Raw genomic sequence first — 55228 nt, 5'->3', positions numbered from 1 at the left:
TCCGGCACTGGAAGAGGCCGGCCAGACGCTGGGTGCCGGCGACTGGTCCATCTTCGGGCGCGTCGTGCTGCCACTGCTGACCCCGGCACTACTGGCCGGCACGTCGCTGGCCTTCGCCCGCAGCCTTGGCGAATTCGGCGCGATCATCTTCATTGCCGGAAATCAGCCGTTCGAGACCGAGATCACCGCCCTCCTCGCCTTCATCCGGCTGGAGGAATACGAATATCCCGCGGCGGCCGCGATTGCCTCCGTCATGCTGCTTGCCGCCTTCCTGATGCTGGCCGTGACCAATTTCCTGCAGGCCCGCGCGCTGCGCTACACGGTGAAAGGCTGACACCATGAGCCATTCCAACCACCGCCGCCCGCCCCGCATTGGTGACGCCCCGGCCTTCAAATACACGCTGCTGGCCCTTGTGCTGGTGCTCGTTGCCTTGGTCGTCGTGGCACCCATGGCCGTGATCGGCGTTGAAGCCTTCTCACGTGGTGTTCCCTATTTCCTTCAGACGATTGCCGATGCCGATACGCGCCATGCGGTGCTGCTGACGGTCATCACCGCAGCCATTGCCGTGCCTTTGAACACGATCTTCGGCGTGGCGGCTGCCTGGGCGATCACCAAACACGACTTTCCCGGCAAACGGCTGCTGACCATCGTGATCGAGATACCCTTCTCCGTCTCGCCTGTCGTCGCCGGTGTCTGCTATCTCTTCGTCTACGGCTTGCAGGGTCTGTTTGGCCCGGCGCTGGCCAGCGCAGAACTCAAGATTCTCTTTGCGCTTCCGGGCATCGTGCTTGCCTCGATGTTCGTGACCGCGCCCTTTGTGGCACGCGAACTGATCCCGCTGATGCAGGCGCAGGGCCGAGACCTCGAGGAGGCTGCAACCTCGCTCGGCGCCAGCGGCTGGCGCACGTTTCTGTCGGTGACGCTGCCCAACATCAAATGGGCGATGCTCTATGGCGTGGTGCTCTGCAATGCACGCGTGATGGGCGAATTTGGCGCCGTATCCATCGTCTCCGGCAATATCCGCGGCCAGACCAACACGTTGCCGCTGCATATCGAGCTGCTTTACCAGGACTATAACGCCGTCGGCGCCTTCGCCGCCGCATCGATCCTGGCCGTGCTCGCTCTCGTTACCCTCGTCGTCAAGGTTTTGCTCGAACGCCAGGGAGCGGGACGCCGCAACCGGCCGCAGACGCTGGCCGGCGTTCAGACCACTTCGGAGATCCATTCGTGAACATTCGCCTCGACACCGTCGTCAAGACCTTCGAGACCTTCCGTGCCGTGCATGGTGTCTCGCTGGATATCAAGAGTGGCGAACTGGTCGCCCTGCTCGGCCCTTCCGGCTCCGGCAAGACGACGATCCTGCGCATGGTGGCAGGTCTCGAATTCGCCGATGGCGGCCAGATCCATTTCGGCGATGAGGACGCGACGGATATCCCGGTGCGTGATCGTGGCGTCGGCTTCGTCTTCCAGCACTATGCGCTCTTCCCGCATATGACCGTGGCGGAAAACATCGCCTTCGGCATGAAGGTGTCGAAGGTCAAGCGATCGTCCACCGACATCGACAGGCGCGTCACCGAATTGCTGGACCTGGTGCAACTGTCCGGACTTGGCGAACGCTTTCCCGGCCAGATCTCAGGCGGCCAGCGCCAGCGGGTGGCCCTGGCGCGCGCACTGGCTGTCGACCCGCGGGTGCTGCTGCTGGACGAACCCTTCGGCGCGCTGGACGCCAATGTGCGTCGCGACCTGCGCCGCTGGCTGCGATCGATCCATGACGAACTCGGCATCACCACGCTCTTCGTCACCCACGACCAGGAAGAGGCACTTGATCTTGCCGACCGCGTCGTCATCCTCGACAAGGGCAAGATCGTGCAGCAGGGAACACCGGAAGAGGTCTGCCGCAGTCCCGCCAACGCCTTTGTCATGCGCTTTCTGGGCGACACCAATGCGCTGAAGGCGGTTGTTCGAGATGGACGCGCAACGGTCGACACCATGACCTATGACGCGATTGGCCTGAAGGACGGGCCGGCAGAGCTGCTGTTTCGGCCGACCGATGTCGAATGGGGCCATGACCCGGCCAAGGGTGTGGCTGCAAAGATCGTGCGCGTGCTCGACCGTCCGGGCTCGAAGCGCGTTCTCGCCCAGACGGCAAGCGGAGACAGTGTCGAGTTCGACGTATCGCCGGAATTTGCAGAGCAGAAGGGCGCGACCGGATATATCGAGATCCTGCGCCCACGTCTGTTTCAGGACTGAGGCTATCGATCAGCCCTTGGGTGGCACGGAGGCGGCAGCGGTAATCAGCGCCTTGGCGTCGGTGCCGTCCCAGACGGCCGGGCCGTTCATATTGCCGATCAGGCAACCCTTGCCATCGACCAGCAGCGTGACGGGAAGGCCAAAGGCAAGGCCCTCGCGCTTCAGCTGGTTGAACACGCCCATGGAGCTATCGCGGTAAAGACCGAGTGCATCGACGCCGGTTTCCTCAAGGAAAGTCTGCGGCTTCTCGACATCGCCGGTATCGATGTTGATCGCAAGCACCTGGAAGCCATCGCTCCCGGCCGCCTTCTGCAGGTTGTTGAGCGCCGGCATTTCCTCGCGGCAGGGAACGCACCAGGTGGCCCAGAGATTGATGAGTACCGTCTTGTCGGCAAAGTTGGCCATGGTCATTGGCTGGCCCGACTTGTCCTGAAAGGTGAGGCCCTGGATGCGCTTCGGCTCGCTGATCGGGATCATGGCCGCGACATCGCCGGTGAAATAGTCCTTCAAGGCTTCTGCCTTCTCGACCGTTCCCTCGCACACTGCGGCATCCGCCGTTTGCGCGGCATTGCCAGACATGGTCTCTCTCACGTATACCGCAGCCGCGCCGGCGACAATGCCGGCAACCGCCGCGATCGCAACCAGCTTGGTAGAGAAGAGGCCGCTACGTCTTTTTTCTGTCATGTCATTCTCCAGGACGGGCATTCCATGGCCGAGGACATCAAGGACACCAAATCCTCCAACCAGATGTGGGGCGGTCGCTTCGCCTCCGGCCCTTCGGCCATCATGGAGGAGATAAATGCCTCCATCGGTTTCGACAAGAAGCTTTATGCCCAGGATATCCGCGGCTCAAAGGCGCATGCGACCATGTTGGCGCACCAAGGCATCATCTCGGGTGAAGATAAAGACAAGATCCTTCACGGCCTGGACACGATCCTGTCAGAGATCGAAAGCGGTCAGTTCACCTTCTCGCGCAAGCTCGAAGACATTCACATGAACATCGAGGCGCGGCTTGCCGAGCTGATCGGCCCCGCCGCCGGCCGCCTGCACACCGCCCGTTCGCGCAACGACCAGGTGGCGCTCGACTTCCGGCTCTGGGTGAAGGAAGAGCTGCAGCGGACCGAACAGGCCCTGACCGGTCTGATTTCGGCCTTCCTCAGCCGTGCGGAAGAGCATGCCGACAGCGTCATGCCGGGCTTCACCCATCTCCAGACGGCGCAACCCGTGACCTTCGGCCATCACTGCATGGCCTATGTCGAAATGTTCGGCCGTGACCGCCAGCGCGTGCGCCACGCCATCGAACACCTGGACGAAAGCCCGATTGGCGCTGCGGCGCTTGCCGGCACCGGCTACCCGATCGACCGTCACATGACGGCGAAAGCCCTCGGTTTCCGCGAGCCGACCAGAAACTCGATCGATACCGTCTCCGACCGCGACTTCGCGCTCGAATTCCTCTCGATCGCCTCGATTGCCGCCACCCACTTGTCGCGTCTCGCCGAAGAGATCGTCATCTGGTCGACGCCGCAATTCGGCTTCATCCGCCTGTCGGATGCGTTTTCGACCGGCTCCTCGATCATGCCGCAGAAGAAGAACCCGGATGCAGCTGAACTGGTGCGCGCCAAGACCGGCCGCATCAACGGCTCGCTGATCGCTCTTCTGACGGTGATGAAAGGCCTGCCGCTTGCCTATTCCAAGGACATGCAGGAAGACAAGGAGCAGGTCTTCGACGCTGCCGAAAGTCTGGAACTGGCGATTGCCGCCATAACCGGCATGGTGACCGACATGACCATCCGCACCGACAAGATGAAGGCGGCTGCCGGCTCCGGTTACTCCACGGCGACCGACCTTGCCGACTGGCTGGTGCGGGAAGCGGGCCTCCCCTTCCGTGACGCGCATCACGCGACGGGCCATGCGGTGGCGCTCGCCGAAAAGAAGGGCTGCGATCTCGCAGAACTTTCGCTGGAAGAATTGCAGGCGATCAATGCGGCCATCACGGCCGATGTTTTCAACGTTTTGACCGTGGAGGCCTCGGTTGCCAGCCGCAAGAGCTTTGGCGGTACGGCACCCGACGAAGTGCGCAAGCAGATCGCATGGTGGCGCGCGCGCAACTGATCACGCCGACACGCAGACAGATCACGAAATCGGGGGTGCACAAGCGCCCCTTTTTTCGCTAGAGCGAAGAGGGGCTTAACAAATCGATGGACCGGTCATGGTAAATTCGCTGAAACGCACGACGCTCACGCTCTCTCTGCTGCTGGCTGCCTCGATGGCACTCTCCGCCTGCGGTCGCAAGGGCGACCTCGACCTCCCGAGCACCCCCGTGGAGAAGCAGAACCTGCGGGGCAGCGAAACGCCGAAGGGCCCCGATTCTCCCTTCCTTCTCGATCCGCTTCTCTGACAGGTCAAATGCCGTGAACCACTTCGAGTATCGCGATGGCGTCCTGTACGCCGAGGGCGTGGCCATCCCCGAGATTGCAAAGGCTGTCGGAACCCCCTTCTACTGCTATTCGACGGCAACGCTCGAGCGGCACTACAAGGTGTTTGCAAAGGCCTTCGACGGCGTCGATGCGCTCGTCTGCTATGCGATGAAGGCCAATTCCAACCAGGCGGTGCTGAAAACGCTGGCCCGCCTCGGCGCGGGCGTCGATGTGGTATCCGAAGGCGAACTGCGCCGGGCGCTCGCCGCAGGCATCCCGGCGGAGCGGATCATGTTTTCCGGCGTCGGCAAGACGGTAAGCGAGATGGATCTCGCGCTTGAGGCCGGCATCTACTGCTTCAACGTGGAAAGCGAACCGGAGCTGGAAGTCCTGAACCAGCGTGCGGTGAAGGCCGGAAAGCAGGCGCATGTTTCCTTCCGCATCAATCCGGATGTCGATGCCAGGACGCATGCCAAGATCTCGACCGGCAAGAAGGAAAACAAGTTCGGCATTTCCTATGAACGTGCCCGCGCCGTCTATGCGCGCGCCGCCGAACTGCCGGGCATCACGGTTTCCGGCATCGACATGCATATCGGCAGCCAGATTACCGAGTTGCAGCCCTTCGAGGATGCCTTCCGCCTGCTGCGCGAACTCGTCGAGACGCTGCGCGCCGACGGCCACGCGATCGACCATGTCGATGTCGGCGGCGGCCTTGGCATTCCCTACAAGGACGACAACAATCCGCCGCCAGAGCCTGACGCCTATGCGCGGATCGTCAAGGACCAGCTTGCCAGCCTCAACTGCCGCATCGTCACCGAACCCGGCCGCCTGATCGTCGGCAATGCCGGCATCCTCGTGACCGAAGTCATCTATGTGAAGGACGGCGGCGACAAGACCTTCGTCATCGTCGACGGCGCGATGAACGACCTGATCCGCCCGACGCTGTACGAGGCCTATCACGAGATCCGGCCGGTGGTGATTTCGGCGGCGAACGCGCCCCGCATCAAGGCCGATGTCGTGGGTCCCGTCTGCGAAACCGGCGACTATCTGGCTCTGGACCGCGAGATGGCGATGCCGAAGCCCGGCGACCTCTTTGCCGTCGGCTCGGCCGGAGCCTATGGCGCCGTGCAGGCCGGCACCTACAACACCCGCCGGCTGGTGCCGGAGGTGCTGGTGAAGGACGGCGACTTCCATGTGATTCGCGCGCGTCCGAGCTATGACGACCTGATCGCGCTCGATTCCGTGCCCGACTGGCTGGCCTGAGCCGTTCACAATTCGGCGATGGGGCGGGAAAAATCCCCCTCGCCGGGCCTCGCCCCTCGTCTTCGCCACAAAGACTGCTATCTTCGACCCGACGGCGCCGATCCTTGCGGCCCGCGCTTTCGGAGACCTAAGGGATGACAGACAGCCGACCGCCCGGCCACAGACGAGGCGCCTTCGAGCATGACCGCGCCCTATCGCGCAAGGTCGGCCTGAAGCGCGTGCTGGCACGTGCCGTGCTGTTTGCCGAGCGCATCCTGCCGCTGTTCCTGCCCGTGGCCGGCATTGCAGCCCTGTTCGTTTCGCTGGGCTGGTTCGGCGTCTATCGCGAATTGCCGTCATACGCCCGTCTGGCCCTGGTCTTCGCTCTGGTCTTTGCCTTCGTCTGGTCGCTCATTCCCTTCCTCAGGCTGAAACTGCCGACCATCCGGGAAGCGGATCGGCTTCTGGAAGAACGCAATGGCCTGGCCCACCAGCCGGTGGCCGTGCAGGACGATCAGCTCTCCGCCGAAACACCCTTTGCCCGCGCCCTCTGGCAGGAACACCAGCGGCGCATGGCTGAACGCATCGCAGCGCTTGATGCCGGCATGCCGCAACCCGACATCGCCCGCTTCGACCGCTATGCGCTGCGCACCATTCCCGCCCTGCTTTTTGTCACGGCGCTTGCCTATTCCGGATCCAATGGCGCGGGCTCTGTGGCCGATGCCTTCCGCAGCCCGGTGGCGGAAGCCGAGCTGCCCTCGCTTCGCATCGACGCCTGGATCACGCCGCCGGGCTATACCGGCCAGCCGCCGGTCTTCCTCTCCGGCCTCGGCACGCAGGAGGCGGGTGTAACGGTACCGCAGAATTCGACGATGACCGTGAGGATCAGCGGCGGCGCCCTTGACGAGCCGGTTCTCTTCAAACCCGAGGGTGACGGCCCGGTTCAGGACGTGGCCGTGCGCGAGGAGCCGGCCAAGCCGGTGGCCATGGTCGATGGCGTGCCCACACCGCCGCCGGCACCGCTTCCGAGTGCTGCACGCACGCACGAACTCAAGCTTGCCGAGAGCGGTGAGCTGCGCGTTGCAGACCGTTCCTGGGCGATCGGCGTCATTGCCGACAAGACACCCGAGATTAGCTTTGACGGCGAACCGCGCCGTGCCGCCAATGGGGCGCTCGAGATCGCCTTTCTGGCCAAGGATGACTATGGCCTGCGCGAGGCGAGAGCCGAGATCGAGCCTCTTGACGTAAAGCCAGGGGCGACTCCGCTCTATCCGCCACCGGACTACAAGCTTGACCTGCCCCGCTACAACGCCCGCGAAACCAAGGGGGTTGCAAGCCGCAACATCACCGAACACCCGATCTCCGGCACGCGGGTCCGCATCACGCTTGTGGCAACCGATGGCGCTGGCCAGACCGGGCGCAGTGCGCCGGTGGAGATGGACCTTCCGGCCCGCAACTTCACCAACCCGCTGGCGGGCTCGGTTTCCGAGCAGCGTCAGGCTTTTTCGCTCGATACGCGGGACATGGCCTACGCGGTGGCGCTGAACGAGGCGCTGGTCATCCGGGCTGACGAGACCATTCCCGATCTTGGCAACTTCATTGCCATCGAAAGCGCCCGCGCCCGGATGAAGCTTGCCCGCGGCGAGGAGCAGCTGAAGGACACAGCCGACTATCTCTGGGAGATTGCGCTCGGCATCGAGGACGGCGATCTTTCACTTGCCGAACGCCGGCTGCGCGATGCCCAGCAGGCGCTCAACGATGCGCTGGAAAACGGCGCAACCGACGAGGAAATCCAGAAGCTGATGGCCGAACTGCGTGAGGCCATGCAGGAATTCCTCTCGGCCATGGCTGAGCGCATGCAGAACCAGGCCGGCGAGCAGCAGCAGAACACCCAGAATGTGCTGCGCCAGCAGGATTTGAACAACATGCTGGACCAGCTGGAAAACCTCGCCCGCTCCGGCAACCGCGACGAGGCCCGGCAACTGCTGTCCGAGTTGCAGCGGATGATGAACAATCTCCAGGCCGGGCGCCCGCAACAGGGCCAGCAGGGCGACAACAGCGCCGCCCGCCAGCAGATCGACAAGCTTGGCGAGATCATGCAGCAGCAGCAGAGGCTGATGGATGAGACCTTCCGTCTCGACCAGGCGCTGCAGGACCGCATGCAGCGCGGCGACCCGCTGGAGGGTGAAGAAGGCGCCGAAGGTCAGGAGCAGGAAGGCCAACAAGGACAGCAAGGGCAAGAGGGCCAGCAGAACCTCGATAACATGACCGCCGAACAGCTGCGTGAAGCACTGCGGCAGCTGCGTGAGCAGCAGGAGGGTCTTGGCAAGCAGCTGGGCGAGTTGCAGGAAGGCCTGAAGGGCCTTGGCATGCAACCCGGCGAAGGCTTCGGCCAGGCGCAACAGGAAATGCAAGGTGCCGGCGAGGCTCTTGGCGAAGGCCAGGGTGACCGCGCGGTCGAAGGTCAGGGCCGCGCGCTCGAAGCCTTGCGCCAGGGCGCCCGCGACATGATGAACCAGATGATGCAGGCGATGCAGGGCCAGCAGGGGCAACAGGGCCCCGGCCAGGCAGGCCTTGGAAACCAGAATGGCCGAGACCCGCTTGGCCGCCCAAGAGCCAACAATGGCCCCGACTTTGGCGAGCAGGTGAAGGTGCCGGACGAGATCGACGTGCAGCGTGCCCGCGAGATCCTGGAAGCCATTCGCGAGAAGCTGGGCGAAAATGCGAGCCCCGAAATGGAACGGCAATATCTGGAGCGTCTGCTGGACATTCAATAGGGCCGCAAGACGACGTCATGCGGATAGAGGCGAATAAAACCCGCTGCGGCCTGGCCCAGCGGGTTACTTCGTCTACCACATGGGGGCTGGCCTTCGGCCGCTCAGCTTGCCAGCGCCATCGCAACAGCCTTGCGGATATCGGGAAGGGCGAAGGGCTTGGACACCACGTCGACGATCTTTGCGGCGAGATCGTCGGCGCGTTCGCGCTGCTCGGCATAGCCGGTCATCAGCAGGATCTTCATGGCCGGAAAATCGGAATGGGCGCGGTGCGCGAGTTCGATGCCATCCATGACCGGCATGCGGATATCCGACAGAAGCAGGTCATAGGTGCCTTCGGCCAGCATTTCGAGGCCCTCGGCGCCATCGCAGGCCTCGCGTGTTTCATGCCCATCCAGCCGCAGCGCGCGGGCCACGAAGGAGCGCAGGGAATCTTCGTCTTCGGTGATCAGGATCCGCGCCATGGTTTATAATTTGCTCCCGCATTCCGTTGACTTCTACGGGCTCAAATCACCATGGTTTCGTTTGCGAGTGGTAAACGCCACAACCCCAGATCCGCCCCATGGTTAACATCCCGTGAGCGACAAACCGTCAGGGCGACCGCCGGCGGAACGCTTACGCGTCACCCGTGACGACGCCGACAAAGGGCAATTCGCGAAATGCATAGGCAACATCCATGCCGTAACCAACGACGAAATAGTCGGGGCATTCGAAGCCCACGTAATCCGCCTCAAACTGTTCCTTTCGCTTAACTTTTTTGTCGAGCAGGACAGCGATTGTGACATTGGCGGCACCGCGCTCATACATCAGTTCGCGCGCAAACAGCAGGGTACGGCCAGACTCCAGAATATCGTCGATCAGCAGAACATTGCGGCCCTTCACATCGCTGTCGATATCCTTGATGACCTTCACACTCTGCGACACCGTGCCTGTGCCATAGCTGGACAGGGTGATGAATTCGACTTCCGGTGCGAGCCCGACATCGTGAAGGGCACGGATGAGATCGGCGGCGAAGATGAAGGAGCCCTTGAGAATGGAGATGACCAGAAGGTCGTCGCAAGGCCCTGCCAGGATATCCCGCGCCAGCTCGTGATTGCGGGCATTGATCTGTTCGGCGGTGAACAGCGGCTCGATAGTTTTTCCGCGAACGACGGGCATGGTTTTCTCCTAACTGGACCGGTCAGCGCAACGTGTCGCCGGCTTTGACCGCTTTTGCGGCTGCATTAGCACAGTCGTACGGGTCAAACACCCGTATCGTCAAAGGAAAGCCGAAGCTCCGGCGTTTTTCCACCGGGATGCTGGAGCCGCGCAGACAATCCGCGACTTTGCCCGCCCTCAAGTTCGCCTGCGGGCGGCGCAATATAGGTGCTGGCAACGACCTGACCATCGACGAGCAGATCTGCACGAAGTTGAGGCACAGCAAGCCGTGCACGTGAACGGTTTTCCACGATCGCATTGACCAGGAGCACCCGCATGCCGTTGCGATCCTGCGGGGTGAGATTCACATGGACGAGATCGAGCGGTCGGGCCGCGATCTCCGGGTGCTCACTCATGCGCATGACGTGAAGGACGACGGCCAGAAAAACAACCACGAAACTTGCCGCGACAAGATTGGCGAAATGCCGGTCCGGCAGCCTCTGCAGCCTTGCCTCAACAAGAGCGGCCGCCTTCGACAGCCAGAGCAAAGCCCGAGGAAGGAAAGGGCCATCGAGCCTGGGGGTCGGCACCTCGGCGGTTGGCTCGACAGGGGCCGTCGCCTTGCCTATCACGATAAAATCGGCGTCGACCACATCGCGTGCCATAGGATTTGCGGCCCGCCCTCGTGGCCTTCGACGTGCGTGATCCGGCGGCAGGAGGTCGGCCATTTGGCCCCCGGGCTGCTTATGCCGGCTGAATGCGCTCATCGTCGGAGCCTCTCGCGCGATCGAATTTCACCGTGGTGAAACTCGATGGTTGAAACGAATCCTTACCAGTCGTAAATTCAAATGGTTAATGCTTCGGAAAGAGACGCTCTCCGTCGACAACAGGTCGCGGTGTTAACCGGGCATTGAGAGACAAAGACTTAATCGCTTACGATCAGCACCGTTACACTGGGCCAGCCATTGATCCACTTCGAAAATGTCGGCCTGCGCTATGGAATGGGGCCGGAAATCCTCCGCGACCTCACCTTCGACATTCCAGGGCGATCCTTCCAGTTTCTCACCGGCCCTTCGGGGGCGGGAAAGACGACGCTTCTCAAACTCCTGTTCATGTCGCTCCAGCCGACACGTGGATTGATCAGGAGTTTCGAGCGCGACATCACGCGTATTCCGCGGAGCGAGCTGCCGATGCTCCGCCGGCGCGTCGGCATCGTCTTCCAGGATTTTCGCCTGCTGGACCATCTGACGACCTACGAGAACGTGGCACTGCCGCTCAGGGTTCGCGGCAAGGAAGAAGGCACCTACAAGCAGGATGTGATCGAGCTCTTGAAATGGGTCGGGCTTGGCGAGCGCATCAATGTGTTGCCGCCTGTCCTGTCTGGCGGTGAGAAGCAGCGTGTTGCGATTGCGCGTGCCCTGATCGACAGGCCGGAAATCCTGCTGGCCGACGAACCGACGGGCAATGTCGACCCGCCCATGGCGCGCCGGCTCTTAAGCCTCTTCCTTGAGCTCAACCGGCTGGGTACGGCCGTGGTGATCGCCACGCATGACCTGGCCCTGATGGACCAGGTGGACGCGCGCCGGATGATTTTGACCGATGGGCGGCTCGACATCTATGAGTGAGCGCAAGCGCCCCGAGCAACAGCCGGCACGCCGGGTTGAAATGACGGTCCGCCCGACGGGGCCGATCCTTCCCCCCTCCAACATTCAGGGCAATGCGCTGATGGTGGTGATCGCCATTATGGCGTTTCTGGCCTGCCTGACGCTCGGTGCCGTCTCGATGGTGCGGGCGACAGCCGCCGGCTGGCAAAGCCAGATCGCCCGCGAGATCACCATCCAGATCAAGCCGGAAGACGGGCTCGACATGGACGCGGCGCTCAACCGGGCCAAGGATGTGGCGCTGACCTTTGTCGGCACCCGCGACGGCCAGATCATGGACGATGCGGCAACTGCGCGCCTGCTTGAACCCTGGCTCGGCACCGGGCTTGACCTTTCGGAACTGCCGGTGCCGCGGCTTGTCGTGATCACCATCGATGAGAGCAATCCGCCCGATTTCGAAGCCATGCGCACGATGCTGGCGGAAGAAGTGCCGCAAGCCTTCCTCGACGATCACCGGACCTGGGTCGACCGGCTGGTGCAGATGGCGCGAACCACTGTCTTCATCGGCTCAGGCGTGCTGATCCTCGTCTTTGTCGCGATGGTGCTGACCGTCATCTTTGCCACCCGCGGTGCGCTTTCGGGAAACCGGCACATCATCGAGGTGCTGCATTTCGTTGGGGCAGAAGCCGGTTTCGTCGCCCAGGAGTTCCAGCGGCATTTCTTCAAGATCAGCCTGAAGGGTGCCTTCGCCGGCGGCATGCTGGCTGCCATCCTATTTGCGATTGCAAGCTTCTGGCAGAGCCGGTCACTGGCCACCCCGCAAAGCGATCAGGCCACCGCGCTGTTCGGCACCTTCACCATCGGCTGGGGCGGGTATCTCGGCATTTTTGCAACCATGGTATTTATTGCGCTGCTGACAACGGCCACGGCGCGCCTGACTGTGATGCGCACAATTGACGAGATCGATCTGATCCGTTCCGATCCGAGCCGGACCGATGGGCTTCTGGACGACTGACTGGGTGCAAGTGTTGACCTGCCATAAAGCCGCCTGTTCCCCATGGGAAATCCGGGCTATTCACGGATAATGGACATGCAACGGCTGAGCCAAGACGAACACAAGCGAGAGGGAGCGCAGAACGAGGGACGCTGGAGCCCCTTCGTGCGCTCCGGCGTCGTGCGGCGCATCCTCCGCTATGGCGGCATCCTTGTGCTGATGATTCTGGCCAGCCTCATTGCGGGTTTCCTGGTATTTGCCGATCACGTCACCAATCTGCGCCCGCCTGAAACCGTCAAGGCAGATGCGATCGTTGTGCTGACCGGTGGCTATCAGCGGATCGAACAGGCGATCGACCTTCTGCGTGACGGCGCCGGCGAGCGGCTGCTGATCTCGGGCGTCAACCCGCAGACCACGGCCGGCCAGATCCGCCGCACCACCGGCACGTCATCCGACCTCTTCGCCTGCTGCATCGACATGGGTTATGCGGCGATCGACACCATCGGCAACGCCAACGAGACGGCGCTGTGGATTCGCGACAAGGGCTATCGCTCGGTTCTCGTGGTGACGAGCAACTATCACCTGTCGCGCAGCCTGATGGAATTGCGGCATAGCGACAGCAGCACGCAATTCATCGGCTACCCCGTGGTGAATGCCGATCTGAAAACCCGCGACTGGTACAGCGAACCGGCCGCCATGCGCACCATGCTGTCAGAATACGGCAAGACGGTCGCCACCTATCTGCGCCTCGCCATCGGCTGGGACCGCGGCCAGGGCTTGCGCCCCGAACAGGATATGCCTGCAACGCCGCCACGCTCCTGAGGATGCAGCTTTTGTTGGCCGGGCTTTTGCTCTAAGGACGGAGCGTCCGATCACAAAGGCCTGGCTGATGACGACCTTGCGTTCCATTCTTTTCAATACCGCCTTCTACACCAACATGATCCTCAGGATGATCATCCTGTCCCCGATCTACTTCCTGCTTCCCCGCAAGACGGCCTTCTTCGTTCCGAAGGGTTGGGCAAGCTCCTCGTCCTGGCTCTTTGCAAAAATCGTCGGCACGACATTTACGGTCGAAGGCCTCGAGAACATTCCCAAGGGCGGATACATTCTGGCGCCGAAGCATCAGTCCTTCTGGGACACGTTTGCCCTCCTCCCCTACCTCGACGACCCCGTCTACATTCTCAAGCGCGAACTGATGTGGATCCCGATCTTCGGCTGGTATGTGGCCAAGCAGCGCATGATCCCGGTCGATCGCGGCGCACGCGGCAAGGTGATGGCCAAGGTGATCGAACGGACGAAGGTGGAAATGGCCAATGGACGCCAGCTGATCATCTACCCGGAAGGTACGCGCCGGCCGCCGGGCGCAGCGCCCGAATACAAGTATGGCATTGCACGGCTCTACCGCGATCTCGATGTGCCGGTCGTTCCCGTCGCGATGCACCCCGGCCTTTTCTGGCCACGGCGCAAATCGCAGCGCTATCCCGGCCATTTCAAGGTGCGCATCCTGCCGCCGATCGAGCCGGGCCTCGACGCTGACGTCTTCTTCGAGCGGCTGATGCGCGAGCTGGAGGGCGCAAGCGACGCCCTGCTGATTGAAACCGTGCGGGACAACCCGCATGTGCCGCTGCCGCCCAGCGCCATCAGACGGCTGGAGGAACTGGGCGCGCGTTGATCCGTTAGGCTAAGGGCGAGCGCAACGACAAAATCCGTTGCGGCTATGCCTCAAGTGCCGTGACGACACGTTCCAGCCAGTGATCGCGAATGCCGAGTTCCTGAAGATGCGCGAGCGTATTGACGACATAGACAGGATTGGGGCCCGCCCGGCCAACAGCGGAGCGGACGACAGAGGCGGCTTCCTCGACGGTAACCGACCCGGCATACTGGCTGTGCGACCGATCGATCACATAGGTCAGCGCCTGCACGTCGCGCTGATCGGCGAGCCGCGCGCGGACAGTCCGTTCGAGATAGACGCTGGTAACGAGTTCGCGTTCGCGCAGGTAATCGACCGTCGTTTGCCAGTTGTCTGGATGAACGCGAAAGGCAACGCCCTTGCAGGAGCCGCCGCGATCAAGCCCGAGCACGAGACCAGGGCGCTCTTGCGTACCCCGATGCACGTAAGAGCGCACACAGAGCGAGCGCCGATATCCACCAACGCGTGCGGGAATGCTTTCCTCATAGGGAAAGCCGGGGTTCCACATCAGCGATCCGTAGCCAAAGACCCAAAATTTGTCCATATCGCCAGCCAGTTCAGTTCATCAGTCCATTTTTAGCAAGGGTTTCCCCGATGGCAGTGTCTTCACCGACAACAGAAAGCAGAACCACCCGAAAAGTGGTCTGGCTCGCCGTTCTGATTGTCCTGTTCATCGCTGTCTACAGTGTCGGCTGGTATTTTGCAGCCGAATATCTGCGCAAGCAGATCGTGACCTTCTTTCACGGCGGCAACCCGTCCGGAATCGAAGCGGTTTGCGAAGATGCGCAGATCGCCGGATACCCGTTTCGCTTTCAGCTGAATTGCACACGACTTTCGCTCGATGACAACGAACGCGGCATTGCGGCGAATTTTGGCGCGGTGCGCGCAGCCGCCCAGATCTACAATCCGGGCCACATCGTCTGGGAGCTCGATGGGCCGGCGGAAATGCGCTCGGCCCTTGGGGTGAACGCGACCACCAACTGGCAGAACTTGCAATCGAGCCTGCGCATCGGCTTTTCCGGCCTTTCCCGCAGCTCTCTGATGATCGAAAACGTGGAAACGACGATCAACACCATTGGCGTGCAACAGGACGTCAAACTTGTGGCAGAAGGCTTCGAACAGCACGTCCGCCAGCAGTCGGCGGATCTCGACTACGCGACCCTTCTGCGCAACATGACAATCAGCATCAACGGACAACCTCTGACCCTGCCGCCGATCTCCGCCAGCATCGACACGACCTTTGCCGAAAAGGGCGGCCTTCTTAACCCGCGCATTGCGAGCCAGCAGAAGCTGCACGGCACGCGTGGAGAGGTGCGCCGCATGGTGGTGGACCTTGGTCAAGGCCGGGTCGCGACGGTGAACGGACCCTTTTCCATTGGCGAGACCGGACTGATTTCCGGCAACATGTCGATCGAGATCGAGCAGGTGGACGGCTGGCGCGACGTCGTTTCGGCAGCCTATCCGCCGGCCAAGGAAACGGCGGAGAATGTTGCCAAGGTGATGAAGGCACTGTCGCTTGGTCGAGACAAGGGCAGCGCAGACATCAACATCCGCGATGGCAAGGTCATGCTCGGCTTCATTCCGCTCGGTGAAATCCCGCCGCTCTGAGCGGACGGGACAATCTCACTTGTCGAGAACGTGACGTCCGAAGTCCGGCGCGTCGACATCCTGACCGGCCTGGATGATCGAACGGCGCACGTCGCGCGTGCGGCTGAAAAGCTCGAACAGCTTGTCCCCCTCGCCCCAGCGGATGGCGCGCTGCAAATAGGCGAGATCCTCGGAAAACCGCGCCAGCATTTCGAGGATCGCATCCTTGTTGTGCAGGCAGACATCCCGCCACATCGTGGGGTCAGAGGCTGCAAGGCGGGTGAAATCGCGGAAGCCGGAGGCAGAATATTTGATCACTTCCGACTCTGTCACCGTCTCCAGATCATCAGCGGTGCCGACGATGTTGTAGGCAATGATATGCGGCAGGTGCGAGACGATGGCGAGCACCTTGTCATGGTGCACGGGGTCCATTTCATCGACACGCGACCCGAGCGCTTCCCAGAAGGCTTTAAGCTTTGACAGAGCTGCGGGATCGGTGTTTTCCAGCGGCGTGAAGATGCACCAACGGCCCTTGAAGAGGCCGGGGAAACCGGCGTCAGGACCGGATTTTTCCGTGCCTGCCAGCGGATGGCCGGGAATGAAATGCACGTAGTCCGGCATATGCGGTGCCATCTGCGCGATGACGGAGGCCTTGGTGGAGCCGACATCGGTAACGATGACGCCAGGTTTCAGATGCTCGGCGATTTCGCGTGCGACCGCTTCCGAGGCGCCAACCGGCACGGAGACGATGACGAGATCGGCATCCCTGACCGCTTCCGCAGCCGCAGTAACGTAAGAGGTTCCAAGCGCGAGCTCCTCCGCACGCTTCAGCGTGTCTGCGCTGCGGCTGGAGATCACCACCTGGCGCGCCAGCCCCAATGCCTTGATATCGCGGGCGATCGAGGAACCGATCAGACCGATACCAATGAGGGCGATACGGTCAAACATCACATCAGGCATCAGCGGACTTCCATGAATTCGGTGAGGGCGGCGATCACGCCGAGATTGGCCTCGTCGCTGCCGATCGTCATGCGCAGCGCGTTGGGAAAACCATAGCCTTTCACGGCGCGCAGGATGAAGCCGCGCGCGGTGAGAAATGCATCGGCATCGACGGCACGCTTGCCGTCCTGATCGGGGAAATGGATCAGCACGAAATTGGCAACCGACGGCGTGACCTCAAGGCCAATCGCCGTGAGCGCCTCAGTGACGCGCGACAGCCAGTGCAGATTGTGATCGACCGAGCGGGCGGTATGCACCTCGTCGCGCATCGCGGCGGCACCGGCGGCAATGGCCGGCGCATTGAGATTGAACGGCCCGCGCACGCGGTCGAGCGCGTCGATGATCTCAGGTGGCGCATAGATCCAGCCGATGCGCAGTGCTGCAAGGCCAAAGACCTTGGAGAAGGTGCGCGTCATGACGACATTTCGATTGGCCGAGACGAGTTCAATACCCGCCTCGTAATCGTTGCGGCGGACGTATTCGGCATAGGCTGCGTCGAGCACCAGGATGACATGCGGCGGCAAGGCGGATTGCAGGCGCTTGATATCGGCATAAGGCACATAAGTGCCCGTCGGATTGCCCGGATTGGCGATGAAGACGATCTTCGTTTTCTCCGTAACGGCAGCAAGGATCGCATCGACGTCAACCCGGCAATCCTTTTCGGCGACCGTGACAGGCGTCGCACCCGATGCAAGGATCTGAATGCGATAGACGAGAAAGCCATGCTCGGTGATAACAGCCTCATCGCCGGGGCCGAGATAGACATGGGCGAGAAGGCCGAGAAGCTCGTCAGAACCATTGCCGCAGAGAATATGGCCCGGATTGAGACCATGTACCTCGGCGATTGCCTGCTTCAGAGCCTTGGCCTGACCGTCGGGATAAAGCTCCAGCCTGTCGGCAGATGCGCGAAAGGCCTCGATGGCCTTCGGACTGGGACCGAGCGGTGTTTCGTTCGACGACAGCTTGAACACCCGCGCAACACCTTCCGCATGCTCCTTGCCGGGAACATATGCGGCGATATCCAGAACCCCGGCGCGGGGCATCGGCTTGGTTGGGGCGTTCATGCGGTCTGCTCTCACGTCATTTGAAGGATTGCGGTCGAAAACCGCATGCCTGTCGATAATGCGGAACAGGAAATTTGTCGAGGCGGCGCAACGCGCTGGACGGACGGTGCGGCACCAGGCCGCCCGACTGAAGGCCTAAGGCCGGTCACGCGTGGTCGGCACGCCCTGTGGTGCCAGCACCGGCGCAAAGACACGCCGTGAAGACCGGGCGGCAACCGGCAGCCCCTGATAGAGCCGCTTTTGCGCTTCCACGACGATGACGCCGGAAAAGGCCGGCCAGAGCATGCGACCCAGCCGCTCGAAACCGCGGCGCAGCCGCAGGATTGTCCGGATCTTCGAGGGTGGGAAGAACAGCGCTTCCGCAGAGGCACCGGGGGTGAAATTCGTTTCGCGCAGCAGCGCCGTCAGCTGACCGCGCGAATAGGGGCGACCAGAGCCGAAGGGCGTGTGCTCCATGCGCGCCCACACACCGCGGCGATTGGGCACGACGATCACCAGCCGCCCGCCAGGCGCCAGCACCCGCCATATCTCTTTCAGGCTTTCACGCGGGTTTTCGGCAAATTCCAGGGAATGAACCATGAGCACCCGGTCGACAGCACTGTCCGGCAGCGGCAGTTCTTCCTCAAACACCAGGGCTGTTGCGGAGGGCTCACCGACCGGCCAGTTCACCGCCCCCTGCCCGGCCGGCATAAAGGCCATGGTGCGCTCGGTATCTGCACGGAAGCGGTCGAGAAAGGGGATGCAGTAGCCGATCCCGACGAGCCGTTCCTGCGGCAACCGCGCCCAGACGGAAGACAAGGCCATGCTGATCGACTGTTCCGCAAAACGGCCAAGCTTCGTGTAATAGAATTGCCGTAGATCAACGATATCGACATGCATGACCTTATTGTTAGCAGCCCCGCATTGGAGTTCAAGGCGGGAACCGCTACATTCCCTGCAACGAGGCGGGACAATGAAAACGGAAAATCCATGAAATCTTTAGAGATCGAAACTTTCCTGTGCAGGAGCGACAATTTTGGCATGCTCGTGCACTGCCCGGAGACCAACCGCACGGCATCGATCGATGCGCCGGACTACGAGGCGATCGTCAAGGCGGCGGAGCGGCGGGGCTGGACGCTGACGCATGTTTTTACCACGCATCATCACGGCGACCACGTTGAGGCCAATCTGGCCCTGAAGGAAGCCTTCGGCTGCGAGATCGTTGGTCCGATCAATGAGGCTCTGGCCATTCCCGGCATCGACCGCACGGTTGGCGATGGCGACGAATTCGAGTTCTGCCGGCATCCGGTCCGGGTCATCGAAACCCCAGGCCACACGGCAGGCCATATCTGTTACTACTTCCCCGAGGATGGCATCCTGTTTGCCGCTGACACGCTGTTTGCGCTTGGTTGCGGACGGCTTTTCGAACGCTCGGCGCTCGACATGTGGCATTCGCTGCAGAAGCTGGCGGCCCTGCCGGACGAAACGATTGTCTATTTCGGCCACGAATACACACTCTCGAATGCACGCTTTGCACTGACCATCGACCCGGACAACGCCCGGCTGAAAGGGCGGGCTGAGGAAATCGAGCATTTGCGCAGCCGAGGCGATTTCACCATTCCCACGACCATCGGCCTTGAGAAGGAAACCAACCCCTTCCTGCGCGCTGCAGACCCGGATATCCGCCGGGTGCTTGGCATGGAAAATGCCAGCAATGACGAGGTTTTTGCCGAAATCCGCCGCCGCAAGGACAGTTTCTGATGCAGGCGAGCGACATCATCACCACGCTCGGGATGCAGCCACATCCCGAAGGCGGCTGGTACACCGAGACCTGGCGCGACCGGGGTGGCGGAAGGCGCGGTCATGCAACGGCGATCTATTTTCTTCTGGAAGCTGGAGAGCGCTCGCATTGGCACAAGGTGAAGGACGCAGGCGAGGTCTGGCACTACTATGCCGGCGCGCCGCTTGCCCTGCATATCAGCGAGAACGGCATCACCAAGAGGACGATCCGGCTGGGGCCGGATATCGTCAATGGCGAACGACCGCAGGCCATTGTTGAAGCCAATGTGTGGCAGGCTGCCGAAAGCCTGGGAGACTTCACCCTTGTTGGCTGCACCGTGGCGCCGGGCTTCGAATTCGCCGCCTTCGAGCTTGCACCACCCGGCTGGTCTCCTGGAACATAGGGCCCCGGCCTGACCCTTATGCCTCGACGAGACCCAGCGTCAGCATGAGCTGCGCGAAGAAATAGGTGGCCCAGACGGCATGGGCCGCAACCCTGTCATGGCGATGCCCCGGACCGGTCCAGAAGCGTCTGACGACCAGAATGAGATCGGAAACGACGAAGAGGCCGGCACCGGCCAGCACCAGCGCATCTTCCCGGGTGGCCAGCACCAACATCGTCAGGATCACCAGCGTGTAAGCCAGCATCGGGCCAATCAGCCAGCCGGCTGATATGCGAATGCGCGCGATGACGACCACAGTCGCAGCAAGGGCAACGAGGACCACGGCAAGCGCCCAGCCCTCCCAAGGCTGCTGCCCGCCATCCAGCACGAGCAGCGCGATGTAGGTGAGATGACAGAGCAGGAAGGCAGCCACGCCGCGCAGGAACGCCCGCTCACCTTCAAAGGCCAGAAAGCCATCCCCGAAGGCGGCAAAGACAAGGGCGAGCACCAGCAGCGGATGACTGCCCTGCACCAGCGCGTAGAGTGACAAGAGCAGGATCGGCAGAACCTTCCACAGGGCGCGCCATGCGGTCTTGGATCGTGGCAGGATCAGATGATAACCCAGCCCCAGCGCAACCGAGAGCAGGAGTATCCCGGTTGCGAGCATGGCCATGTCATTCCCTGGTCAGGTCGAAGCGTTTTTCCTGCCGAAAAGCATATCGCGGGCTGCCAGGACTGCGCCACCGGTGATGAGCACGCAGGACAGACCAATCATGGTTGTAAACTCGCCAAATCCAAAAATGATCAGGTTGAGCGTCGACAACAACGGCGCCGCATAGCTTGCTGCACCGAGGATCTGGATGTCGCCGTTCTTCACGCCATAATCCCAGGCATAAAAGGCAAGGCCGACCGGAAGGAGACCGAGGCCGACAACGGCAGCCCACTGCCCCGATGTTTCGGGCCACACGGTCGCTTCAAGCCCGAGATGGCACACAAGCGACAGAATGGCCGTGGCAAGGCAGAAGCCGGTAACGACATCGGTGGACACGGCGTCGAAATGACGGCTGATCAGCGAATACCCTGCCCAGGTAAAGGCGCAGAGAAACGCAGCGAGATAACCGATCGTATAGGCGGGATCGAACGCCACCCCCTTTGCGCCAACGATCAGCGCCGTGCCGCCAAGCCCGGCAAGCGCTCCGGCCAAATGGTACCAGCGCAAGCGCTCGCCCGGCAGAAGCGCCGACCCGACGACGATGAACAGCGGCCAGAGATAGGCGATCAGCCCGGCCTCCACGGCAGGTGCGTTACGCAAGGCCGTGAAATAGAGAAAGTGGTAGCCGAACAGGCCGGCAATGCCGGTGATCCAGACCTTGGGCGGCTGGCGCAACGCCTTGAGGCGCTCGGGCCGGACGATGAAGAGAGCAATGCCGGGGAGACTGCCGATGGCAAAGGCGATGGCCGACAGCTGGAACGGCGGCATGGTGCCGGACGCCGCCGTCATGAGCGCAAGAACGGACCACATGAGAATGGCGGAAAAGCCGATCAGCGTTGCCCTGGTTTTCATTTACCCCCCGTCGCGGGGTTGGCCTCCCGCCAAGATCAACCGTCGAAACGCTCCGCCGAAACATGCACCGTGCCATAGCGCGTCGGGATTTTTGCGTAGACAGGCGCATATAGCTTCAGCGATTCCGTCTTGGCAAACCAGATCTCCATGTCGGTAACGGATTTCAGATATTCGATATCCTTGCGTCCCTTGCGATAGCCTGACCTTGGCTCGTAGCGCACGGAGCAGACAATCGCCTCACCCTTGCGCTTGCCCGCCTTGAAGGCTTCGACGCCCTTTGGCTGGAGCACGAGATCCATCCGGCTCTCGCCATCGAAGACCGGCAGGCGCTGCGCGCAAACATCCGTACCATCCGGAATGAGGAAGGCACCGATCGGGTCCATGACCGCCTTGAGGTCCGCTTCGGTCAGCGCCACCCAATTGCCGGATCGCGGTTTCGGCTTCGGCTCAACCTTGACCTCGACCACATCGCCTCCGGAAAAGCGGATATCGAAGACTTCCTTCTTCTTGCCGCTGCGATAATCAAGCGTATAGCGATCCGGCAGCAGACGACCGGAGGAAAGTTGTCCCGACACCTCGCTTTGAGCCGACACCTCGCGCACCACTTCGACCAGACCCGAGGACTTGAAATTACCCTGGATCCGATAGCGATCACCATCGACATTGGTGTTGAACGAGAGACGCGCGATGGGCAGGACGCCAAGCGCGACGCTGTATTCGCTTTCATAGCGGACATCGGCCGCTGTTGACGGCCCGGCAAGCGGCAGAACAAGAGCAAGGGCGACAGCGAACCGGATGTCTGGTCTCGAAATCATGGGATAGGCATCCTTTCAGCGACGCTGCACAGCAAGAGCGGCAGCCGGAATGGTTGAACTTGCATTCATGACTGAGACTGTGGCAATTAAATTACCGTTGATCATCGCGATTGGCGGAAAATCCAAGCTTTGGCTTGACGCGCCGGTTCTGTCTGACTATAGAACCGCAACTTTCCAATCAGCCGCTGTTGGATTGCGTGACCGGCATTCGCCCGGCAGCAGTGCGATGGCCTAGAAAAACAATAGGTGTACCATGTCCCGCAGTTGCGAATTGACCGGCAAGGGCGTCCAGTCGGGCAACAATGTGAGCCACGCGAACAACAAGACCAAGCGTCGGTTCCTCCCGAACCTCTGCGACGTCACGCTCATCTCGGACGCGCTGAACCAGCGTTTCCGCCTGCGCGTTTCGGCTGCAGCCCTGCGCTCGGTCGAGCATCGTGGTGGTCTCGACGCCTTCCTTCTCAAGGCTTCTGAAAACGAGCTGAGCATGCGCGCACGCCTGCTGCGTCGTCAGATCGCCAAGAAGACCGCAGAAGCCGCTTAATTCAAGCCGGCATCAGCGCAGACCGTTTGAGGCTTGACCGGACAACCGGTCAGGCCCTTTCGTTTGTGGGGACAGCAAAAGGCCGACCCTTCTGCCCAGGCAGATCATCGTTCCTCTAACTGGTGGCATCACCCAGGATAAAAAAATGCCCATGACACGTCACTTCCTTATCTACAGCCTGCTGATGACGGCCATCGTGGTCGCCTCGAACTTTCTCGTGCAGCATCCGCTGCACATGATGCTGGGCGGCATCAACCTCGCCGATCTCCTGACATATGGCGCCTTCAGCTATCCCATCGCCTTCCTGATCACCGATCTCACCAACCGGCAGTTCGGCCCGAAGATCGCACGTCGCGTTGTCTTCGTCGGCTTCGTCGCCGGCGTGCTTTTGTCCATCCTGCTTGCCTCGCCGCGCATTGCTGCTGCCTCCGGCACGGCCTTCCTGGTCGGCCAGCTCCTGGATATCTCGGTGTTCAACAGGCTGCGCCGGGAAAGCTGGTGGAAGGCACCGCTGATGGGCTCGCTGATCGGCTCGGCCCTCGACACGGTGATCTTCTTCTCCATGTCCTTTGCGCCGCTCTTCGGCTTCCTCGGCGCCAATGACGATTTCGCCATCGGCTCGGCACCGCTGTTCGGCGTGCTTGCCATGGAAGCGCCGCGCTGGATCTCCTGGGCGGCGGCGGATTTCAGCGTCAAGATGCTGATCGGTATTGTCATGCTGGTGCCCTACGGCGCGCTGATGACGGTTGTCCGCCCCATGCCGCAGGCTCCGCAGAGCCTCTGACAAGCGACCAATGCGCAAGCGAAAGGGCAGCGTGGGACACCGCGTTGCCCTTTGACGTTTGAAGACCTTTTCACCTCACCGTGTCGCGGCCAGACGGAACTCCAGCATCAGCGTTCGCTGCAGGATCGAGTGATTGTCGTCGGAAACGAGAATGAGCCGCACCGATCCATCTTCGGCCGGGAGCACATCCATCCCTTCCATATTGTCGATCTGCGAGCGATTGTCGGCGTGAAGCAGGATTTCCCCGTCGAGGACGGCGCCGGGCTTCAGCGATGCGCCCTCGACGCGCCGCAGCCGGACGGCAACGCCTGAGGCTATGGTGAACCGGCGCTCGAGCAGCAGGAGGTCGCCATCCGGCAGGAATGCGCCGTCGGTGACCTCGAAACCGTCGCGCGGGCGCACCCCGAATACGCCGACCAGAGGCCCGCCCAGGATTCCGCCGATCAGGCTGCCGTCTGCATCCCGGGTTTTTTCCGAGATCGCCACCAGCGCGCCGGACAGCGGCCCGTCCGCCGGCGCGAGCATGAGTGCCTCAATGCCTCCGTTGCTGCGCAGACGGCGAAGATCGAACGGCGCTGCCAGTGGCGCCGCTGGCAGGGCGCGGGCGAGATCGGTGATCGGCTGATAGGGGACGATGCGGTGCCGCTGCTCGAAGCCGACATAAGCACGACTTTGCCCGTCGATCGCAAGGCTCTCGGCATCGACCTGGAATTTGCTCAGACTTTCGCGACCATCGGCATCGAGAAGGGCCGCGAGCGTCACCTCGGCAAGACCCGAAAGACGGCCCTCGCCGTCACGCACGATGCGGCCTGCAATCCAGTAGCCGGTATCGAAGACGCCAAGGAAACGCGCGTCGTCGAGAAAGCGGATGGAGGAGAAGGCGCCAAACAGCGCTTCCGACGAAGAGAGCTCAAGGCCGCCGGTAAAGCGCAATCCGTCCGCCAGCATAGGCTCGCCGCCGAGGGTCTCGATGGCGCGCGCATCAACCGCAATCGGAAGCGCCGTGCCTGCCGGGATATCGGAGGGATAGCAGCTCGACAGACAGGCGGCGGCCGTGACCAGAGCGGCGAGCGACGCCCAGCGCCGAGCGACCGGTGTCTCAGGCACGCCGGCGCGCCCGTCCACCTGCCGTCTGCTCCTCGAACAAGGAGGCAAGCTGCTCCGTCATCGCGCCCGCCAGCTCATCCGCATCGACGATGGTGACGGCGCGGCGATAGTAACGCGTGACGTCATGGCCGATACCGATCGCCAGCAGCTCCACCGGCGACTTCGTCTCGATCTGTTCGATGACAGCGCGCAGATGCCGCTCGAGATAATTGCCCGGATTGACCGACAGCGTTGAATCGTCGACCGGCGCGCCGTCGGAGATCATCATCAGGATCTTGCGCTGCTCGCGCCGACCGATCAGGCGGTTATGTGCCCACATCAGCGCCTCGCCGTCGATATTTTCCTTGAGCAGGCCCTCGCGCATCATCAGGCCGAGATTGCGGCGCGAACGGCGCCAGGGCGCATCGGCCGACTTGTAGATGATATGGCGCAGATCGTTCAGACGACCGGGCGCCGGAGGCTTGCCGCCAGCAAGCCAGGCTTCGCGGCTTTGACCGCCCTTCCAGGCCTTGGTGGTGAAGCCGAGGATTTCCACCTTGACGCCGCAACGTTCCAGCGTGCGGGCCAGAATATCGGCGCAGGAGGCCGCAACCGTGATCGGACGGCCGCGCATCGAGCCCGAATTGTCGATGACAAGCGTCACGACCGTATCGCGGAACTTGGTGTCCTTTTCCTTCTTGAAGGAGAGCGGCTGCATCGGATCGATGATCAGGCGCGTCAGGCGTGCCGGATCGAGGTAACCCTCTTCTAGGTCGAAGTCCCAGGACCGGTTCTGCTGCGCCATCAGGCGGCGCTGCAGACGGTTGGCAAGCCGGCCGACAGCGCCCTGCAGGTGGGCAAGCTGCTTGTCGAGGAAAGCACGCAGCCGGTCGAGTTCGGCCTCATCGCACAGTTCTTCAGCCGTGATCTCCTCGTCGAATTCCTGGGTGAAGATCTTGTAGTCGACCTTCTCGTTGAAATCGTCGAACGGTGTCGCCGGCCGGCGCATTTCGCCGGGTGTCTCGCTGTCGTCGTCGCCCTCGTCGGACATCTCCTCCTCGGAGATTTCCGCACCGTCCATCTCGCCGTCGTCGAGCTGCTCCTGCGAGGCTTCGCTCTCTTCAGCGGGCGCGGAATCCTGTCCGGCCTCTTCCTCTGACGTCTCCTGATCCTGCTCGCCGCTGCGCGGCTGCTCCTCATCGGTGGACTGTTCGTCCTCGCTCGCTTCCTGCTCGTCGTCGCCGAGATCCTCGGCCATATCCATGGCGGAGAGCATATGGCGGATGACGCGTGAGAAGGCCTGCTGGTCTTCGATCACACCCGACAGATTGTCGAGGTCGGCGCCGGCCTTGCCCTCGATGAAGGGACGCCAGAGATCGAGCACCTTGCCGGCGCTTTCCGGCGCCTTCTGGCCCGTCAGCTTTTCCCGCACCAGCATGGCGACGGCTTCGCCGAGCGGCGCGTCTTCCTGGCGGCTGATCGTCGAGAAATTCGCTTTCGCATATTTCTCGGTGTTCATCGAATGGATGTTGGAAGCAACGCCCGGCATGCGGATCGATCCGAGCGATTCCACCCGCGCCTGCTCGACGGCATCGAAAATGGCGCGTGCATCCGTTCCCTGAGGCGCAAGGGCGGCGTGGATGGACTGGTCATGGCAGGCAAGCCTGAGCGCCATCGAATCCCCGAGGCCGCGGGTGACTGCAAGTTCGTGCGACGTGGGGCGCTTGGAGATTTCCGGCAGGCGCACGCGCTCGCCGGCCAAGCCTGGCCGCTCGTTGGCAAACGCCACTTCGACCTGCGGGTCACCGGCAATCGAGCGCACGCAGCCGGTGATCGCACGGCGCAACGGTTCCGTGTCGATCAGGCCGGGTGTCCTGGCCTTCGAATTGTCGCCGCGCCCTGCCATACGATCCGTCCTTATGCGCCGAGTACGATGTTGGCGGCACTTTCCTTCAGCTCGACGCCAAAGGCGCGCTGGTACTGTTCGGCAACCAGCGTGCGCTCCAGTTCGTCACACTTGTTGAGGAAGGTAACGCGGAAGGCGAAGGCGACATCGGCGAAGATCTCGGCATTTTCCGCCCAGGTGATGACGGTGCGCGGGCTCATCACGGTCGACAGGTCGCCGTTGATGAAGGCTGCACGGGTAAGGTCCGCGAGACGAACCATGCGCGATACCATGTCGCGGCCTTCGGTGGTTGAACCGAAGCTCTTCACCTTGGCGGCCACGATATCGACTTCCTTGTCGTGCGGCAGATAGTTGAGCGTGGTGACGATCGACCAGCGGTCCATCTGCGCCTGGTTGATCTGCTGCGTGCCGTGATAGAGGCCGGTGGTGTCGCCGAGGCCGACCGTGTTGGCGGTGGCAAACAGGCGGAAGGCGGGGTGAGGACGGATGACGCGGCTCTGGTCGAGAAGCGTCAGGCGGCCGGAGCTTTCCAGAACGCGCTGGATGACAAACATGACATCCGGACGGCCGGCATCATATTCGTCGAAGACGAGCGCGACATTGTGCTGGTAGGCCCAGGGCAGGATGCCGTCCTTAAATTCAGTGATCTGCTTGCCGTCCTTCAGAACGATTGCGTCCTTGCCGACGAGGTCAATACGGCTGACATGGCTGTCGAGGTTGACACGCACGCAAGGCCAGTTGAGGCGCGCTGCGACCTGCTCGATATGGGTCGATTTGCCCGTGCCGTGAAAGCCCGAGACCATGACGCGGCGGTTATGGGCAAAACCGGCGAGAATGGCGAGCGTCGTCTCGCGGTCAAAGAGATAATCGGGATCGAGATCCGGGACATAGGCGTCGCCCTGCGAATAGGCCGGCACCCGGATATCCGAGTCGATGCCGAAGACCTCACGAACCGAAACAGTCGTATCGGGCAGGTTGGTAATATCGAGTTCAATTTTGCTCATCGTGTCTCCCCGCCAGGCGATATCGTCCGGCCGCATGCGTCGCTGCAGTGTGTTCGGATTAACAGAAACCGGCCTGCTTTAACAATTTGTAGGCCTCGATAACAGCGCGAAAACGCTCCTCCGAAGCTCTGTCTCCGCCATTTGCATCCGGATGGTGTTTTTTTACAAGCTCCTTGTAGCGCGTCTTGATGTCCTCGGCCGTAGAACTGACGGTCAAACCAAGAGTATCGAGCGCTTTTGCTTCAAGCGTCTTCAGCTTCCTGTCTGCCGCCTTGTAGCGTGTGCCGCCAGCCCGCCCCTGCTGGACGAAGCCGAACGGATCTTTGAGGCGGGCCTGCGAGGCCGCCGATCCGGAACGCATGGTCGAGTGCAGCGGGCTTGCCTTGGCCGACTTGTTGACCCCTACCGTCCATGTGGGACGATGACCAGTGATCGCCTCCTTCTGGTAGCGGGCGATCTCGGTATCGGAGAGGCCGGAAAAATAGTTGTAGCCCTTGTTGTAATCCTTCACGTGCTCGAAGCAGAACAGGAAGAACTGGCCTTCGGCATGCCGCCCGACCGGTGCGCGATGGACACCTGGTCGATCGCACCCGTCCCACTGACATGTTGGATTGGATGGCTCCGGTTCTGCCGCACGCTTGCGCTTGGTGCGGATGCCATCGAAATATTTCGAGTCGAGTTTCATGCGCTAATTATGGGGCGCTATGGCTGCCCGGACAAGAATTGACAAACCGGTTTTCTGCGCGCTTTGTGGGCCGTTTTGCGAAGCAGCAGGCAGGAGGCCCTCATGTCCATCCGCGACAGCATCGAAACCAAGCTCAGGGACGCCTTTCAGCCCGAGCGTCTCGCGGTGATCAACGAGAGCCATCACCATGCTGGCCATCAGCCGGATATCACCGGTGAAGGCGAAACCCACATGCGGGTCCGCATCGTCTCCGAACACTTTTCCGGCATGACGCGGCTTGCCCGCCACAGGGCGGTCAACGATCTTCTCAAAGCCGAACTGGACGCCGGACTGCATGCACTGGCGATCGAAACCGCAGCGCCTGGAGAGCCAGTCCGCTGGTGACCAGGATCCGCCTCGCGCGCCTCAGGCCACGGGCGGCGGGCTGACCTCTGCCTGCTCGATCGGCCGGATTCTGAGCTTGGTGATGCGGTTTTTCTCGCGGCGAAGGACGATGAAACGCTTGCCGTAGAAGGTAAACGCCTGACGCTCTTCCGGGATCGATTTCGATTCGTGGATCACGAGACCGGCAATCGTGGTTGCCTCTTCGTCCGGCAGCTGCCAGTCCAGCGCGCGGTTGAGGTCGCGGATCGGCACACCGCCATCGACCACGATCGAACCGTCGCTATCCTGCCGGACACCCTGCATTTCCAGATCGTGCTCGTCGGAAATATCGCCGACGATCTCTTCCAGAATGTCCTCAAGCGTAACCACCCCTTGCACCTCGCCATACTCGTCGACGACGACGGCGAAATGCGACTTGCGGCGCAGAAAGGCGTTGAGCTGATCCTTGAGATTGGTGGTATCGGGCACGAACCATGGCTTTTGCGCCACCTTGCCGATATCGACATCGCGCGGCTCGACCTCAGGCTCGGCAAGCGCACGGATCAGATCCTTTGCATGGACCACACCGATGATGTTGTCGGTCGTGCCCCGCCAGACGGGCATGCGTGTATAGGGGCTCTCCAGAATATTGCGGATCACCGTTTCCGGCGGATCGTCGGCATTGACCGCGCGCATGGCTGTGCGGTGGATCATGACGTCCGAGACTTCCAGCTCACCGAGATCGAGCACGCCGCCGAGACGGTCACGATCGGCCTTCACCACGGCACCCTCACGGTGCAGGAGCGCCACTGTGCCACGCAACTCTTCATGCGCGGACAACATCGACGCTTCGCCGGAGATAGACACGCCGAACATGCCCAGAAGCTTGCGGACAATCCAGTTGACGACGCTGGACAATGGACCGACCACGGCAACGAAAGGCCGCACGAGCGGGGCAACGACCAGCGCAAAACGTTCTGGCGCCGAGATCGCCCAGCTTTTCGGCATGACCTCCGAGAAGATGACGAGAAGCACTGTCATCAAAAGCGTCGCGATGGCCACGCCCGAATCGCCGAGCAGCGCCAGAAACAGGCTCGTGGTCAGCGATGACGCCAAAATATTGACGAGATTGTTGCCGATCAGAAGGGCGCCAATCAGCCTGTCGCGGCGCTCGATGAGGCTGTTGACGATACCGGCGCGATCATCCCCGGCGGATTCGAGCGAATGCATACGCGCCCTCGACGTCGCCGTCAGCGCGGTTTCCGACCCGGAGAAAAAGGCCGACATGCAGATCAGCAGAAAGATGATCAGGATCGTCAGCCAGTTTTCCGACAGGTTGGCGATGAAAGTGTCCATCATGCTGTGCGGGTTTCCTCAATGAAACGATAGACCTCGGAGGCCGGCACATCATCGGCGACGAAGGACTGGCCGAGCCCACGGGTCAAAATGAAGGTGAGCTTGCCGCCCTTGACCTTCTTGTCCTGGGCAATCGCATCCATCAGCACATCCGTCGAGGGAACCTCACCCGGTATCTGACGCATATGGGTCGGAAGACCGACTTCGGAAAGATGCGCTTCGACACGCGCGGCCAGATCGGGGCTTGCAAGGTTCATGCGGGCGGAGAAGCGATGCGCCATGGCCATTCCGATCGCGACCCCTTCGCCATGCACCAGACGGCTACTGTCATACTGCGTGGCCGCTTCCAGCGCGTGGCCGAAGGTGTGGCCGAGATTGAGCAGGGCCCGCCTGCCGTTTTCACGCTCGTCGGCAATCACCACCTCGGCCTTGGCCTCGCAGGAGACGGCAATCGCTTCGATACGGGCAGCGCCACCGGCAAAAACCTCGCGCCAGTTTTTCTCCAGCCACACGAAGAAATCAGGCTTGTCGATCAGTCCGTACTTCGCAACTTCCGCGTAACCGGCGCGGAACTCGCGCTCCGAAAGCGTATCGAGCACACTGGTATCGGCGAGCACCAGGTCCGGCTGGTTGAAAATGCCGACAAGGTTCTTGCCCTGGCGGGCATTGATGCCGGTCTTGCCGCCGACAGAACTATCGACCTGAGACAGGAGTGACGTGGGGATCTGGACGAAACGCACGCCGCGCCGGACGATGCCGGCGGCAAAGCCGGTGAGATCGCCGATGACGCCGCCACCCAGCGCAATCACGGTATCGTTGCGCTCGATACGGGCTTCGAGAAGCACATCGCAGACCTTGGTGAGATAATCGAAGCTTTTGGTTTTCTCGCCGGCCGGCAGCGTGACGGAGACGGCTTCGATACCGTCGGTCTGCAGCGTATCCATCAATGCATCGAGATAGAGCGGCGCGACGTTTTCATCCGTGACGATCGCAGCGCGGCGTCCCTTGATGCGGGTCGAGATCTCACCGCCCGCGCGACCGAGAAGGCCCGGTCCGATTAGAATGTCATAGGCTCTCTCGCCGAGTGCCACATGCACCAGCCGCTCGCTCGTCTCGTTCATGCTCATGCGCTCTTGTCCTTGCCGCAATGCTCCAGGATGGCCGACAGCACTTCGCCCGTTATGACATCCTTGCGGACATCGCGCGACAGCACGGTGATATCGGCCTCCTCATAGATCGGATAGCGCCGATCCATGAGGTCCTTCAAGGTCTGCTTGGGGTTTTCGGTTTTGAGAAGCGGGCGATGATCACGCTTGTTGACCCGCTCCCAGAGCACGTCCAGATCGGCCTTGAGCCAGACTGACACACCGCCGCGCTGGATCTGGGCGCGGGTCCGGTCATTGATGAAAGCGCCGCCGCCGGTGGAAATGACGCGGGGTCCAGAGCGCAGCAGACGCTTGATGACGCGAGTTTCCAGCGCACGGAACTCCTCTTCGCCATAAGCTGCAAAAAGCTCTGCTATCGACATGCGCGAAACACGCTCGATCTCGGTATCGGTGTCGATGAAGGGAAGACCCAGGTGCTGGGCGACGAGCCGACCGATGGCGGACTTGCCCGCCCCCATCAACCCCACAAGCACCAGGTTCCGGCGGCCAAGGGCTGACCGGGCGCGCTCCCCCAGACTGGGTTCAAGATTGAGGATCGTATCCGTCATTGGCCTGTTCGAAACTGTTTCTTCACGGTATTGACAAATAGGCGGCGACCGTCAAGCCATTGGGGCCCACCAAAGGGTGGAGCAACCTATTGAATACCGATATGGCGGGTTCCCATCTAGGGGAAGCCCGAGACGCAAGGATCGCCATGCCTACCCTGTTTCGCTTCCTGTTCATCTGCGCGACCCTTGTCGGCATTGCCTACGCCGCCCTCTGGTCGGTCGCCACCTTTGTTGAGCCAAGGGAACGCGACGTCACCATTCGCATTCCCTCTGAACGCATCAACCCGGTGGAATGAGGGAGCCAGCCAAACCGTGTCGGATCTGAGCCGCGCCCGAGTGGAAGCCTTTCTGGAAATGCTCAGCGCCGAGCGCGGTGCCGCAGCCAATACGCTTTCCTCCTATGAGCGCGATCTGGACGATCTCTATGACTTCCTGTCCGGACGTGGCATTCGCCTGACCGAGGCGGGCCAAACCGATCTCACAGCCTATCTGAAGGATCTGGCGCGACGCGGCTTCATGGCCACATCGCAGGCGCGGCGGCTGTCTGCCATGCGGCAGTTCTACAAGTTTCTCTACGCCGAGGGGCTTCGCACCGACGACCCGACCGCCATCCTGGACGCGCCGAAGAAGGCAAAGTCCCTGCCAAAGGTGCTGACGACCGAAGATGTCGACCGGCTCCTGACGCTCGCGGAGCAGGAAGCCGAGGCAGACGGCCCAGACCGCGACCAGCGCATTCGCCGGCTGGCACTCGTCGAACTTCTCTATGCGACCGGCATGCGGGTGAGCGAACTGGTGGCTCTCCCCGTCAAGATCCTCAACCAGGAAGGCCGCTTTCTGGTGATCCGCGGCAAGGGCAACAAGGAACGGCTGGTGCCGCTGTCGCGCACGGCGATCGAAGCCCTGGCACGCTGGGGAGCTGTACGCGGCGAAGATCCGGCCAATGCCGAGAATCCGCATCTCTTTCCCGCCCGCAGCAAGGAAGGGCACCTGGCGCGTCAGGTCTTTGCCCGGGAGCTGAAAGATCTGGCGGTGCGCGCCGGGATCTCCGCCCCGGCCATTTCTCCGCATGTCATCCGCCACGCCTTTGCCACGCATCTGCTCGGCAATGGTGCCGACCTGCGCGCCGTGCAGGAACTGCTCGGCCACAGCGACATTTCCACCACGCAAATCTACACGCATGTCCTGGACGAGCGGCTGCAGCAGCTGGTCCAAACGCATCACCCTCTTGCAAAACAGGCCAAAAACCTTGATTAGGACCGGCAAAGCCGGTTCCAGCAGCCGGAAAAGCCTGGGATCAACCGATCGGAACTGAGTTCATGCAAAACTATCTCGACTTCGAAAAGCCAATTTCTGACCTGGAAGCCAAGATCCGGGAACTGAAGAAGCTGGCCGAAGAGGATCAGAGCATCGACACCTCGGAAGAGATCGCGCAGCTGGAAAGCCGCGTCGATGCCGCCATGGCCGACATCTATTCCAAGCTCAACGCCTGGCAGAAGACGCAGGTCGCGCGCCACCCGCAGCGCCCGCACTTCGTCGACTACGCCGCAAGCCTGTTCACCGACTTCACGCCGCTTGCCGGCGACCGCAAGTTTGCGGAAGACGCCGCCATCCAATCCGGCCTCGCCCGTTTTAACGGCATCCCCGTCGCTGTGATCGGCCAGGAAAAGGGCAATGACACCAAGTCGCGCATCAAGCACAATTTCGGCAGCCCGCGGCCTGAAGGCTATCGCAAGGCGATCCGCGTCATGGAAATGGCCGACCGTTTCGGCCTGCCGGTGATCTCGCTGATCGACACCGCCGGCGCCTATCCGGGCGTGGGTGCCGAGGAGCGTGGACAGGCGGAAGCGATTGCCCGCTCCACCGAAATGTGCCTGTCGCTCAAGGTGCCGATGATCTCCGTCGTCATCGGCGAAGGTGGCTCGGGCGGCGCGATTGCGATTGCCACCGGCAACCGCGTCTACATGCTGGAACATGCGATCTATTCGGTTATCTCGCCGGAAGGTGCTGCCTCGATCCTGTGGCGGGATTCGACCCGCGCCAAGGAAGCGGCGACCAACATGAAGATCACCTCCGAGGATCTGAAGGGTCTCGGCATCATCGATGCCATCATCCCCGAGCCCGTTGGCGGCGCCCATCGTGCACCGCAGAAGGTGATCGATGAGACCGGTCGGGTGATCGGGGCAGCGCTGGCGGAACTGATGCCACTTCCCGGCGACAAGCTGCGCAGCGACCGTCGCGAAAAATTCCTTGCCATCGGTCGGGACCTGTGACCTCTGGCGACGGACCGTCACTTTATCTTTTGCCGAAATGACGGCATAAGGCAGTTGGAGCCTGTTGCAGGCCCGTTGGTTTATAATTTGTGAAGAAAGCAGCCCTAGACTGGCAGAGGAGTGGCCCATTTCGAGCCGCCCTGTTCAAGTGACTGGAAAGAGCGTTTTCGCATGCGCGTAACATCGACAGCTTTGCTTCTGATTTTCGCCGCAGCCCTTGCCGGCTGCAACGACACGCTGGAAAGCGCGGCGTATGACACCCCGCGCGTGTCGAACAAGGTGGAGCAGCCGCTGCCGTCGCGGCTTCTGGCCGAGATCAGCAAGAAAGGCATGGAGCGCAATGCGCCGATCATGCTCAGGATCTTCAAGGAAGAGGGCAAGCTTGAGGTCTGGAAGGCCAAGACCAACAATCGCTTCGACAAGGTGGTGGAATACGATATCTGCGCCTGGTCGGGCCGCCTCGGTCCGAAGGTGAAGGAAGGCGACAGGCAGGCGCCGGAAGGCTTCTATCCGCTGACGCCCTATCACCTCAACCCGAATTCGCAGTATTTCCTGGCGATCAATACCGGCTTTCCGAACCAGTTCGACCGCGCGAACGGCCGCAATGGCTCGCATCTGATGATCCACGGCGCTTGCTCGTCATCGGGCTGCTACTCGATGACCGACCAGCAGATCATGGAGATCTACGCCTTTGCGCGCGACGCCTTCAAGGGCGGCCAGCAGGCGATCCAGCTGCAGGCCTTCCCGTTCCGAATGACGGCGGAGAACATGGCCCGCCATCGCCACAACCCGAATTATGAATTCTGGAAGACGCTCAAGGTCGGCTACGACCACTTCGAAGTGACCAAACGGCCACCGGACGTGAATGTCTGCGGCAAGAACTACGTGTTCAACCAGATCGCAGCCGAGGGAAGCAGCTTCAATCCGCAGGCCACCTGCCCGGCGACGACAACCCCGCCGGCGCTTGAAACGGCACTGGCCGGCTACAACAAGGCCTATGACGAGGCCTACGCGAAAGCGCTGAAGAAGTTCGACGGCAAGATCTGGCAGGATCCGACGGAAGCCGAGCGCAAGGCGCTGGTTGCCAACCTGCGCAAGTCCCGCGCGCATGATCTGGCCTTCGCACCGACCGGCTCTGCGCTGAAGGCCGGACGCTTCCTGAAGGAAGATGAGGCGGCTGGCCAGACCCAGGCCCCGGCCAATGGAGCGGCCGCCATCAACCAGATGGCAGAAGCCGAAAGCGGGTCAGCCTCGGCCCAGCCGCAAGCGGCAAGTGCCGGCCAGGTTGCAGCCGGTATCCCGATCCCGCAGCCCAATCCTCTGGCTCCCCCTGTGGCGGAAGCGACAGCGGAACCCGCACCGAAGAGATCCCTGTGGAGGCTCTGGTCGGCCCAATGAGCGGTGCGCCGGAGCACTATGACCTCAAGGGGTTGAAGTGCCCCCTGCCCGTGCTCAAGACACGCCGGAAGCTCGCCGAATTGGGCCCGGGAGCCCTTCTCTCCGTGACGACAAGCGATCCGCTGGCGGTGATCGATATTCCGCATTTCTGCCGCGAAGACGGTCATGACCTCATCGCACAGGAAGCCGAGGACAGTGGCCATCGCTTCCTGATCCGCAAGGGCAATAGCCCTGTCTGAGTGTCTCAGAACCTGAAGCCTGGAACAGCGAGCGGGTTTTCCGTCATCGCCTGCCGATCCGCACGATCGATCATCACCTTGCCGGAAAAGGCATCGAAGAGCTCGCGCACATAGGCTTCATCGAGGCCCTGCGTGATCAGCACCAGACGGGTCTTGCGATCAGACCCCTCCGGCCAGGACGGCAATCGCATTGGCGGATGAAAGATCGACTGCACACCATGCAGGACAAGCGGCCGATCCGGGGCGTCAGTGGTTGCAATGACCGCCTTCATCCGCAGCAGCTTTTCGCCATGGGTCGAGCGGAGGAGATCCACGAACATGGCAATGGCTGACGGTTCGATGGGCGTATCATGCACGATCGAGAACGACCGGATCGAGGCACCATGCCGGTTTACATCGTGATGATGATGGTGGTGGTGGTGCCCATGCCCATGATGCCCATCATGGCCATGGTCGTGATGGTCGTGGTCCTGATGCGCGTCGGCATGCAGCCAGCGATCCACATCGGCGATTTTGGTGGAGGGGTCGTAAAGCCCGTTGACCAGGAGACCCGCATTCCCCGCTTCCGGTGCATCACCATCGGTGACAGCAGCATGTGGGTTGATGGCCCGCAGCCGCTCGACAAGCAGCGCGATGGCATCGTCCTTGGCCAGCGTCTTTTTCGTCAGCACGAGCCGGTCGGCGACAGCGACCTGCCGATAGGCCTCCGGATGCGCATCGATGGTGGCAAGACCATGGACGACATCGACCAGTGTTATCACACCCTCCAGTTCGAAATGCTGGGCGATCGCCGGATGCCCCATGACCGACTGCATGACCGGGGCCGGATCGGCAAGACCCGTGGTTTCGATGACGACGCGCGACAAAGGCTTGATGCGACCCGTTTGCATGCCATCGACCAGTTCGGCAAGCGTATCCACCAACTCACCGCGCACCGTGCAGCACAGGCATCCATCGGCGAGTTCAAGCACGGCATCATTGGAGGTTTCGACGAGCAGATGGTCGATACCGACTTCGCCGAATTCATTGATGATGACAGCCGCATCCCGCATGGCCGGGTCTTTCAGCAGACGGTTCAGCAGGGTGGATTTGCCTGCCCCGAGAAAGCCGGTGAGGATCGAGACCGGGATGCGCGAAGATGCCATGTCAGAACTCAGAATGTAGGACGCGGGCGCGGGATCGGGACATTGGCGATTTCGCCCTTGCCCACCTTCACCGGCTCTGGAGGCTCGGTGCCGGGGATCAGGCCGGCATAGACCATCCGCGGCGGATGCCCCATTTCTTGAATATACGGCGAATTGAGCTTCATCCGGCCTGCCTCGTCACGTCCTTCGCTGCGCACCTGGCGCGCCTTGGGATTGCAGATCTCGGCGCTGATGTCGGTGACCTGATCGCGGCCCTCACCGTAAGGCTGCAGGCTGTCGAGCGTAGGCCCCGCCTTGGAGGTCGTCAGTCCGACCTGCAAAAGTTCGGCGGATTGATCCGCGCGACCGCCAAGACTGTCGGCGCCCAGCACCACCGAGACGACGGTGCGGCCGTTGCGGGTGGCGGACGAGACCTGGTTGAAACCCGAAGCACAGATATATCCCGTCTTCATGCCATCAGCGCCGGGAAAGCGTCCGACCAGGAGATTGAAGTTGGGATAGTCCTTCTTGCCGGTTGTGACGCCTTCCAGCGAGAAGTAGCTGGCATATTCCGGGAACTCGCGCCGAATGGCCACGGCCAGCAAGGCCATGTCCCGGGCAGAGGTATATTGCCCCTTGCCGGGCAATCCATTGGGATTGACGAAGCGGCTGGAGCGCATGCCAAGCCGTGCGGCTTCCGCATTCATGCGCTCGACAAAGGCCGGCTCGTTGCCGCTGACGGTTTCGCCGATGGCGACCGCAACGTCATTGGCCGATTTGACGATCAAAAGCTTGAGAGCGCTATCCAGCGTCAGCTGCGACCCCGGCTTGAAATACATCTTGCTCGCCGGCTGGTCTGCCGCGTGCTTGCTCATGACCACGACGCTGTCGAGGGAGAGTTGGCCTGCGCGGATCGCCCGGAAGGTCGTGTAAGCCGTCATCAGCTTGGTCAGCGAGGCGGGATACCACTTGCGGAAGGCATCCTCGTGCGAAATCACGCGACCGCTGCCGACATCGACAACAAGCGAGGGATTGGCGGATGCAGCGATCGGCATCGCTATTGTCGCCAAGCATGCAACGACTGTCATGGTCCGAACACCGCAACGGGCGGAACTCAAACGAAATGGCTTCGTGAACACTGCTCTGTCCTTTGTCTGGCTGGTGGCTCGCAATCGGAGCGGCATTGCCCTATGAACGAAGCAATGGCAAAGCCGTTCGACTACGTCAATTGAAACGGCATCATTTTGCCGACGACAATTCTGTGATCTGAAATGAAAAATCGGGAATTTCGACCATGCCAGTGCTGAACCGCGCCAGCGAACTCCAGGAAGAAGCAACGGAATGGCGCCGCCACCTGCATGCACATCCGGAGATCCTCTACGAGGTCGACGAGACCGCTGCCTTCATCAAGGCGCGGCTGGAAGAATTCGGGGTTGACGAGATCATCACCGGCCTTGGTCGCACCGGCGTGGTCGGCATCATCAAAGGCAAGGGTCCAGGCAGGACGATTGGCCTGCGCGCCGACATGGATGCCCTGCCGCTCGACGAATTGACCGGCAAGCCCTGGGTCTCGACCCAGATGGGCAGGATGCATGCCTGCGGCCATGACGGACACATGGCCATGCTGCTGGGCGCGGCCAAACACTTGAGCGAGACCCGCCATTTCCGCGGCAACGTTGCCGTGATCTTCCAGCCCGCAGAAGAAGGCGGACAGGGCGCTCTGGCCATGATCCGCGACGGCCTGATGGAACGCTGCGGCATCGAAGAGGTCTATGGCATGCACAATATGCCGGGCATGCGGGCCGGCAGCTTTGCCATCCGCAAGGGTGGCATCATGGCAGCCCCCGACAAGTTTCACATCACGCTTCGCGGTCGCGGCGGCCATGCGGCCGAACCGCACAACACCGTCGACCCGATTGCCATCGGCGCCCAGATCATCACAAATCTTCAACAGATCGCTTCGCGCAATGCGAACCCGGTGCGGTCTGTCGTGGTCTCCGTCACCCGCTTTCACGCCGGCACCACCCACAACATCATTCCCGATGAAGCGAGCCTTTCTGGTACGGTAAGATCGTTGGACGAAGAGGTTCGCGATCTCGCTGAACGCCGTATCGGCGAGATCGTCCGCGGCCTTGCCGCGGCCAATGGCGCAGAGGCAGATTATGTCTATGAGCGGGCCTGCCCGGTGACGGTGAACCACGCCCGGGAAACGGAACATGCGGCGGCCGCAGCAATCGACGTTGTCGGCGTCGACAACGTCAACACCGACGTCGATCCGAGCATGGCGGGTGAAGATTTCTCCTTCATGCTGCAGGCCTGTCCCGGCGCCTACATCATGATCGGCAACGGCAACAGCGCCGGCCTCCACAACCCGGCCTATGATTTCAACGACGAGATCATCGCAACAGGCATCTCCTACTGGGTCCGCCTCACCGAACAGCGACTGGGCCTTTGAGCTTCGGCTGCCAACGGAAAACACTTGGCTTGGCGGCTCTGCTTTTGTAAGGAGAAGGCAGTGGTCCCGTAGCTCAGCAGGATAGAGCATCAGATTCCTAATCTGAGGGTCACGCGTTCGAATCGCGTCGGGATCACCATTTTGCGAATAAGTGTAACCCCTATGAATCTGGGGTTGCGTTCGAGGGGGTATCCGGCACAATGAGCTATGCCCCGCCGGCGGGTGCTTCCTCTTTTTTCGTCGGCCTCAAACGGAGGGAATGCCATGGCATCTACACCCCCCGAAACTTCCTCTGACAACCACGCAATTGTTAAACGCGCCGTGATGCGCCTCTCTGGCCTTCCTCAATCGGCAACGGATGCAAGCGAAAACACCGTTGATCTGGTAAACTATCTCGTAAACAGCGGCATCCGCGATGAGGACGACTTGGTTGAGCTTGCCGAGATCGCAAATGGCAAGCGCTATGATCCTGCCAATGGCAGCTTTCTGTAAAATTTGAACCGACATGCGGGCGTGAATGACGCCCGCGGGAGGCGGAGATCTCTACGCTTCCGTGGCTCGAGCCAATGTCATTTCTGACCTTCTTCAGCTTCTGGAAAATCTCTGAGCAGCCCGTCACGGTCCGCATAGTCTTTCACTGCAGCCCGCAGCACGACGCTGATGCTGCTATCGACGGTCAGCGGACCGTCATGCTCGACCTGAACCCTTTCACCCGATGCAAGGACAAGCGTTGCCTGGGACTGAAACCCCTGCTGCAGCAACCAGTCGCGCGGCGCCTGGATTTCAATCCTTGCGCGATAGCCCTCATTCAAACGCTCGATTGCAACGTGATACGGCATGGGCGACAGACGGTCACCAATAAGCAACTGGCCTTGACCGTCGACATTCTTCAGATGGGTCATTTGGTATCCTTGTGCGTGCCGACTTCGTTGAAGACGTAACACGCCATCGGGACCATGGTTCCGCCGAGAGTGGACAAGGCCTTGCGGGAGGAAAACCGAAGGTTGCGACAACAGTAAAAACGATTTAAACATCCGGTCGCTTACCGCAGCCCAGCCCCAGGCTGAGCATGTCGGAAGCCTTCGATAGCGCGCATCGCGGCAGGGTCCGCGAGCCTCCAGCCCTTCAATACCGTCAGATAGCTGGTCAGCAGTGCATGCGACCTGAGTGCCCACCTGGACAGTCCACCCCGTACGGCAAGCCTCTAGCGGAAGGGAACGCCATGTTATCTGAGAAGAGTGGGCAATCGATCGCTGCGGATGATCTCGTCGCACGCATGATCAGCAGAATTGACGAGCGCATCGCGTCTCGCATGGCAAAACAGCAGAAGCGCAACGCTACCGCCTTTCTGACCTATCTTCTTGAAAATGGCTTGACCGATGAGGATGAGCTTTTCGAGCTGACCCTGCTCGCCAGTGGCAAGCTTTACGATCCACAGGATGGCAGCTTCAGTTGAAGGGGTCACTCGCCATTCAAGCGCGGGGTTGGGCCGTGTGATCCCGCCTTTGGGGACGATACTCGTCCGTCTTCCTCTTGATCACCTCCGCCAACGTGCCGACAGCCTCCTTCAAGTGCCCCGGAAGGTTTTCGCCCTGCATGTCATCCATCAGCCCATGCAGCCTCTCCGTTACCAAGCCGCCGTCCTGGCTTCTACGGCCGCGCCGAGCGGGTACTGGCGTCGTCGTCATACTGTCCTCCGTTAAGACATGATCTCTTCAACGTTCCAATGGCCAGACTGACCGGCCATCCGTTCGCTTGGTCCAGCTTCAGAAGAACCACCTGATGGCATCAATGTTCCATGCCCGTGTTTCAGGCCCATGGCGCGTGCCGCAGAGCAGCGGCCACGGAAGAGGCACAACCGCCCGCTGCAACCAATCCTGAGGTCGGCCAAGCCGGAACCTTCATCAATCGCGGGCGTTTGCGGGGCAGGCAGCAAGAACGATCCAGCATCTGCGCCGGCAACCGGAGGATGACGACTATGTCGATAGTGAGAGCCGAAATACCAGACCAGACCCGGATCATGGAGCTGGTGCCGGCTCTGCGCATTTTCGCCCGCCTGCATTTTGCCGACACCGAGGATGCAGACCAGCTCGTCCAGCAGACCCTCACCAAGGCGACTGACAGGCTGCACCTGCTCAGGCCCGAGCTGCGGCCGAGCACCTGGCTGCTCTCCATCATGTATGGCTTGTCGCACAACGGAGGGGAGAAGGAGGGGCAGAGCAAAGGGCGGGCGGAGTCCGACATGGCCAGCGCCGGCATGGGCTGGAGCAGCCGCGGGCAAGCGGTGTGGCGTGCGCTCGCACAGCTGCCGCTTCACCACCGCGAGGTACTGGTTTTGACCGACGTGTTGGGAGAACGATACGAAGACGCCGCCCACATCTGCAATTGTGCGGTCGGTACCATAAAAAGCCGTCTCAACCGCGCCCGGCATCACATGCGCCGCGAGTTGAAGGAGCATGATGGAGACGCCGTTGTTGGATGACAGCCATCCCTCCTTGTCGGCGGACATTGCCTCCGCCGATACAAGCGAGCTCGAGGACATCGGTCTCGTCTATGCGACCGACAGTACGCCCGGCATTTCCCGCATTCGTCGCGGGCAGGGATTTTCCTATCACCTGCCGGATGGTACACGGATCGAGGATCAACGCATCCTCGCGCGGATCCAAAAGCTTGCCTTGCCGCCGGCCTATGAAAAGGTCTGGATCAACCGCAATCCCAAAGGCCATTTGCAGGCCACCGGGATAGATGCGCGGGGCCGCAAGCAATATCGCTATCATGAGGACTGGGCCCGCTGGCGTAGTGAAAAGAAATTCGATGATCTCATCGGATTCGGACAGATGCTGCCGAAAATCCGACGACGGATTTCCCGCGATCTCGAAAGCTCGAAGGCGGATGCGCCGTTTCTCCTCTCAGCCTTGATCAGTCTGCTCGACATATCGCATATGCGCGTCGGCAACCGGGCCTATGCCCGTGACAACCGAACCTACGGCGCCACCACCTTGCAGAAGCGGCACCTGACCTTTGACAAGGACGGGGTGCGGCTGAGTTTCGTTGCCAAAGGTGGCAAACGCGTGCGGCGTACCTTGCGCCACCCACGTCTGCAGAAGGTCCTTGAAGAGATTGCAGATCTGCCAGGGCGCGACCTCTTTTCCTGGCGCGACAGCGAAGGCGAATTGCACCGCATCGATTCCGGTCGCTTAAACGCGTATCTCGCAGAGATCTGCGCCTTTCGCGTCTCGGCAAAAACCTTTCGCACCTGGGGCGGCAGTGTTGCGGCCTTCGACCAGGCCTGGCAGTCGATACGCCGTGGCGAGCATCCGACTGTTCGTGATCTCTGCGAACGGGCAGCCCAGACGCTGCACAACACGCCGGCCATCTGCCGCAGCAGTTACATCCATCCGCAGATCCTGACACTGGCCGACAGGCAGACAGATCTGGAGGGGGTCATTCCCGTCGTAAGCGCCGCCACCGGGCCGCGCCTTCTGCGTGCCGATGAAAAGCGACTGATGGCCTTCCTCAATGCAAGACCTCCGACCGAATCCTAAGGCCACGGACATCAGCGGCCTCCCCTCCGAATTGCCCCTCCCCGGCATAACACCGGACCGGGATGGGCGGTTCAGCCATTTTTTCCTTGGCTGGCGGGAACGACGAATGCGCCCAAGGGTTAGTCTCGAGGGCAGCGCCTCGCGCTTCCCTCCCCAACTCAGAGGAGGAAACAATGGTCAATCGCAATGACAACTGGGATGGCGACTACGGTCGAAACCGCAATGCACGCCGTGGCCCCACCGGGGACTATGGCCCCGGAGACAGCGGATTTGTTCGCGGCTACGACGACCATCGCCCCGATGCCGACCGCTATGACAGAGAACGCCAGCGGGAGTTTGGCATGGAGGGCGGCTACGGCACCACCGGCTCTCGCTATCCACGCATGGGGCGCTCGGACTGGACGACGGATGACCTCGGCTACGAGGGCGACCTGAGCGACCGCGGCTACGGCGATCACGACAGGCGTTATGCGCGCGGCACCGGTCGCCGCTTCGATCCGGCTGACCGAGCATCGTCCAGCACTGACTATGGCCGCAGAAACCGGGACTATGACAATGACCGCGGCTTCATGGATCGCGCGTCCGACGAGGTCGCATCCTGGTTTGGCGATGACGAGGCCGCACGACGCCGTGAAATGGACAGCCATCGCGGAAAAGGACCACGCGGCTATCGCCGGTCGGATGCCCGCATCCTTGAAGACGTCAACGACCGGCTCGCCGACGATCCCGCTGTCGACGCTTCCGACATCGAGGTAACGGTGAAGGATGCGGAAGTCACGCTCTCCGGCCAGGTGACGGACCGCTGGGAGAAGCGCCGCGCGGAAGACAGCGCCGAACGCGTAAGCGGCGTGGCACACGTTCAAAACAATCTGCGGATCCGGATTTCCGGTGAAGGCAGCGTGATGACGCAGGCCTGACCGCCTTCATCCCCGAAGGGCGCGCAATGCATTGAGGATGACAGCGACGTCGATCACCTCCTGCAGGAGCGCGCCCTGTACCGGCTGAAGATAGCCGAACGCAGCCAGCACCATAGCCCCTCCCGACAAGACGAGCCCGGCAACAGCGCTTTGGCGGGCGATATCCCGTGATCGCCTTGCAATTTTGCAGGCGAGCGGCAGTTTGCCCAGATCATCGGCCAGCAGCACCACATCGGCCGCTTCGGAGGAGGCGGCAGACCCGCGAGCCCCGATCGCAACGCCGACATCGGCAAGCGCCAGCGCCGGCGCATCGTTGACACCGTCGCCGACCATCATCACCACGCCCGCCTTGCGCTCCCGACCAATGAGTTCAACCTTGCCCTCCGGGGTCAGATCGCCCGCAACTGCATCGAGGCCAAGGGCTGCGGAGGCCTTTTCGGCAACATCGGTACGATCGCCTGACGCCATGACGATCTGCCTGACGCCACCCGCCCGGAAGGCGGCAATCGCAGCACCCGCATCTTCGCGGATCGGATCAGATAGCAGAATAAGGCCGGCAGGACGTCCGTCGATCCCGACGGCAACCACAGCCGTTCCGCCATCCAGCTCCAGGCGAGCGAAGCCCTCCCCGTCCGCAAGCGTTGACCGCACATAACCACTGCCGCCCAGCACCACCAGATGGCCACCTACCCGCCCGGACAATCCGCGTCCTGCATCCTCGACAACATCCTGCGGCAATGTCAGCGGCAGTTGGCGCGCAGACGCGGCTCGCACCAGAGCCTCGGCCGCCACGTGTCCGGAGGCCTGATCGAGCGATGCGGCAAGCCCCAGAACCTGCTCGACCGTAAATCCTGGCTCGGCCCGCACGGCGCTCACCTCGGGGCGGGCCGAGGTGACGGTGCCTGTCTTGTCCAGGACAACGATCGTTACTGCGGCAAGCCCTTCAAGTGCACCGGCAGTCTTCACAAGCACACCATGCGATGCAGCGCGCGACATGCCAGCGATGACGGCAACAGGAACCGCGAGAATGAGCGGACATGGCGTGGCAACCACTAGCACGGCAAGCGCACGGGTTGCCTCCCCGCTCCACCACCAGGCCCCGCCAGCGATCAGCAAAGTGACCCCCAGAAAGAAAAGCGCATAACGATCGGCCAGCCGCGCCATCGGCGCACGACTGACCTGCGCCTGCTCGACAAGGCGAACGATGCCAGCATAGGTACTTTCCTTGGATTCCCGGAGCACCAGAAGCTCGAAGGCATCGCCAAGCACGGTTGCACCGCTCGGGACCTCAGTGCCGAGGCGAACGGCAACCGGCATCGATTCGCCCGTCAGCGCCGAAAGATCGAGCACACCGGAACTCGTAAGGAGACGCCCATCGACGGGCACGACCTCGCCTTTGCGCAGAAGGATCCGGTCTTGCGGCTTGAGGGCCTCTATGGGAACGCTTTCCAGGGTCTCGCCACGATAGCGCATCGCTGAGCGCGACACACGGCCGAGCAAAGCCGTCATGTCCCGCCGGGCGCGGCCCTCGGCGAAACTCTCAAGCAGCTGTCCGCCGGCATACATGACGGCAACGATGGCCGCGGCCAGGTTTTCGCCAAGCGCCAGCCCGACTGAGATCGAGAGCGCGGCAATGACATCGACACCCATGCGACCTTTGAAAAGTGCCTTTACGATATCGATGACGAGCACGACAAGAACAACGGCCGCGCTGGCAAACCATGCCTGTGCTGCAAGATCAGGACGCGCTGTGGCGACGAGGACCCCGCCGCCGGCAAGACAGAAGAAGGCAAACGCTGCGAGCAAGAGCGGCAAGCTCTCACGCAGGCGTGCCGGCTGCAGAGGGTTGGGCATCCTCACCTTCCCGGGCGCATGTTGTCGAACGGCCAAAACTGACCTCTCTTGCTGGTCTTGCCTTTCCCTTGTAGAGCCTTCACAGGCTCAAGCAACCGGACATTAGCAGCATGATCGACCACGACCGGCCTCGCCGTCTCTCCGTTCTCGGCTCGACCGGATCCATCGGCGTCAGCACGCTTGACGTGATCGACCAGCTGGGCGGGCGCGACGAATTCGACGTGATGGCGCTCACCGGCAACGGCAATCTCGATCTGCTCGCCGAGCAGGCCAGGCGTTTTGGCGCGAAGCTCGCGGTGACGGCCGACGAAAGCCAGTATATGGCGCTGAAGGATTTGCTGGCAGGAACAGGTATCGATGTGGCCGCCGGCGTTTCCGGCCTGATGGAAGCCGCCGATCTGAATGCCGACTGGGTCATGGCTGCTATCGTCGGCACTGCAGGTCTTGCTCCCACGCTTCGCGCGGCAGCCCGCGGCGCAGATATCGCGCTTGCCAACAAGGAATGCCTGGTGACCGGAGGCAACCTGTTCGTCGATGCGGTGAAGGCGGGTGGCGGGCGCCTCATCCCGGTCGACAGCGAACATTCGGCTATCTTCCAATGTCTGGAAACAGACCAGCGTCACGCGGTCGAACGCATCGTCCTGACGGCCTCCGGTGGCCCGTTCCGCAGCCAAAGCCGCGAGCAGATGGCGAATGTTACCGTGCAGACCGCCCGCACCCATCCGAACTGGTCCATGGGGTTGAAGATTTCCGTCGGCAGCGCCTCGATGTTCAACAAGGCGCTGGAGATGATCGAGGCGAAGCACCTCTTCGATGTCCGGCCGGACCAGATCGAGGTGATCGTGCATCCGCAGTCGATCGTCCATTCGATGGTGGGCTACACGGACGGATCCGTCATTGCCCAGCTCGGCGTGCCGGACATGCGCACCGCCATCGGCTATGCGCTGACCTATCCGAAACGCCCGGCGCTTAACGTTGACCGATTGGACTTTGCCAAGATCGCACGGCTTGATTTCGAGGCGCCGGATGAGGCCCGTTTTCCGGCCATCCGGCTTGCGCGAACAGCGCTTGAACGCGGCGGCGCGCAAGGCGCGATCCTCAACGCCGCCGAAGAAACCGCCTTTAATGCATTCGTTGAGGAACGAATCCGCTTTCTCGATATGGCCGACGTGGTGGAGGCCGTGATGGATGAGATGACGGCCATCTCCGCGCCAGCGAGCATCGATGAGGTTTTCACTGTTGACCGCGAGGCACGGCTGAAGGCGGCGGATGTGATTGCCGCTCGCGAGCGCTGACGGGCAGAAGTCAGAGCATCAAAGAAAAACGGGCCGCGTCACCACAGCCCGTTTTTCATTTTCCGAAGTTTTAATTTCGATCACGCAACCGCGCGCGCCAGGGCACAGCGCGACCAGAGCTGATGCAGCGAACCGACGAGATGTTCGAGATCGGCGTCGGAATGCAGTGGCGTCGGCGTGATGCGCAGCCGCTCGGTCTTTTTCGGCACCGTCGGATAGTTGATCGGCTGCACATAGATGGAACAGTTGTCGAGCAGCAGGTCTGAGATCCACTTGCACTTGGCGGCATCGCCGACCATCACCGGCACGATATGGCTGGGGTTCGGCATGTGCGGGATGCCGGCGGCATCGAGCATGTGGCGCAGGCGACGCACGCGCTCCTGATGAGCGAAGCGCTCGATCTGGCTGGTCTTCAGATGGCGGATAGAGGCAACCGCACCGGCAGCGAGCGCAGGCGGCAGGGCCGTCGTGAAGATGAAGCCCGAAGCAAAGGAGCGGACGAAATCGCAAAGCGCGGTCGAGGCGGCGATATAGCCGCCCATGACGCCGAAGGCCTTGCCAAGCGTGCCTTCGATGATCGTCAGGCGGTCCATCAGGCCTTCGCGCTCGGCAATACCGCCACCATGCGCGCCATACATACCGACCGCATGCACTTCATCGAGATAGGTCATCGCGCCATACTTGTCGGCGAGATCGCAGATTTCCTTGATCGGCGCGATATCGCCATCCATCGAATAGACGGACTCGAACGCGATCATTTTCGGCGCCTTGGGATCGGCAGCGGCAAGCTTGGCTTCCAGATCCTTGACGTCGTTGTGCTTCCAGATGACGCGCTCGGCCTTCGAGTGGCGGATGCCTTCGATCATCGAAGCGTGGTTGAGCGCGTCGGAGAAAATGATGAGACCCGGGATCTTGGCGCCGAGCGTGCCAAGCGCTGCCCAGTTCGACACATAACCCGAGGTGAAGATCAGCGCCGATTCCTTGCCGTGCAGGTCAGCGAGTTCGCGCTCAAGCAGGACGTGGTAGTGATTGGTGCCGGAGATATTGCGGGTGCCGCCGGCACCGGCGCCACAGTCGTCAATCGCCTGCTTCATGGCGTCGATAACGAGCTGGTTCTGGCCCATGCCGAGGTAATCGTTCGAACACCAGACGGTCACCTCCTGGGTGCCATTTTCGGTGTAGCGGGTCGCGCGCGGGAAGTTGCCGCGCTGGCGTTCCAGGTCTGCAAAGACGCGGTAGCGGCCTTCCTCGTGAAGCCCCGCCAGCTGATCCTTGAAAAACGCCTCGAAATCCATGCCTGTCACTCCAGTCTTTCAGCTTCTTTTGGGTCCGTCCGGCGCTTCGGTCAACCCTGCTTCTGTATATTCATTCTAAACTGCGACAAATGGCGCGAATTTCAGAACTTTCTCATGGAAATCCTAATGGATTACGGGGCGTGAAACTTGATCTGCGTCAAGCTTCTGCAAGAAAGGGCGACCGAAGCCGCCCTTTCTCATCATTCCCTGCGGATATAGGCCCCTCACGACGCCTGAACAGCCCGCCTGGTCATGACACGGATGAGGTTTGCCCGGTATTCGGCCGTGCAGTGCAGGTCCGACATCAGCTCCGACGAATCGATCTCGACACCGGCAACGGCTTCCGGCGACCAGTTGGCCGAAAGTGCCGCCTCAAGCCCTGAATGGCGAAAAACGCCATTCGATCCGGCACCTGTCACGGCGACACGCACGCCGCCAGGCCCCTTCGAGACGAAGACGCCGGTCATCGCATAGCGCGATGCCGGATTGGCGAACTTGGCATAACCGGCCTTGTCCGCTGCGTCGAAGCGGATAGCGGTGATGATCTCGTCCTCGGCGAGTGCCGTTTCGAAGAGACCGACGAAGAAGTCATCCGCCGCGATTTCACGGCTGTTCGTCACGACGGTTGCCCCCAGGCCGAGCACGGCGGAGGGATAGTCCGCCGCCGGATCGTCATTGGCAACGGATCCGCCGATCGTGCCCATGTGGCGCACATGCGGGTCGCCAATCATCGAGGCAAGATGACAAATCGCCGGGCAGACGGCCCGGATGGCGGCCGAAGAGGCCACCTCCGCGTGGGTGACGGCGGCGCCGATGGTGACGCGCCGTCCCTCGACCGAAATGCCCTTGAGCGCCTCGATATGCCGGAGATCGACGAGATCGGATGGCTGGGCAAGACGCTGCTTGAGTGCCGCGATCAGCGTCTGGCCACCGGCGATGAATTTGCCGTCTTCGGCACCGGCGAGCAGTTGTCCGGCGTCGTCAAGGGAAGAGGCACGATGATAGCTTGTCGAATAGAGCTGCATGATCCTCTCCTCCCTTATTCGGCGGCCTGACGCGTCGCATTGGCCCGGAGCGCACTCCAGACGGCAAGCGGCGTCGCCGGCATGTTGAGATTGTTGTTGCCGATCGCATCCGTGATCGCGTTGATCAGCGCCGGCGGCGAACCGATGGCGCCGGCCTCACCGCACCCCTTAATGCCGAGCGGATTGCCCGGGCAAGGCGTGTTCTGATGCGAGACGTTGAACGACGGCAGGTCATCGGCGCGCGGCATGGCATAGTCCATGTAGCTCGCGGTCAAAAGCTGGCCCGTCTGCGGATCGTAGTGAACGCCTTCGAGCAGCGCTTGGCCGATGCCCTGCGCGATACCCCCATGCACCTGACCTTCGACGATCATCGGATTGATGATATTGCCGAAATCATCGGCCGCGACGAATTGGACGATGTCGGTCTTGCCGGTTTCCGGGTCGACCTCGACTTCCGCGATATAGCAACCGGCCGGGAAGGTGAAGTTCGACGGATCGTAGAAGGCGCCTTCCTTCAGGCCCGGCTCCATGCCGGATGGCAGGTTGTGTGCGGTATAGGCCGCGAGCGCCACCTGGAACCATGGCACAGACTTGTCCGTGCCGGCGACCTTCAACTCGCCATTGTCGATTACGATGTCGCTTTCGTCGGCCTCCATCAGATGCGCGGCGATCTTCTTCGCCTTCGATTCGACCTTGTCGAGCGCCTTGACGATGGCGGACATGCCGACGGCACCGGAGCGGGACCCGTAGGTGCCCATGCCCATCTGCACCTTGTCGGTATCGCCGTGCACGATCGAGACATTGTCGATCGGCACACCGAGGCGCTCAGCAACGAGCTGGGCGAAGGTGGTTTCATGCCCCTGCCCATGGCTGTGCGAGCCGGTCAGCACCTCGACCGTTCCGACCGCATTGACCCTTACCTCGGCAGACTCCCACAAGCCTACGCCAGCACCGAGCGAACCGACCGCAGCCGACGGCGCGATGCCGCAGGCCTCGATATAGCAGCTCATGCCGATGCCGCGCAGCTTGCCACGATTGGCGGCCTCCGCTTTGCGGGCCGGGAAACCGTTCCAGTCGGCGGCAGACATCGCGGCTTCCAGCGAGGCGTCGTAATCGCCGGCGTCGTAGCACATGATCACGGGCGTCTGGTACGGGAAGGTTCGCACGAAGTTCTTGCGGCGCAGCTCAGCCGGCGAAACACCGAGTTCGCGCGCTGCCGTTTCGACGGTGCGCTCAAGCAGATAGGTTGCTTCCGGACGCCCGGCCCCGCGATAGGCATCGACTGGCACCGTGTTGGTATAGACCGTCCGGACATTCGCATGGATCGCGGGGATCGCATACTGACCCGACAGCAGCGTGGCGTAGAGATAGGTCGGCACCGAAGAGGAAAAGAGCGACATGTAGGCGCCGAGATTGGCGATCGTATCGACCTTGAGCCCGATGATCCTGTGGTCCTTGTCGAAGGCCATCTTGACCTTGGAGACATGGTCGCGGCCATGCGCATCGGTGAGGAAGGCCTCGGTCCGATCGGAGGTCCACTTGACCGGCACGCCGGTTTTCTTGGAAGCCCAGAGACAGACGACCTCTTCCGGATAGATGTAGATCTTCGAGCCGAAGCCGCCGCCGACATCGGGCGCGATGACGCGCAGCTTGTTTTCCGGTGCGACATTGTAGAAGGCGCTCATCACCAGACGCGCGACATGCGGGTTCTGCGAGGTCGTGTAGCAGGTATAGTGGTCTTCCGCCGTGTCGTAGATGCCGAGCGTCGCACGCGGCTCCATCGGGTTCGGCGACAAGCGGTTGTTGAAGATGTCGATCTCGGTGACATGAGCAGCACTGGCAATCGCGGCATCGGCAGCCGCGCTGTCACCGATCTCCCAATCGAAGATCAGGTTGCCGGGGGCTTCCGGATGAAGCTCGGGCGCGCCGGGTTTAAGAGCATCCACGGCACCGGTGACAACAGGCAGTTCCTCGTAGTCGACGACCACCGCTTCGGACGCATCGCGTGCCTCGCTGATGCTGGCGGCAATCACGATGGCCACCGCATCCCCGACATAGCGCACGGTCTCATGCGCCAGCGGACGCCAGGCGCCCATCTTCATCGGCGTGCCGTCCTTGGAATGGATCATCCAGCCGCAGATCAGATTGCCGATGCCATCGGCCAAAAGCTGCTTGCCGTCGAGAACGTCGATGACGCCAGGCATGGCCTTGGCAGCGGTGACATCGATCGACGTGATCTTCGCATGCGCATAGGGCGACCGGACGAAATAGGCATATTTCATGCCGGGGACGACCATGTCGTCGGTATACCGGCCCTTGCCGGTCAGAAAACGCTTGTCTTCCTTGCGCGCCACGCGCGCGCCGATTCCTTCAACACCCATTGTCTTCTCCTCCAGAGAAACAGGACTTCAGGCAGACGGACAGAGGCAATTGCAGTCGGCATCACAGAGGCCTTGGTCAGGTCTCGGTCGCGGCGACCGGAACTGCCGAAGTCCTTATTCGGCGGCCTGGCGGCCGGCGGTCATGGCTTCATTGGCCGAAAGCACGGCCTTGACGATGTTGTGGTAGCCCGTGCAGCGACAGATATTGCCTTCGAGCTCGTGGCGGACGGTGGCTTCGTCGAGCGCACCATTGTGGCGACAGATCATGTCAAGCGCCGTCATCACCATGCCCGGCGTGCAGAAGCCGCATTGCAGGCCGTGATGCTCCTTGAAGGCTGCCTGCACCGGATGCAGCTCGCCGCCGGAAGAGATACCTTCAATCGTCGTGATCGACGATCCCGCAGCCTGAACGGCCAGGATCGAACAGCTCTTGATCGACTTGCCGTCCATGTGAACGACGCAGGTCCCGCACTGGGTGGTATCGCAGCCCACATGCGTTCCCGTCAGACCAAGTTTCTCGCGAATGAAATGCACGAGCAGGGTGCGATCCTCGCACTCTCCGCTCACTGTCCGGCCATTCACCGTCAGTGTCACTTTAGCCATGTTGTTCCTCCTCGTGTCTCTCCCGGACACGGAAGCCATGGTGTGAGTTTTGTGTGACATGTGCAACCGTCCAGAACGTCACAATCGAAAAATTGTGTACCGCATCGCAGCATCAGACTGCCTGTAAATCCTGGGTTCATCTTCGATCACTGATGAATCGCGCACCCGCTCGGGATGTGAGGCACGACGATGGACATTCCTGTCATCAACGGTATTCTGAAGAAAGCCGGTCGCTATGCGCATTATGTCCTTGGGCGGGCTGGCTAATATCACAAGACGCCGGCACGACCGGGCGCGTGGATCTAGGAGAGAAATCAGATGAAAAAAGCTCTTGTGCTGATGCTTGTCGGCCTTTCGGTCGCTGGCTGCACGCAGACGGAAAAGGGCGCCGGCATCGGTGCTGCATCCGGTGCCATCATCGGCGGCGCCTTGACCGGCAACGTCCGTGGCGCAGCTGTCGGCGCGGCAATCGGCGGCGTCTCGGGCGCCATCATCGGCAACGTCTCGGAACAGCCGGGTCAGTGCTACTACCGCGACCGTTACGGCCGACGCTACATCGACGATTGCCCGCGCCGCTACTGACGGCATCGTGGGCGGGAAGCAACACTTCCCGCCCCATTTCAGGCAAAAATAAAAAAGCGGGTATCCCTTTCAACGCATTTGCGCCTAAATTGCACATGGCCTGAGGCATGGCCCTGGTGTCGCGATGGAGCGACATGCGAAGACTGAGTGGATTGACCTTGCGGACAGACAGTAAAGCGTTGCGTTACGCCCTTGCCGCGGCAGTGGTCTTCCCCATCGGTCTGGGACCTTTTCACGCTGCGCCCGCTTCAGCCTTTGAAATTTTCGGAATCAAGCTCTTCGGCGGCGACGATGAGGACAGGGATGTCATTGACCCCTTGGACTACACCATCACGCTTGAGACTGGTGCTGCCGACCGCGCATTGAAAAAGTCGCTGGAGAATACGTCGCTGCTGTTGGCGGATGAGGAAAAGCCTGTTTCTGGCGATCTTGGTCTCGTCATCAAGGCGAAGGACGATCGGGACCGCCTTATCGCCACCCTGTACGAACAGTCTCTCTATGGCGGCATCGTCAAGGTGTTCATCGACGGCCGCGACCTCGATTCATTGCCGCCCAATCCAACATTTGATCGATCCCGCCCGGTGCCTGTGACGATCACCGTTCAGCCAGGCGAGCCGTTCACCCTTGGCCAGATCACACTGCAAGATGATGCAGCGCGGCTCGATCCGGCGGAATTCGATCTCGTGCCCGGTGAAAATGCCGGCTCGCTGAAGATCCTGCGTGCCACGGAGGCAATGTCCGAACAGTTGAAGGCCGAAGGGCGGCCGCTGACCGAGGTCCGCGAAAGGCATGTCGTGGCCGACCACCGGACAAAGACCGTCAATGTTACCATCGGCGTCGAAGCCGGCCCCGTCGCGCCGCTTGGAAGCGTGACCGTGCGCGGCGCCCGCACCGTCGATTCCGCCTTCATCGCACGCTATTCGCGCCTTCGCCCCGGCGACACCTATTCTCCCGAGCAATTGCGCAAGGCGGCGGAGCGTTTGCGCATGCTCGGCACCTTTTCTTCCGTCACCATAAACGAGGCTGAGAGCCTGGCCGACGATGGCAGCCTGCCGATCGGCATCACCGTCTCGGAAGGCAAGCACCGCTATTTCGGCGTGGGTGCCAGCTACTCATCGCTGGATGGTGCTGGCTTTGAAGGCTATTGGGGCCACCGCAATCTGTTCGGCCAGGCGGAATCCCTGCGTATCGAAGGCGCAATCCGCGGTCTGGGCGAGGCAAAGAGCATCGATGATCTCTCGGCGCTCGACTACAATGCCGGCATCACCTTCATCAAGCCGGGCGCCTTCTTTCCCTCGGCGACGCTGGAGGCGAGCATCAAGGGCAGCAGCGTCACCACCGATTTCTACGATGCGGCAACCATTACCGGAAAGATTGGGCTCTCCTACGAGATCACTGATCAGGACAAGGTGAATGCCGGCGTTTCAATCGCCTATGACAGCATCGATGACGCCTTCGCCGACGGCAATACCTATCTCACCTTCGGTGTCCCCATCGGTTATGCACGCGATACCCGCGACAACCGGCTGAACCCGACCGAAGGTCACTATGGCACGGTGACCATCACGCCAAGCTACGAGTTCTTTGACCAGACGGTCTTCACCTCGGTCGAAGGATCGATTTCGGGATATTTGGGCTTCGGCGAAGAGGACCGTTTCGTACTCGCCGGCCGTCTTTCCGCAGGAAGCCTGATCGGCGGCGGCGATCTCTCGGCCATTCCGGCGACCCGCCGCTTCTTTGTCGGCGGCGGCGGCTCGGTGCGCGGTTATTCCTTCCAGGAAATCACACCCTATACGGATGCAGGCGACGGCACGGGCGGGCGGTCTTTTGCGACCGTCAACCTTGAAGCACGGGTATCCGTCACGGAGACGATCGGCATCGTGCCTTTCCTCGACATCGGCACGGCCTCGGACGAGACAATTCCCGACTTTTCCGATCTGCGGATGGGCGCAGGGGTGGGGCTGCGCTACATGACACCTTTCGGGCCGCTTCGGCTCGATGTTGCCATGCCCTTGCAACGCTATGACGGCGGCAGCCGCTTCGGCATCTATGCCGGAATCGGTCAGAGCTTCTGACCGCGACAGACGAGAACGGTTCGACGCATGATTTGGATGAAGCGCATATTGGTCTGGACGTTCCGCCTGCTTGGCGGATTGATTGCCGCGGCCGTCGCGCTCGTGATCCTGGTCTTGTTGGTGGGTGGTTTTTCCCGCTCCGGAAGTCAGTTCGTCGCCGACCGCATCGCATCGCTGGTTTCGACAGAGGAACGCCAGATTACAATCTCGGCCCCCTCTCCACTGCTTTCCAGCCCCTTCACCATAGACACTGTGACGGTTGCAGACACGCGCGGCACCTATGCCACCATCAAGGGGCTGTCGCTGGCGTGGTCACCGCTTGAACTGCTTCAGGGGCGTTTTAGCGCCGATCGCATTCAGGCAGACGAAATTGTCGTGTTGCGGTCTCCGGATAAGCCCGCCGAAGAATCATCCTCGCAGGACGAGCCATTCTCCCTGCCCGTCGAGATTGA

General features: G+C 61.6%; 59 protein-coding genes and 1 tRNA gene (2 of these 60 cut by a window edge). 33 read left to right on the top strand and 27 right to left on the bottom strand.

The genetic code is table 11. The features are described from left to right. The 3 genes in view from cysT to FAA97_RS14505 are tightly spaced (at most 4 nt apart) and all read left to right on the top strand, a layout consistent with a single transcriptional unit that may run on beyond the window. Positions 1–334: the final stretch of a sulfate ABC transporter permease subunit CysT gene (gene cysT, locus FAA97_RS14515; RefSeq protein WP_136599253.1), read on the top strand. The gene continues 488 nt to the left of window position 1, outside the view; 334 of the gene's 822 nt are visible here — the last part of the coding sequence; its start codon lies beyond the left edge, outside the window; its stop codon occupies positions 332–334. Positions 335–338: 4 nt separating this feature from the next. Beyond that, positions 339–1232, top strand: a complete 894-nt coding sequence (gene cysW / locus FAA97_RS14510; protein ID WP_136599252.1) for a sulfate ABC transporter permease subunit CysW — start codon at positions 339–341, stop codon at positions 1230–1232. Then, complete coding sequence (locus tag FAA97_RS14505; RefSeq protein WP_136599251.1) at positions 1229–2251, top strand: sulfate/molybdate ABC transporter ATP-binding protein; 1023 nt, start codon at positions 1229–1231, stop codon at positions 2249–2251. The genes cysW and FAA97_RS14505 overlap by 4 nt, the downstream gene beginning before the upstream one ends. A 9-nt stretch (positions 2252–2260) precedes the next feature. Here the strand turns inward: FAA97_RS14505 and tlpA are convergent, their stop codons facing one another. After that, a complete protein-coding gene (gene tlpA / locus FAA97_RS14500) occupies positions 2261–2935 on the bottom strand; it encodes a thiol:disulfide interchange protein TlpA (RefSeq protein WP_136599250.1) in 675 nt (224 codons plus the stop codon). A gap of 24 nt (positions 2936–2959) precedes the next feature. Between tlpA and argH the strand changes: the two genes are divergently transcribed. The 4 genes from argH (at position 2960) to FAA97_RS14480 (ending at position 8687) form a co-directional block, all read left to right on the top strand. After that, the gene (gene argH, locus FAA97_RS14495; protein WP_136599249.1) at positions 2960–4363 is read left to right on the top strand and encodes an argininosuccinate lyase; all 1404 of its coding nucleotides are present in this window, start codon (positions 2960–2962) and stop codon (positions 4361–4363) included. Between the two features lie 97 nt (positions 4364–4460). Further along, a complete protein-coding gene (gene lptM, locus FAA97_RS14490) occupies positions 4461–4649 on the top strand; it encodes an LPS translocon maturation chaperone LptM (protein ID WP_136599248.1) in 189 nt (62 codons plus the stop codon). A 13-nt stretch (positions 4650–4662) separates the two neighbouring features. Continuing rightward, positions 4663–5931: a diaminopimelate decarboxylase gene (gene lysA, locus FAA97_RS14485; protein ID WP_136599247.1), complete on the top strand. Its 1269-nt coding sequence runs from the start codon at positions 4663–4665 to the stop codon at positions 5929–5931. 134 nt (positions 5932–6065) lie between these two features. Then, positions 6066–8687 (top strand): TIGR02302 family protein, encoded by a 2622-nt coding sequence (locus tag FAA97_RS14480; protein ID WP_136599246.1) that lies wholly within the window; start codon positions 6066–6068, stop codon positions 8685–8687. Positions 8688–8788: 101 nt separating this feature from the next. On the opposite strand, the gene FAA97_RS14475 is transcribed toward FAA97_RS14480, so the two are convergent. From FAA97_RS14475 to FAA97_RS14465, 3 genes are all read right to left on the bottom strand, one after another. Further along, positions 8789–9148: a response regulator gene (locus FAA97_RS14475; RefSeq protein WP_136599245.1), complete on the bottom strand. Its 360-nt coding sequence runs from the start codon at positions 9146–9148 to the stop codon at positions 8789–8791. Positions 9149–9299: 151 nt separating this feature from the next. Further along, positions 9300–9842, bottom strand: coding sequence for a hypoxanthine phosphoribosyltransferase (gene hpt / locus FAA97_RS14470; RefSeq protein ID WP_136599244.1), 543 nt, complete (start codon positions 9840–9842; stop codon positions 9300–9302). Positions 9843–9925: 83 nt separating this feature from the next. Then, the gene (locus tag FAA97_RS14465; RefSeq protein WP_246041476.1) at positions 9926–10486 is read right to left on the bottom strand and encodes a hypothetical protein; all 561 of its coding nucleotides are present in this window, start codon (positions 10484–10486) and stop codon (positions 9926–9928) included. Between the two features lie 300 nt (positions 10487–10786). Here FAA97_RS14465 and ftsE point away from each other — a divergent pair, with 300 nt between their 5' ends. The 4 genes from ftsE (at position 10787) to FAA97_RS14445 (ending at position 14088) form a co-directional block, all read left to right on the top strand. Continuing rightward, entirely contained in the window at positions 10787–11446 is a 660-nt protein-coding gene (gene ftsE / locus FAA97_RS14460) for a cell division ATP-binding protein FtsE (RefSeq protein ID WP_168801007.1), read from the top strand. Beyond that, positions 11439–12437, top strand: coding sequence for a cell division protein FtsX (locus tag FAA97_RS14455; protein ID WP_136599242.1), 999 nt, complete (start codon positions 11439–11441; stop codon positions 12435–12437). The genes ftsE and FAA97_RS14455 overlap by 8 nt, the downstream gene beginning before the upstream one ends. Before the next feature lie 75 nt (positions 12438–12512). Then, entirely contained in the window at positions 12513–13238 is a 726-nt protein-coding gene (locus FAA97_RS14450) for a YdcF family protein (RefSeq protein ID WP_136599241.1), read from the top strand. Between the two features lie 67 nt (positions 13239–13305). Beyond that, positions 13306–14088 carry a lysophospholipid acyltransferase family protein gene (locus FAA97_RS14445; RefSeq protein WP_136599240.1) on the top strand — a complete coding sequence of 261 codons (783 nt, stop codon included), beginning with the start codon at positions 13306–13308 and terminating at the stop codon, positions 14086–14088. A 43-nt stretch (positions 14089–14131) separates the two neighbouring features. On the opposite strand, the gene FAA97_RS14440 is transcribed toward FAA97_RS14445, so the two are convergent. After that, positions 14132–14650, bottom strand: coding sequence for a gamma-glutamylcyclotransferase (locus FAA97_RS14440; protein WP_136599239.1), 519 nt, complete (start codon positions 14648–14650; stop codon positions 14132–14134). Positions 14651–14700: 50 nt separating this feature from the next. Between FAA97_RS14440 and FAA97_RS14435 the strand changes: the two genes are divergently transcribed. Then, a complete protein-coding gene (locus FAA97_RS14435; protein ID WP_136599238.1) occupies positions 14701–15714 on the top strand; it encodes a DUF2125 domain-containing protein in 1014 nt (337 codons plus the stop codon). A gap of 15 nt (positions 15715–15729) precedes the next feature. Here the strand turns inward: FAA97_RS14435 and FAA97_RS14430 are convergent, their stop codons facing one another. The 3 genes from FAA97_RS14430 to FAA97_RS14420 all read right to left on the bottom strand — a co-directional run bounded on the left by FAA97_RS14430 (position 15730) and on the right by FAA97_RS14420 (position 18635). Then, entirely contained in the window at positions 15730–16653 is a 924-nt protein-coding gene (locus tag FAA97_RS14430; protein ID WP_136599237.1) for a prephenate/arogenate dehydrogenase family protein, read from the bottom strand. Continuing rightward, positions 16653–17756, bottom strand: a complete 1104-nt coding sequence (gene hisC, locus FAA97_RS14425) for a histidinol-phosphate transaminase (protein ID WP_136599236.1) — start codon at positions 17754–17756, stop codon at positions 16653–16655. The genes FAA97_RS14430 and hisC overlap by 1 nt, the downstream gene beginning before the upstream one ends. Positions 17757–17891: 135 nt before the next feature. Further along, the gene (locus FAA97_RS14420) at positions 17892–18635 is read right to left on the bottom strand and encodes a class I SAM-dependent methyltransferase (protein ID WP_136599235.1); all 744 of its coding nucleotides are present in this window, start codon (positions 18633–18635) and stop codon (positions 17892–17894) included. Positions 18636–18725: 90 nt separating this feature from the next. Between FAA97_RS14420 and gloB the strand changes: the two genes are divergently transcribed. Together gloB and FAA97_RS14410 are read left to right on the top strand one after the other, a co-directional pair. After that, positions 18726–19496: a hydroxyacylglutathione hydrolase gene (gene gloB, locus FAA97_RS14415; protein WP_136599234.1), complete on the top strand. Its 771-nt coding sequence runs from the start codon at positions 18726–18728 to the stop codon at positions 19494–19496. Beyond that, complete coding sequence (locus tag FAA97_RS14410) at positions 19496–19918, top strand: cupin domain-containing protein (RefSeq protein ID WP_136599233.1); 423 nt, start codon at positions 19496–19498, stop codon at positions 19916–19918. Before gloB ends, FAA97_RS14410 begins: the two co-directional genes overlap by 1 nt. A 16-nt stretch (positions 19919–19934) precedes the next feature. Here FAA97_RS14410 and FAA97_RS14405 read toward each other — a convergent pair whose 3' ends face one another. The 3 genes from FAA97_RS14405 to FAA97_RS14395 are packed head-to-tail and all read right to left on the bottom strand — an operon-like array spanning position 19935 to position 22276. Then, positions 19935–20570 carry a lysoplasmalogenase family protein gene (locus FAA97_RS14405; RefSeq protein WP_136599232.1) on the bottom strand — a complete coding sequence of 212 codons (636 nt, stop codon included), beginning with the start codon at positions 20568–20570 and terminating at the stop codon, positions 19935–19937. A gap of 12 nt (positions 20571–20582) precedes the next feature. Then, entirely contained in the window at positions 20583–21461 is an 879-nt protein-coding gene (yddG, locus tag FAA97_RS14400) for an aromatic amino acid exporter YddG (RefSeq protein ID WP_136599231.1), read from the bottom strand. 35 nt (positions 21462–21496) lie between these two features. Next, positions 21497–22276, bottom strand: coding sequence for a DUF3108 domain-containing protein (locus FAA97_RS14395; RefSeq protein ID WP_168801006.1), 780 nt, complete (start codon positions 22274–22276; stop codon positions 21497–21499). 253 nt (positions 22277–22529) lie between these two features. On the opposite strand from FAA97_RS14395, the gene rpmB reads away from it, so the two are divergent. Together rpmB and FAA97_RS14385 are read left to right on the top strand one after the other, a co-directional pair. Then, a complete protein-coding gene (rpmB, locus tag FAA97_RS14390) occupies positions 22530–22820 on the top strand; it encodes a 50S ribosomal protein L28 (RefSeq protein ID WP_113379261.1) in 291 nt (96 codons plus the stop codon). Between the two features lie 145 nt (positions 22821–22965). Then, positions 22966–23604 (top strand): VUT family protein, encoded by a 639-nt coding sequence (locus FAA97_RS14385; protein ID WP_136599230.1) that lies wholly within the window; start codon positions 22966–22968, stop codon positions 23602–23604. A 75-nt stretch (positions 23605–23679) separates the two neighbouring features. Here FAA97_RS14385 and FAA97_RS14380 read toward each other — a convergent pair whose 3' ends face one another. From FAA97_RS14380 to FAA97_RS14365, 4 genes are read right to left on the bottom strand one after another with little or no spacing between them, the layout of a single operon-like run. Next, positions 23680–24729, bottom strand: coding sequence for an esterase-like activity of phytase family protein (locus FAA97_RS14380; RefSeq protein ID WP_246041474.1), 1050 nt, complete (start codon positions 24727–24729; stop codon positions 23680–23682). After that, entirely contained in the window at positions 24704–26596 is a 1893-nt protein-coding gene (cobT, locus tag FAA97_RS14375; RefSeq protein ID WP_136599229.1) for a cobaltochelatase subunit CobT, read from the bottom strand. The genes FAA97_RS14380 and cobT overlap by 26 nt, the downstream gene beginning before the upstream one ends. A gap of 11 nt (positions 26597–26607) precedes the next feature. Continuing rightward, positions 26608–27600, bottom strand: coding sequence for a cobaltochelatase subunit CobS (cobS, locus tag FAA97_RS14370; protein WP_136599228.1), 993 nt, complete (start codon positions 27598–27600; stop codon positions 26608–26610). A 58-nt stretch (positions 27601–27658) separates the two neighbouring features. Continuing rightward, positions 27659–28285, bottom strand: a complete 627-nt coding sequence (locus FAA97_RS14365; RefSeq protein ID WP_136599227.1) for a J domain-containing protein — start codon at positions 28283–28285, stop codon at positions 27659–27661. Positions 28286–28387: 102 nt separating this feature from the next. On the opposite strand from FAA97_RS14365, the gene FAA97_RS14360 reads away from it, so the two are divergent. Next, positions 28388–28669, top strand: a complete 282-nt coding sequence (locus tag FAA97_RS14360) for a BolA family protein (RefSeq protein ID WP_136599226.1) — start codon at positions 28388–28390, stop codon at positions 28667–28669. A gap of 21 nt (positions 28670–28690) precedes the next feature. Here the strand turns inward: FAA97_RS14360 and FAA97_RS14355 are convergent, their stop codons facing one another. Genes FAA97_RS14355 through FAA97_RS14345 form a run of 3 tightly spaced genes read right to left on the bottom strand, consistent with a single transcriptional unit; the run spans position 28691 to position 31718 of the window. Further along, positions 28691–30007, bottom strand: a complete 1317-nt coding sequence (locus tag FAA97_RS14355; protein WP_136599225.1) for an HlyC/CorC family transporter — start codon at positions 30005–30007, stop codon at positions 28691–28693. Then, on the bottom strand, positions 30004–31131 hold the full coding sequence (gene aroB / locus FAA97_RS14350; RefSeq protein WP_136599224.1) for a 3-dehydroquinate synthase: 1128 nt from the start codon (positions 31129–31131) through the stop codon (positions 30004–30006). Before aroB ends, FAA97_RS14355 begins: the two co-directional genes overlap by 4 nt. After that, positions 31128–31718: a shikimate kinase gene (locus FAA97_RS14345; protein WP_136599223.1), complete on the bottom strand. Its 591-nt coding sequence runs from the start codon at positions 31716–31718 to the stop codon at positions 31128–31130. The genes aroB and FAA97_RS14345 overlap by 4 nt, the downstream gene beginning before the upstream one ends. Before the next feature lie 146 nt (positions 31719–31864). Between FAA97_RS14345 and FAA97_RS14340 the strand changes: the two genes are divergently transcribed. The 5 genes from FAA97_RS14340 (at position 31865) to FAA97_RS14320 (ending at position 35625) form a co-directional block, all read left to right on the top strand. Further along, positions 31865–32014 carry a hypothetical protein gene (locus tag FAA97_RS14340; RefSeq protein WP_168801005.1) on the top strand — a complete coding sequence of 50 codons (150 nt, stop codon included), beginning with the start codon at positions 31865–31867 and terminating at the stop codon, positions 32012–32014. A 16-nt stretch (positions 32015–32030) separates the two neighbouring features. Next, positions 32031–32972, top strand: a complete 942-nt coding sequence (gene xerD / locus FAA97_RS14335; RefSeq protein ID WP_136599221.1) for a site-specific tyrosine recombinase XerD — start codon at positions 32031–32033, stop codon at positions 32970–32972. A 62-nt stretch (positions 32973–33034) separates the two neighbouring features. Next, the gene (locus FAA97_RS14330) at positions 33035–33988 is read left to right on the top strand and encodes an acetyl-CoA carboxylase carboxyltransferase subunit alpha (protein ID WP_136599220.1); all 954 of its coding nucleotides are present in this window, start codon (positions 33035–33037) and stop codon (positions 33986–33988) included. Positions 33989–34159: 171 nt separating this feature from the next. Next, the gene (locus tag FAA97_RS14325; protein ID WP_136599219.1) at positions 34160–35386 is read left to right on the top strand and encodes a L,D-transpeptidase family protein; all 1227 of its coding nucleotides are present in this window, start codon (positions 34160–34162) and stop codon (positions 35384–35386) included. Beyond that, the gene (locus tag FAA97_RS14320; RefSeq protein ID WP_136599218.1) at positions 35383–35625 is read left to right on the top strand and encodes a sulfurtransferase TusA family protein; all 243 of its coding nucleotides are present in this window, start codon (positions 35383–35385) and stop codon (positions 35623–35625) included. Before FAA97_RS14325 ends, FAA97_RS14320 begins: the two co-directional genes overlap by 4 nt. Before the next feature lie 5 nt (positions 35626–35630). Here the strand turns inward: FAA97_RS14320 and FAA97_RS14315 are convergent, their stop codons facing one another. Further along, complete coding sequence (locus FAA97_RS14315) at positions 35631–36770, bottom strand: CobW family GTP-binding protein (protein ID WP_136599217.1); 1140 nt, start codon at positions 36768–36770, stop codon at positions 35631–35633. Between the two features lie 8 nt (positions 36771–36778). After that, positions 36779–37837: a D-alanyl-D-alanine carboxypeptidase family protein gene (locus FAA97_RS14310; RefSeq protein ID WP_136599216.1), complete on the bottom strand. Its 1059-nt coding sequence runs from the start codon at positions 37835–37837 to the stop codon at positions 36779–36781. Between the two features lie 206 nt (positions 37838–38043). Here FAA97_RS14310 and FAA97_RS14305 point away from each other — a divergent pair, with 206 nt between their 5' ends. The 3 genes from FAA97_RS14305 to FAA97_RS14295 all read left to right on the top strand — a co-directional run bounded on the left by FAA97_RS14305 (position 38044) and on the right by FAA97_RS14295 (position 39696). Further along, a complete protein-coding gene (locus tag FAA97_RS14305; RefSeq protein WP_136599215.1) occupies positions 38044–39204 on the top strand; it encodes a M20 aminoacylase family protein in 1161 nt (386 codons plus the stop codon). Between the two features lie 62 nt (positions 39205–39266). Further along, positions 39267–39343, top strand: a tRNA-Arg gene (locus FAA97_RS14300). A gap of 125 nt (positions 39344–39468) precedes the next feature. Then, positions 39469–39696, top strand: a complete 228-nt coding sequence (locus FAA97_RS14295; protein WP_136599214.1) for a hypothetical protein — start codon at positions 39469–39471, stop codon at positions 39694–39696. Between the two features lie 77 nt (positions 39697–39773). On the opposite strand, the gene FAA97_RS14290 is transcribed toward FAA97_RS14295, so the two are convergent. Continuing rightward, entirely contained in the window at positions 39774–40106 is a 333-nt protein-coding gene (locus FAA97_RS14290) for a hypothetical protein (RefSeq protein ID WP_136599213.1), read from the bottom strand. A 320-nt stretch (positions 40107–40426) separates the two neighbouring features. Between FAA97_RS14290 and FAA97_RS14285 the strand changes: the two genes are divergently transcribed. After that, positions 40427–40660 (top strand): hypothetical protein, encoded by a 234-nt coding sequence (locus tag FAA97_RS14285; protein ID WP_136599212.1) that lies wholly within the window; start codon positions 40427–40429, stop codon positions 40658–40660. A gap of 16 nt (positions 40661–40676) precedes the next feature. On the opposite strand, the gene FAA97_RS14280 is transcribed toward FAA97_RS14285, so the two are convergent. Then, entirely contained in the window at positions 40677–40892 is a 216-nt protein-coding gene (locus FAA97_RS14280) for a hypothetical protein (RefSeq protein ID WP_136599211.1), read from the bottom strand. Between the two features lie 290 nt (positions 40893–41182). Between FAA97_RS14280 and FAA97_RS14275 the strand changes: the two genes are divergently transcribed. The 3 genes from FAA97_RS14275 (at position 41183) to FAA97_RS14265 (ending at position 43666) form a co-directional block, all read left to right on the top strand. Beyond that, entirely contained in the window at positions 41183–41686 is a 504-nt protein-coding gene (locus FAA97_RS14275) for an RNA polymerase sigma factor (protein ID WP_206110029.1), read from the top strand. Beyond that, on the top strand, positions 41676–42749 hold the full coding sequence (locus tag FAA97_RS14270) for a DNA topoisomerase IB (RefSeq protein WP_246041472.1): 1074 nt from the start codon (positions 41676–41678) through the stop codon (positions 42747–42749). The genes FAA97_RS14275 and FAA97_RS14270 overlap by 11 nt, the downstream gene beginning before the upstream one ends. A gap of 173 nt (positions 42750–42922) precedes the next feature. After that, entirely contained in the window at positions 42923–43666 is a 744-nt protein-coding gene (locus tag FAA97_RS14265) for a BON domain-containing protein (RefSeq protein WP_168801003.1), read from the top strand. A 6-nt stretch (positions 43667–43672) separates the two neighbouring features. Here FAA97_RS14265 and FAA97_RS14260 read toward each other — a convergent pair whose 3' ends face one another. Beyond that, positions 43673–45520, bottom strand: a complete 1848-nt coding sequence (locus FAA97_RS14260) for a heavy metal translocating P-type ATPase (RefSeq protein WP_136599208.1) — start codon at positions 45518–45520, stop codon at positions 43673–43675. A 110-nt stretch (positions 45521–45630) separates the two neighbouring features. On the opposite strand from FAA97_RS14260, the gene dxr reads away from it, so the two are divergent. Continuing rightward, positions 45631–46815 carry a 1-deoxy-D-xylulose-5-phosphate reductoisomerase gene (dxr, locus tag FAA97_RS14255; RefSeq protein ID WP_136599207.1) on the top strand — a complete coding sequence of 395 codons (1185 nt, stop codon included), beginning with the start codon at positions 45631–45633 and terminating at the stop codon, positions 46813–46815. Between the two features lie 80 nt (positions 46816–46895). Here dxr and hemA read toward each other — a convergent pair whose 3' ends face one another. The 4 genes from hemA to FAA97_RS14235 all read right to left on the bottom strand — a co-directional run bounded on the left by hemA (position 46896) and on the right by FAA97_RS14235 (position 52119). Beyond that, entirely contained in the window at positions 46896–48110 is a 1215-nt protein-coding gene (gene hemA, locus FAA97_RS14250; RefSeq protein ID WP_136599206.1) for a 5-aminolevulinate synthase, read from the bottom strand. 224 nt (positions 48111–48334) lie between these two features. Next, entirely contained in the window at positions 48335–49135 is an 801-nt protein-coding gene (locus tag FAA97_RS14245) for an FAD binding domain-containing protein (protein ID WP_136599205.1), read from the bottom strand. A gap of 14 nt (positions 49136–49149) precedes the next feature. Beyond that, positions 49150–51516 (bottom strand): xanthine dehydrogenase family protein molybdopterin-binding subunit, encoded by a 2367-nt coding sequence (locus tag FAA97_RS14240; protein ID WP_136599204.1) that lies wholly within the window; start codon positions 51514–51516, stop codon positions 49150–49152. A gap of 114 nt (positions 51517–51630) precedes the next feature. Next, entirely contained in the window at positions 51631–52119 is a 489-nt protein-coding gene (locus FAA97_RS14235) for a (2Fe-2S)-binding protein (RefSeq protein WP_136599203.1), read from the bottom strand. A 318-nt stretch (positions 52120–52437) separates the two neighbouring features. Here FAA97_RS14235 and FAA97_RS14230 point away from each other — a divergent pair, with 318 nt between their 5' ends. The 3 genes from FAA97_RS14230 to FAA97_RS14220 form a co-directional block, all read left to right on the top strand. Next, positions 52438–52701: a YMGG-like glycine zipper-containing protein gene (locus FAA97_RS14230; RefSeq protein WP_136599202.1), complete on the top strand. Its 264-nt coding sequence runs from the start codon at positions 52438–52440 to the stop codon at positions 52699–52701. A 134-nt stretch (positions 52702–52835) separates the two neighbouring features. Next, positions 52836–54776: an autotransporter assembly complex protein TamA gene (locus FAA97_RS14225; protein WP_136599201.1), complete on the top strand. Its 1941-nt coding sequence runs from the start codon at positions 52836–52838 to the stop codon at positions 54774–54776. 27 nt (positions 54777–54803) lie between these two features. Beyond that, positions 54804–55228: the 5' end (the start) of a translocation/assembly module TamB domain-containing protein gene (locus FAA97_RS14220; protein WP_136599200.1), read on the top strand. Its footprint extends 3736 nt past the window's final position; 425 of the gene's 4161 nt are visible here — the first part of the coding sequence; it begins with the start codon at positions 54804–54806; its stop codon lies beyond the right edge, outside the window.

The sequence above is a fragment of the Peteryoungia ipomoeae genome (assembly GCF_004912165.1).
GTDB lineage: Bacteria > Pseudomonadota > Alphaproteobacteria > Rhizobiales > Rhizobiaceae > Allorhizobium > Allorhizobium ipomoeae.
The sequence above is the reverse complement of the archived record's forward strand: the minus strand, read 5'-3'. Positions and strand labels throughout refer to the sequence as shown.

What these genes read in the sequence shown, in the direction of transcription:
- cysW (WP_136599252.1), top strand. Translation starts at nt 339, where the DNA reads ATGAGCCATTCCAACCACCGCCGCCCGCCCCGCATTGGTGACGCCCCG.
- tlpA (WP_136599250.1), bottom strand. Translation starts at nt 2,935, where the DNA reads ATGACAGAAAAAAGACGTAGCGGCCTCTTCTCTACCAAGCTGGTTGCG.
- argH (WP_136599249.1), top strand. Translation starts at nt 2,960, where the DNA reads ATGGCCGAGGACATCAAGGACACCAAATCCTCCAACCAGATGTGGGGC.
- lptM (WP_136599248.1), top strand. Translation starts at nt 4,461, where the DNA reads ATGGTAAATTCGCTGAAACGCACGACGCTCACGCTCTCTCTGCTGCTG.
- FAA97_RS14480 (WP_136599246.1), top strand. Translation starts at nt 6,066, where the DNA reads ATGACAGACAGCCGACCGCCCGGCCACAGACGAGGCGCCTTCGAGCAT.
- FAA97_RS14475 (WP_136599245.1), bottom strand. Translation starts at nt 9,148, where the DNA reads ATGGCGCGGATCCTGATCACCGAAGACGAAGATTCCCTGCGCTCCTTC.
- hpt (WP_136599244.1), bottom strand. Translation starts at nt 9,842, where the DNA reads ATGCCCGTCGTTCGCGGAAAAACTATCGAGCCGCTGTTCACCGCCGAA.
- FAA97_RS14465 (WP_246041476.1), bottom strand. Translation starts at nt 10,486, where the DNA reads ATGGCACGCGATGTGGTCGACGCCGATTTTATCGTGATAGGCAAGGCG.
- FAA97_RS14455 (WP_136599242.1), top strand. Translation starts at nt 11,439, where the DNA reads ATGAGTGAGCGCAAGCGCCCCGAGCAACAGCCGGCACGCCGGGTTGAA.
- FAA97_RS14450 (WP_136599241.1), top strand. Translation starts at nt 12,513, where the DNA reads ATGCAACGGCTGAGCCAAGACGAACACAAGCGAGAGGGAGCGCAGAAC.
- FAA97_RS14445 (WP_136599240.1), top strand. Translation starts at nt 13,306, where the DNA reads ATGACGACCTTGCGTTCCATTCTTTTCAATACCGCCTTCTACACCAAC.
- FAA97_RS14440 (WP_136599239.1), bottom strand. Translation starts at nt 14,650, where the DNA reads ATGGACAAATTTTGGGTCTTTGGCTACGGATCGCTGATGTGGAACCCC.
- FAA97_RS14435 (WP_136599238.1), top strand. Translation starts at nt 14,701, where the DNA reads ATGGCAGTGTCTTCACCGACAACAGAAAGCAGAACCACCCGAAAAGTG.
- FAA97_RS14430 (WP_136599237.1), bottom strand. Translation starts at nt 16,653, where the DNA reads ATGCCTGATGTGATGTTTGACCGTATCGCCCTCATTGGTATCGGTCTG.
- hisC (WP_136599236.1), bottom strand. Translation starts at nt 17,756, where the DNA reads ATGAACGCCCCAACCAAGCCGATGCCCCGCGCCGGGGTTCTGGATATC.
- FAA97_RS14420 (WP_136599235.1), bottom strand. Translation starts at nt 18,635, where the DNA reads ATGCATGTCGATATCGTTGATCTACGGCAATTCTATTACACGAAGCTT.
- gloB (WP_136599234.1), top strand. Translation starts at nt 18,726, where the DNA reads ATGAAATCTTTAGAGATCGAAACTTTCCTGTGCAGGAGCGACAATTTT.
- FAA97_RS14410 (WP_136599233.1), top strand. Translation starts at nt 19,496, where the DNA reads ATGCAGGCGAGCGACATCATCACCACGCTCGGGATGCAGCCACATCCC.
- FAA97_RS14405 (WP_136599232.1), bottom strand. Translation starts at nt 20,570, where the DNA reads ATGGCCATGCTCGCAACCGGGATACTCCTGCTCTCGGTTGCGCTGGGG.
- yddG (WP_136599231.1), bottom strand. Translation starts at nt 21,461, where the DNA reads ATGAAAACCAGGGCAACGCTGATCGGCTTTTCCGCCATTCTCATGTGG.
- FAA97_RS14395 (WP_168801006.1), bottom strand. Translation starts at nt 22,276, where the DNA reads ATGATTTCGAGACCAGACATCCGGTTCGCTGTCGCCCTTGCTCTTGTT.
- rpmB (WP_113379261.1), top strand. Translation starts at nt 22,530, where the DNA reads ATGTCCCGCAGTTGCGAATTGACCGGCAAGGGCGTCCAGTCGGGCAAC.
- FAA97_RS14385 (WP_136599230.1), top strand. Translation starts at nt 22,966, where the DNA reads ATGCCCATGACACGTCACTTCCTTATCTACAGCCTGCTGATGACGGCC.
- cobT (WP_136599229.1), bottom strand. Translation starts at nt 26,596, where the DNA reads ATGGCAGGGCGCGGCGACAATTCGAAGGCCAGGACACCCGGCCTGATC.
- cobS (WP_136599228.1), bottom strand. Translation starts at nt 27,600, where the DNA reads ATGAGCAAAATTGAACTCGATATTACCAACCTGCCCGATACGACTGTT.
- FAA97_RS14365 (WP_136599227.1), bottom strand. Translation starts at nt 28,285, where the DNA reads ATGAAACTCGACTCGAAATATTTCGATGGCATCCGCACCAAGCGCAAG.
- FAA97_RS14360 (WP_136599226.1), top strand. Translation starts at nt 28,388, where the DNA reads ATGTCCATCCGCGACAGCATCGAAACCAAGCTCAGGGACGCCTTTCAG.
- FAA97_RS14355 (WP_136599225.1), bottom strand. Translation starts at nt 30,007, where the DNA reads ATGATGGACACTTTCATCGCCAACCTGTCGGAAAACTGGCTGACGATC.
- aroB (WP_136599224.1), bottom strand. Translation starts at nt 31,131, where the DNA reads ATGAGCATGAACGAGACGAGCGAGCGGCTGGTGCATGTGGCACTCGGC.
- FAA97_RS14345 (WP_136599223.1), bottom strand. Translation starts at nt 31,718, where the DNA reads ATGACGGATACGATCCTCAATCTTGAACCCAGTCTGGGGGAGCGCGCC.
- FAA97_RS14340 (WP_168801005.1), top strand. Translation starts at nt 31,865, where the DNA reads ATGCCTACCCTGTTTCGCTTCCTGTTCATCTGCGCGACCCTTGTCGGC.
- FAA97_RS14330 (WP_136599220.1), top strand. Translation starts at nt 33,035, where the DNA reads ATGCAAAACTATCTCGACTTCGAAAAGCCAATTTCTGACCTGGAAGCC.
- FAA97_RS14325 (WP_136599219.1), top strand. Translation starts at nt 34,160, where the DNA reads ATGCGCGTAACATCGACAGCTTTGCTTCTGATTTTCGCCGCAGCCCTT.
- FAA97_RS14320 (WP_136599218.1), top strand. Translation starts at nt 35,383, where the DNA reads ATGAGCGGTGCGCCGGAGCACTATGACCTCAAGGGGTTGAAGTGCCCC.
- FAA97_RS14315 (WP_136599217.1), bottom strand. Translation starts at nt 36,770, where the DNA reads ATGGCATCTTCGCGCATCCCGGTCTCGATCCTCACCGGCTTTCTCGGG.
- FAA97_RS14310 (WP_136599216.1), bottom strand. Translation starts at nt 37,837, where the DNA reads ATGACAGTCGTTGCATGCTTGGCGACAATAGCGATGCCGATCGCTGCA.
- FAA97_RS14305 (WP_136599215.1), top strand. Translation starts at nt 38,044, where the DNA reads ATGCCAGTGCTGAACCGCGCCAGCGAACTCCAGGAAGAAGCAACGGAA.
- FAA97_RS14295 (WP_136599214.1), top strand. Translation starts at nt 39,469, where the DNA reads ATGGCATCTACACCCCCCGAAACTTCCTCTGACAACCACGCAATTGTT.
- FAA97_RS14290 (WP_136599213.1), bottom strand. Translation starts at nt 40,106, where the DNA reads ATGACCCATCTGAAGAATGTCGACGGTCAAGGCCAGTTGCTTATTGGT.
- FAA97_RS14285 (WP_136599212.1), top strand. Translation starts at nt 40,427, where the DNA reads ATGTTATCTGAGAAGAGTGGGCAATCGATCGCTGCGGATGATCTCGTC.
- FAA97_RS14280 (WP_136599211.1), bottom strand. Translation starts at nt 40,892, where the DNA reads ATGACGACGACGCCAGTACCCGCTCGGCGCGGCCGTAGAAGCCAGGAC.
- FAA97_RS14275 (WP_206110029.1), top strand. Translation starts at nt 41,183, where the DNA reads ATGTCGATAGTGAGAGCCGAAATACCAGACCAGACCCGGATCATGGAG.
- FAA97_RS14265 (WP_168801003.1), top strand. Translation starts at nt 42,923, where the DNA reads ATGGTCAATCGCAATGACAACTGGGATGGCGACTACGGTCGAAACCGC.
- FAA97_RS14260 (WP_136599208.1), bottom strand. Translation starts at nt 45,520, where the DNA reads ATGCCCAACCCTCTGCAGCCGGCACGCCTGCGTGAGAGCTTGCCGCTC.
- dxr (WP_136599207.1), top strand. Translation starts at nt 45,631, where the DNA reads ATGATCGACCACGACCGGCCTCGCCGTCTCTCCGTTCTCGGCTCGACC.
- hemA (WP_136599206.1), bottom strand. Translation starts at nt 48,110, where the DNA reads ATGGATTTCGAGGCGTTTTTCAAGGATCAGCTGGCGGGGCTTCACGAG.
- FAA97_RS14245 (WP_136599205.1), bottom strand. Translation starts at nt 49,135, where the DNA reads ATGCAGCTCTATTCGACAAGCTATCATCGTGCCTCTTCCCTTGACGAC.
- FAA97_RS14240 (WP_136599204.1), bottom strand. Translation starts at nt 51,516, where the DNA reads ATGGGTGTTGAAGGAATCGGCGCGCGCGTGGCGCGCAAGGAAGACAAG.
- FAA97_RS14235 (WP_136599203.1), bottom strand. Translation starts at nt 52,119, where the DNA reads ATGGCTAAAGTGACACTGACGGTGAATGGCCGGACAGTGAGCGGAGAG.
- FAA97_RS14230 (WP_136599202.1), top strand. Translation starts at nt 52,438, where the DNA reads ATGAAAAAAGCTCTTGTGCTGATGCTTGTCGGCCTTTCGGTCGCTGGC.
- FAA97_RS14225 (WP_136599201.1), top strand. Translation starts at nt 52,836, where the DNA reads ATGCGAAGACTGAGTGGATTGACCTTGCGGACAGACAGTAAAGCGTTG.